The sequence below is a fragment of the Winogradskya consettensis genome, assembly GCF_018332715.1.
Classification (GTDB): Bacteria; Actinomycetota; Actinomycetes; order Mycobacteriales; family Micromonosporaceae; genus Actinoplanes; species Actinoplanes consettensis.
In genome coordinates this window covers 1-55,261 of record NZ_BOQP01000045.1, presented here as the reverse complement: position 1 = coordinate 55,261, position 55,261 = coordinate 1, and the positions used below count along the sequence as shown (strand labels likewise).

The window sequence follows — 55,261 nt, the reverse complement described above, 5'->3', positions numbered from 1 at the left end:
GATGGACATCCCGGCGGCGCGCACCGCCCAGGGCCTGGACGTGCAGACCGCGACGAACTACTTCGGGCCGTTCCTGCTGACCGCCCTGCTGCTGCCCCGCCTGACCGACCGGGTCGTCACGGTGTCCAGCCAGCTGCACCGCTTCGGCAAACTCGACCTCGACGACCTCGACTGGCGCACCCGCAAGTACAACGGGCTGGCGGTCTACGAGGCGTCCAAGCTCGCCGTCGTCCTGTTCTCGCTGGAACTCCAGCGCCGCCTGACCGCTTCGGGCAGCCCGGTCCGCTCGATCGTCGCGCACCCGGGTGTCGCGCGGACCGGGCTGGTCAACCACTCCCCGCTGGGCCTCATCAACCGGTTGCCGTTCCTGGTCCAGGACGTCGAGCACGGGGCGCTGCCCCTGATGTACGCGGCGACGCAGGACGTCCCCGGCAATGCGTACGTCGGCCCGGACGGCCTGTTCAGCTTCACCGGATATCCGCTGATCCGTAAGCCCAGCCGGGCCGGCCAGGACGCGGCCACCGCGGAACGGTTGTGGCATGCGACCGCGGCTCTCATCGGAGCGGACGCCGTCGTCTGACTCAGGGTTGGCGTTCCGGCTTGTCGAAGGTGAGGGTCAGGGTGCTGCTGCAGGCGTCGGAGCTGCCCGCCCCGGCCTGCGGGTCGGGCGGCTTGTTTTCGCCGGTCCAGATCTTGACGGCTCGGAAGGGGTAGCCGTCCTGGTTTGCCGCCTCGGCTCGGAACACCACCGTCCGGCCGGTCCCGAGCTCGCGGTGGCCCGTCGCCGCGACGGCGGAGAAGTGCGCCCAGCACCCGCCCGGAACGTCCGGGCCGTCGAGCACGCCCCACCCTTCGTCGGCGTTCCAGCTGCGGACCGTCCCCACGCTCACCATCCCCCGATCATGCGCGATGCGGGCGGTCAGGTGGGTGGGCGGACGGATTGGGTGAGGTCCCATTCGTAACGGCGGCCGGCGGGGGCCGGGTCGTGCCAGGTGATCTGCCAGCCCTTGGCGTCGTCGAGGCGCTGCGGGGGTAGTGCGCTGCCGAATCCGCGGCGTTCCACGACGCTGGGGGATCTGGGGCCGTCGGGGAAATAGAATTTCACGGTGAGTTCGCTGAGGATCGATCTGTCGCCGTTTCCGGCGGGGAGCCGGTCATTCCAGATCAGGTAATCGAAGCCGTGGGCGCGCAGCGGGTCCCAGAGCCCGGCCGGACGATATCTGATCATCCATTCGAATTGTTCCGTGAGGCCCGGGTCGAAGACGAGCCAGGCGCGGGGACGATGATTGCGCGGCAGCGGGAGAACGCTTATGTTGCCGGCCGCGTCGCCGTCGAGACCGCAGGAGAATTCGAGATCCTCCAGGCTGGTGATGCGTTCCGTCTCGCTGGGCACGACGGGCCTGATGGCGCGCTGGGTGACCCTCGGTCTGGGGGTGGTGCGGCGGCGTTCGACGATGGTGTCGCCGGTCGCGTCGGCCCCGATGGTGACGGCCAGTTCGAGGGCCTCGGTGTAGATCGGGCCCTCCTGGTCGATGATCCGGTCGATCGCGTCGACGTAGTGCTGATGGCCGACCTGCAGGGTCGCCATGCGCTGGTTGGCCTCCTCCAGCTCGCGCTTGAGCTGGCCGCCGCGCCGCACGTAGTAGAACAGCGTGAACCGGACCACGAGGAACAGCAGGCAGGCAATGCCGACCATGGTGAGGATGAGGCGTCCGAGGCCGTTCGAGAAACCGGCGAGCTGGGCCACTCCGGCGGCCAGGCCGACCGCGAGGGCGGTGAAGTTGACGAATCCCTGGACGTTTTTCATGCCATTCAGCCCCCGAGCGCGTCCCTGACGATCAGCTCATACTGGAAACGCCTGCGCTCATTATGCCAAAAGCGTCATCGCGGACATGTCACTCCGCCGGGTGATTGCTCGATGATCGCGTTTCCCGCACCGTCGCAGTATCGACGCCTGCAGAGGGCATTGATCAGGAATTCATCGACCGGAAACGGGGCACCGATTCACGGAGCACGATCAGCGGTACACCGAATACGTACGGGCAGCCGGTTGTGATCTCACGGAACAGCACCGCATCCTTTGCCGGTAAATATTCGCCACTTTCATTGCAGAGGTCGATCGCCATGGATGCCGACGGGAACAACCATCTTGCCGGGGGCGGCCCCGGCGGGGAGGGCGGCAGCTTCGTGCGCCGGTTCCTCACATCGCCGACCGCCCTGCCGGAATCACTCGCACCGGCCACCCTGCTGACCATCTCGCTGGTGCTCTCGGTCGCCCTGGTCGGCCTCGCCACGATCGCCCTGGCCCCCTGACCGACCCTGCCAGCCGAGCGGGCCTGCCAGCCGAGCGGGCCTGCCAGCCGAGCGGGCCTGCCAGCCGAGCGGGCCTGCCAGCCGAGCGGGCCTGCCGGACTGAGCGCGAGGGTGCACGCCCCGGGCGGGTCGGAGCCGCTGAGGATCGCCACGGACGGACCGCTGCGAACCTCAACGGCTCCGGCGGGCCGAGCTACCGGTGGAGGTTTCCACCCTCGCCGCCCGGAATCGGTCGTGTCGCGACACCGCACACAGTGATCACTCCTTTCTCGGTTTTCCCACGGCCCCCAACGAGTCAGCGACCCGCCACGGTCGTGGACCAATCAGCTCGAATGTAGTCACCGAACGGTGTGATCACCGCGAACCGCGCGTGTTCCGTCACCTCGGCTTCCGTCACCTCGGCTTCCGTCACCTCCGCAGGGGACGGGCCGAGATGCCGTCCATGGCGAGGCTCACCAGGCGTTCCGCCTCGGCGGGGCCGGTCTTCTCGGCGGCCAGGGCGATCGCGTTGACCAGGGTGAGCAGGTCGGCGATGGAGACGTCCGGGCGTACGGTGCCCGCCTCGACCGCTCTGAGCCGCAGCTTCTCGCCTGCGGTGACCAGCATCGCGCCGCAGGACTCGCTCTGCTGCAGGGGCTCGGCCAGGAGGACCGCTGCCAGGCCACGAGCGGTCGCGGAGTACGCAGCGAGCTCGCGCAACCACGTCACCAGCGCCTCGTGCGGATCGGGCACCGACTCCAGCTCCCCGGCCCGCTCGCAGAGCTCCTCGGTGCGGCCGTGGAAGACCGCCCCCATCAACGCCCAGCGGTTCGGGAAGTGCCGGTGCAGGGTGGCGGAACCGACACCGGCGCGGCGGGCGATCTCCTCGAGGGAGGCCTCGGCGCCGTCACGGGCGACCGCCTCGGAGGCTGCCTCGACGATCCGGTCGTAGTTGCGCTGTGCGTCAGCTCTCATGGCACGCCCTGTTGGCAAAGTGGGGTGGTCCCCCATATCGTAGCCGGGCAGAAGCGGGGTGCCACCCCACTTATTGTCCAGGAGGAAACCATGTCCGTACTCGTCATCGGCGCGACCGGCAAACAGGGCGGCTCGACCGCTCGTGCCCTGCTCGCCCAGGGCACCTCCGTCCGGGCCCTGGTCCGCGATCCCAGGGCCGCAGCCGCCCAGGAACTCGCGAAACTCGGCGCTGAACTGGCGGTCGGTGACCTGGACGACCGGGCCACGCTGCTCGCCGCGGCGCGCGGCGTGGACGGCGTCTTCTCGATCCCGTACCCGGACGTGAACGACCTGGCCGGTGACGCCGAGGCGATCCGCGGGCGCAACCTCGTCGAGGCCGCCCGGGAGGCGGGGGTCACCCAGTTCGTGCACAGCAGCGTCTCCGGGGCGGGCGAGTTCCACCGCACCTCCCCCGGCTGGGCCGAGGGCCGCTGGGACCGCCACTACTGGGAGAGCAAGGCCGGGATCGACGAGCTCGTCCGCACCAGCGGCTTCGCGCGCTGGACCGTGCTCAAGCCCGCCACGTTCATGGAGAACTTCATCGGCTTCTCCTACCTGTTCGGCGACTGGGCCGCCACGGGCACGATCATCACGGGCTTCTCCGCCGGCACCCGCATCCCCCTGATCGCCGTCGACGACATCGGCGCCGCGGCCGCGACGGCGTTCGGAGGTGCCGGGACCCTCGACGGCGTCGACCTGGAGATGGCCGGCGACGTGCACACCATGACGGAGATCGCGGCCATCCTCACCGAGGAGACCGGCCGCAAGGTCGAAGCACCGGTGCTGACCAGCGACGAAGCCGTCGCACGGGGCATGCTGCCGTTCATGGTCAACGCCGTCGAACGCATGGACGTCGTCGGCAGCCCCGCCCACCCCGGCCTCCTGACCGAGCGGGGCCTGCAGGCGACGGACTTCCGCACGTGGTCCCGGAAATTCGCGAGCAACCTTTCCGGGCCCGCCGGCAACTAAGGGGTTGTCCGGCCGGCGACCACCGAGGGGCGCCGGCCGGGCCCGTACTCACCGGTCCGGGTTCAGGATGGCCATCTGCACGGCGTCCGCCCAGCCGTCCGGGGTGCGCAGAACCTCCCGCTGGATGCCCTCCACCTGGAACCCCGCCTTTTCGTAGACCCTTCGCGCGCGCGGGTTGAAGTCGAACACGTGCAGTTCGATGCGGTGGAGGGCGAGGGTGGTGAAGGCGTACGGGAGCAGGAGGCGCAGTGCCTCGGAGCCGAGCCCGCGGTCTCGGCCGGAAGGGCCGATCAGGGTGCGGAACGTGCAGTTCGCGTTGCGGATGTCGACCTCGTAGAGAACGACCTCACCGACCCATTGACCGGTCGCCCGGTCCTCGATGGCCAGGTCGAGCCGGTCGGGCTGGGTGTTGCGGGCGGCGTACCAGTCGCGGAGCTTCTGCTCGGCCGCCTCGTCCCAGGTGAGCGGTTCGCTGCCGGTGAGGCGGATGACTTCGAGATCCTGCAGGGCCGTGGCGATCGCCGGGTTGTCGTCCTCGCGGAACGGGCGCAGCACGACCCGGTCGCCGGTCAATGTCGGTTTGCGGGAGAAGTCGCCGGTCATTGCGCCAGGGTAGGGGGTGGCGCGGATGGGCAGGAGAGTGGCGCGTTCTGCCACTGTCGCGGGGGCCGCGGGACCGTAGCGTCGGAGGCGACAGAGGTGGACGCTTGCGAGGGGATACGACGATGGCCTGGTCAGTAGCGGATGTTCCCGGGCAGCACGGGCGCGTGGCGGTGGTGACCGGCGCGAACGGCGGGCTCGGGCTGGCCACCGCGCGGGTGCTTGCCGCGAAGGGGGCGCATGTGGTCATGGCGGCCCGGGACAGGGACAAGGCGGCGGCTGCGCGGGACGGCATCCGGGCGGCGTACCCGGGGGCTTCATTGGAGATCGTCGCTCTTGACCTGGGGTCGCTGGCGTCGGTCGAGCGGGCCGCCGGGGAGATCCTGGCCGGTCACGCGCGGATAGACCTGCTGATCACCAACGCCGGGGTGATGGCGGTGCCGCAGGGCACGACCGCCGACGGGTTCGAGACGCAGCTGGGCGTCAACCACCTGGGGCACTGGGCGCTGACCGCGCATCTGTTGCCGGCGCTGGTGCGCACCCGCGACGCCCGGGTGGTGACGCTGACCAGCAGCGCGCAGCACATGGGGCATCCGCTCGACGGCTACCCGCGGCGCGGTTACTCACCAGGGGGCGCCTATGACGACTCCAAGCTCGCGAACCGGCACTTCGCGCAGGGGCTCGACCGCCGGTTCCGGGCCGCCGGGGTGTCCGCCCGCGCGCTGACCGCCCACCCGGGGTTCACCAACTCGGACCTGTTCGACACGTCCAGCGCGGCCGGTGCCGCCGGGCTGCGCGGCACGATCCTGCGGCAGATCACCCGCGCGGTCGGCATGCCCGTCGAGCAAGGGGTGCTGAGCCAGCTGCGTGCCGCGACCGACCCCCGGGCCGAGGGCGGCACGATGTACGGCCCGCGCTGGACGGCCACCGGTGCGCCGGTCCGGCGGCCGCTGATCCGGCCGGGCGCCGACCGGGCGATCCGCGTGCTGTGGCAGCTGTCGCGCGACCTCACCGGCCTCGACGTCGACGTGGCCCGGGCGCTCGCGCAGGCAGGGACCACGAGCCGCCCGTGACCCCGGCCCGGTTCACGCTCAGCGCGGCGACCGCCGCGATGTTCGCCGACGTCGGCATCCCCGCCGCGCCGGTGCTGCGGGCGGCGGGGCTGCCCGAGGACCTGTTCCTGCACGGCCCGGCCGCGCTCACCCCGCAGCAGTTCTACCGGTGCTGGACCGCGATGGAGGAGCTCGCCGGCGACCCGGCGATCGGGCCCCGGCTGGCCGCCCGGATGAGCACGGAGACGTTCCAGCCCCCGATCTTCGCCGCCCTGTGCAGCGCCGACCTGTGCGGCGCCGCGGAACGGATCGCCCTGTACAAGCGGCTCCTCGGCCCGCAGCAGCTGACGCTCACCGACGACCTGACCCTCACGATGCACTGGCCGGCGGAGCCACCACCCCCGCCCGGTCTCGTCGCGTACGAGCTGGCTTTCTGGGTGGCCCTCGCCCGCCTCGGCACCCGTACCCGGATCACTCCGGCCCGGATCCTCATGCCGGACCCGCCCCGCGGCCCGGCCGCCGACGCCTGGCGGGACTACCTCGGCGTCCCGTTCGCCCCGGGCGCGGCCCCGGCCGTCGTGTTCACCGCCGCCGACGCCCGGCGCCCGTTCCTGACCTCGAACGCCGAGATGTGGCAGCTCCTCGAGCCCGATCTGCGCCGCCGCCTCGCCGACCTCGACCGGGCCGAGTCCACGACCGAACGGGTCCGCGCGGCCCTCATCGAGCTTCTCCCCGCGGGCCGGGGCACGGCCGGTGGCGTCGCCCGCCGCCTCGCGCTGAGCGACCGGACCCTGCAGCGACGCCTCGCCGGCGAGCACACCACCTTCCAGGCCGTCCTCGAACACACCCGGAGCACCCTGGCCCGCGGCTACCTCAGCCGCCCGGACGTCTCGGTCCCGGAGGTCGCGCTGCTGCTCGGTTATGACGAGCCCAGCTCCTTCTACCGGGCCTTCCGCCGCTGGTCGGGCACCACTCCCCAGCGGTCCCGGGCGGCGAGCTGACCCTGAGCGGCGGGGGTGCTCACGAGCGGGGGCGCAGCAGGGTGATGCGGCTCGCGCCGAGCTCCGTCACGTAGAGGTTGCCGGTGGCGGTGTCCTGGGCGATGTCGAGGGGCTGGCTGAAACCCGTGAAACCGGTGATGCCGGTGGTTCGGTTGCTCAGCGCGCCCGAGGGTGCGACGTCGAAGGTCTCGATGTCCTGGCCGGAGGAGTAGCGGACCACGAGGAGTTTGCCGTCGAGGGCGCCGCCGCGGTATTCGAGGGCACCGTTCGCGGAGGCGTGCAGGCCGGCGTCGTACGTGCCGGCCAGGTCGAAGTTCGGGTCCGGCCGGGTGCCGGCGGGGTAGGCAGGGACCTCGAAGGGGTCCACGGTGGAGGACGGGTTGCCGCCGGCGAGGACCCATTCGCAGCGCGCCGGGTTCGGGTGACCGTAATAGCGGCCCGGTCTCACGTCGAAGACGTAGTCCGTCTCCGCCGTCGGGACGGCGGTCAGCGCGGGAACCACCGGGGCGGTGTAGCCGCGGCGTGCACAGGCCGCCGGGAGCGGGGACGGCGTCGCGGGAGTGTTGCCGCCGGCGGCCGAGCCGTTCGTCGGGGCGTAGAGGTGGCCGTTGCGGTGCCACACCAGGTCGTACGCGTTGCGCACCCCGGTGGCGTGGAGGGTGAGCGGCGCACCCGCGGCGTACGGGTCATACGTGGACGAGACGTCCAGGGGTGACGTGCCGAGCAGGCTGGTGTCGAGGCGGAGGACCGCCGCGCTGAGCAGGCGTTCCGGGCGGTTGCCCCAGGTCGCGTCCGCGCCGCCCATCGCGTTGTTCGCACCCTGCGAGACATACAGCGCGCCGTCCGGCCCGAACGCGAGCGAGTTCGTCTCATGGTCCTTCACCGAGCGGGGCAGGCCGACCACCATGGGCGTGTAGACGCCGTCGTGGATCCGGCCGATGCGCCCCGAGAAGTCCGGAACGTTCAGCGGGCCGACGTACTCGTAGTTATCGGTCACCCACAGATCGCCGGCCGGGTCGAACGCCATGCCGATGACCGTGCGCGCGGGTGCACCCGCCAGGCCCAGCGCTGTCGCGTTGTCGCGGACCGCGGTGCTCACTGTCGCGATGCCGAGCGTGCCGTCCGCGGCGATCGGATAGCGGAAGACACGGCCGTCGAGGCTTCCCGCGTACAAATAGTTGTCAGGTCCTTTGACCACCGTCGTGAAGGACGCCCCCGTCGCGACGCCGACCACCTTGTCGAAGGCCGCAGGGCCGCCGGGGCCGTCACCGCTGCCGGTGGTGAAGACGATCGAATGCGGTTGGAACGCTCTGCCGCGCACGTCCCGCACGCCCGAGGTAACACTGAATCGGTACGCCGTGAGCGGCGCGAGCGCAGCCGTGGGCGACAGGTTCACCACGTCCCCACCGCCGCTGGTGATGACGTTCGCGGCCACCGGGGCACCGTCGCTCACCCGCGTCAGCGTGACGGTCGACGAGCTGAGCGTCGCCGCGTCGACACCCCCGTCGGGCAGGACCAGGTCTTCCACCACGCTTCCATTCACGGGTACGCCCACCGCGCCGTTCGCCGGCGTACTGGTCCGCACTCCCGGGGCACTGGCCGCGGCGGCGATGTCCACATAGTTGAGTTTGGTGTTGACGCCGCCCGCAGCGCTGAGCGTCAGCCGCCCGTCGGTGACGGTGACCGTCCGGGTGGCCGTCGCGTGCCTGGTGCCGGCGGTGGGCACGAAGGCGGCGACCGCGTTCTGGTCCTCGACGCTCAGCCAGTGGTTGCTGTCCACGGCCGTCCCGGCGTCACCCACAGCTGCGGTCACCGTGTACGCACCGTTCGGCACCGCCGCCTCCCAGCTACCGGGCGTGTTCGCCGGAAGCTGCAGGTGCATGAGCGTCGCCAGGCGGATGTCGGCCTGCCCCGCCGCCGGGTTCCGGTTCCGGCCGTTGGCGGTCAGGCTCAACGGCGCCGACGTCCCGGCGGCGACCCAGCCGTAGCCGCGCGGGTCCGTGTAGGGGTCCCCGGCGTCCCGCACGTAACCGGCCGGCGGTGCGGTCGCCGGGTCCGAGAAGTTGACCTTCAGCGCGTACGCCGGGGAGATCTCCAGGTAGTTGAGCTTCGTATTCGTCCCACCGACCGCGTCGACGGTCAGCCGGCCGTCGCTCACCGGCACTGTCACGGTCGCCGTCCGGAACTCCGTCGTCGCGCTGCCCACGAAGCCCATCACCGCCGGGTAACCCTCGACGCGGACGGCGTGCGAACTGTCGTACGCGGGCTGGTCACCCACGGACACCGTCACCCTGTAGAGGCCGTTGGGCAGGACGTACTCCCAGGCACCGGCGGTGAGTACGCCGCTGGTGCCGCCGACATCGCCGTACTGAAGATGGATCAGCGTGTTGAGCCGGGCGTCGATCCCCGCACGTGCCCGGTCCCGCGTGTTCCGGCTCAGATCGAGCGGCGTCTGCGAACCCTGCACCACCCAGCCCGACCCGCGCGCCGCGGTGAACGCCGCGCCGGAATCAGCGGTGTATCCCGCGGGTACGGCCGAGGTCGCCGGCTGGAAGTTCACCCGCGCGAGCGGTGCGGGCTCGGCGGCAGCGGCCTGACTTGCGGGTGTCAGGACGGCGAACGGCACGAGGAGGACGGCAACGGCCAGTGCGGGGCGAAGTCTCACCCGGTCAAGCAATCACGCGCCCCGGCACGGCGGCCCTGTCAGGAATCCGCCGCAGACGGTATCCGCAGCTCACGGCGTTGATGCGATTCGTCGTAACCAGGACGATCAGCGGGAACGGCTAACGCCACCGCAATCGGGAATGCCGGACGAGTACCCGGTTACGCGGAGATCAGCGGTGGCGGCGGGCGATGGCGTAGAGGTCTCGGGCCGGGCCGATCAGCTGGTCGCCCGAGGGCCAGATCGCGCGCAGCCGCCGCTGCAGCGGCACCGCAGACGGGACCGTGACCAGCGTTCCCGCGGCGAGCTCGGCCGTCACCGCCAGGGAGCTGAGCACCGCGGCGCCCGAGCCCGCCGCCACCGCGTGCTTGATCGCCGTGGTCGACGACAGCTCCAGGAGCGGTGCCGTGGTCCGGCCGCCCAGTGCCTGTTCGAAGGCGCGGCGGGTGCCCGAGCCGGCCTCGCGGGACACCAGGGGCGTTGCGGCCAGCTCCTCGGCGGTGACGCCACGGCGGCGGCGGGACCACGGGTGGCCGGGGGCGACCACGACGGCCAGGCGGTCGGTGGCGACGACCTCGGCGTGCAGGCCGGTGGGGAGGTCCGGGCCTTCGACGAAGCCGAGGTTCACGTCGGCGGCCAGGACGGCGGCGGCCACGTCGGCGGAGTTCGCCGCGCGCAGGGTCACGGTCAGGCCGGGGTGGGCGGTGCGGAGGGCGACCAGCCAGGCCGGGAGGAGGTATTCCGCGACGGTCTGGCTGGCCGCCACGGCGAGGCGGCTCTCGTGGGTCGCGCGCAGGGCCGTGACGCCCGTGGCGAGGGCGTCGGCGGCGTCGACGGCGGTGCGGGCCCAGTCGGCGACCAGTGCTCCCGTCGCGGTCAGCGTGGAGCCGCGCGGGGTGCGGTGGAGCAGGGTCAGGCCGAGGCGGCGTTCGAGCTCGCGCAGGCGGGCGCTGGCGGCGGGCTGGGAGATGGTGTGCGCGGCGGCTGCCCGGCCCACGCTGCCCAGCCGGGCGACGCTCAGCAGCAGTTCAAAGGCGGTGAGGTCGGCGAAGACCGGCGGCAGGGGCATAACCGTAGCCTATGACCTCAGGCGCGCTGTCCGCCTACCGGCCCCGCCGCGATGGCCGCAGGCTGAGAGCATGTTCGGACCCAACTGGTACGCCACCGTCATGGGCACCGGGATCGTCGCCACGGCGGCTGCGACCCTGCCCGTACGCATAGCAGGCCTGCACTCCCTCGCCACGGTCGTGTGGGCGTTGTCCGCCGCTCTGCTCGTCGCGGTCCTGGCCGTGACCCTGCGCAACGGCACCAGCCACTCCGGCGATCCCGTGCTCGTGCAGTTCTGGGGCGCGCCTCCGATGGCGTTGCTGACCGTCGGTGCGGGCACCCTGCTGCTCGGCCGGGACTGGATCGGGCTGCCCGCGGCCGTCACCGTCGACCTGGCGCTCTGGGGCACCGGCACGGTCCTCGGGCTGATCGTCGCGGTCGCCGTCCCGTACCGGATGATGACCGGGCAGCCGGCCGGCCCCGGCGCCGCGTTCGGTGGCTGGCTGATGCCGGTCGTCCCGCCGATGGTCTCGGCGTCGACCGGGGCGCTGCTCGTGCCGCACGTGGACTTCCCCCGCGAACTCCTGCTGGGCTGCTACGCGCTGGCCGGCATCAGCCTGTTCGCCGCGATCATGGTCATCACCCAGATCTGGGCCCGATTGGTACGCCACCCCGATGGCGCAGCACGTATGGTCCCGACGTTGTGGATCGTCCTCGGCCCGCTCGGGCAGTCGGTGACGGCGTTCCATCTGCTCGCGCGGGCGGCTCCCGGGGTGCTCCCCGAGCCTTATGCGACGGGCGCGGGCGTGATCGCGCTGCTGTACGGCGTACCCACCCTGGGCTTCGCTCTGTTCTGGACGGCTCTGGCGGGCGCGATCACCGTGCGCACCGCCCGCGCCGGCCTGCCTTTCTCCCTGACCTGGTGGAGCTTCACCTTCCCGCTCGGCACGGTCGTCACCGCCACCAGCGCCCTGGCGGTCCGCTCCGGCTCCCCGGCCCTCACTGCCCTGGCAATCGTCATGTACGCCGTCCTTGTCATCGCCTGGCTCACCGTCACCGCCCGGACGGCCCGCGGGGTCCGCACCGGCGATCTGTGGAGATCATCTCCATCGCCGTTGCCAGTGCGCGCAGGGCGGCCTTGAGCTCGTCGGCCTCGACTTCGCTCCTCCCACAACTCCAGGAACTGCCTCACCACCCAGGCCCGGCTCCCGAACGAATCACTCAACGTCTCGATCCCGCGGCACAGATTGCCATCAGCCGCAGGCTCTGCTGAACACGCCCAGACCGTGCCGTCCCACTCGAACTTCCACGCCCTCATACCGCAGACCCCACATCCTGTGTCCGAGGATCATCGGCCGATCTCGCGGACAGGCTTTCTGCCATCGAGCTTCGTGACGACGCCACGTTCACGGCCTATGGGCTCACCGACGACGAGATCACTGAGCTCCGCCGATGGTTCCTGGCCTGGGCGGACGACATCCTGGCGCGTTTGGCCGCTGATGTACCTGTTCCCGGAGAACGAAACCGGGCGCCGATCTCCCTGCGGTGATCGGCGCCCTGTGTGCTTCGGGCCGGCAAACTCGGGTTTGCGTCAGCCGTGCGCTTTTGTCAGCCGCCGAGCTTGCCCAGGTCGACGACGTCCTTGGTGGCCGGGGCCTTGATGTCCGTGAACGTCTCGCCGAACTCGGTGAAGTCGACCGTGGACTTGTCCGCGCCGAGCATCTGGATCGGGAAGGGCTCGCCGGTCGTGGCGACGTAGAGGACCGAGCCGGGCTCGCCGGCGTCGTTGAGGCCGATGACCGGGACGCCGTTAATCTGCGTCTCGTCACCCTTGCTGAGGGCGCCGGTGGGCTTGAGCATCTCGTTGACGTTGCCGATGCTGAACATGTCGGCGAAGGACTGGTCGCTGTCGGCGCCGGCGACCCAGCGGCCGTTGACGAGCTGGGCGACGGTCTTGCCCTGGGCGCCGGCGGCCGTCGTCCAGAACTCGTCGTTGGGGCGCATGTACTTCTTGCCGCCGACCGCGAGGAGCTCGACCTTGGCCGTGCCCATGGTCATCGCGCCGATGAAGTCGTCGCCGTTGAGCTTGAGGTCGATGCCGGTCTTCTGGCCGTCCTCGGCGACGTCACCCTTGACGTGGAACGACTTGGCCGTGGCGAGCGCGGCCTTCGCCTTCGTCACGATCTCGTCGGGGCTGAGGGCCGTGACGCCGTTTCCGGCGGGCGCGGAGGACGCGGCCGGAGCGGACGTCTGCGCGGAGTCCGTGTCGTTGCTGCCACAGCCGGCGAGCGGCAGGACCGCCACGGCCAGTGCCACGAACGCAGCCTTCGTCGCCATGCTTCGCAAAATATATTTCCGTCCGTGATGGTGTTTCAGACATCGAGCGACGCGACTCTACATGCCTGTGAAACTCCTGTGTGCCCTGCTACGGGTCGGTGTGACCAGGCTCTACCCGGAGATGACGCGCCGGTGTACGGCACAGGAACGAGGGTTTTCCCCATTACCTGGATTCGCGCTGATAAATAACGTGATGTCCGAGCCTGCCCCTCCCCCGGGGCGGGGAAGGAGTGCGAAATGTTTCGATCCTCCCTCGTCGTCGCGCTCGGGGCCGCCGCCGCGGTCACCGCTGCGATGACCACCGCGCCGGCGAACGCCGGGCCGGTCACCCCGCCGGCGCCGTCCGCCGCGGATTCCGCGAAGGCGGCCGTCACCCTGGCCTCCGGAAAAGCAGCGGCGCTGGTCGCCGGTCGTCCGGCCTACCTGCACGCCGGCGGCAGCGAGACGTTCCAGCAGCGCCAGGTCGTCTCCTCGGCCGGGCACCAGTACGTGTCGTACGAACGCAGCTACAAGGGCGTACCCGTGTCGGGTGGTGACTTTGTGATCGTCACCGACGCCGCCGGGCAGGTCGAGTACACCTCGGTCGCGCAGAGCAGCCCCCTCGGTGACCTGTCGACCACGCCGAAGGTGTCGCAGGCCGCGGCGCTGGCCACCGCGAAGAAGCAGCTCGCCTCGGTCACCGGGGTCGAGGGCACGAAGCTGGTGATCGTCAAGGACGAGGGCAGGGCGGCGACGCTGGCCTGGGAGTCCACGATGACCGGCACGAGCGCGGAGGGCCCGAGCCGGCTCAGCGTCGCGGTCGACGCGGTGACCGGCAAGGTCGTGAAGACCACCGAGCACGTCATGGACGTCAGCGGCACGGGCACGGGCTGGATCAACGGCTCGGTCACGCTCAACACGACGCTGTCCGGGTCGACGTACTCCCTGAAGGACCCGGTCCAGACGACGCTGAGCTGCCAGAACGCCACCGGCAACGCGGTCTTCACCGGGCCCGACAACGTGTGGGGCAACGGCGTCGGCACCAACCGCGAGACCGGCTGCGTCGACGCGTTCTACGTCGCGCAGAAGCAGACCGCGATGCTCTCGTCGTGGCTCGGGCGTAACGGCCAGAACGGCAGCGGCGGTGCGTGGCCGATCCGGGTGGGCCTGAACGACCAGAACGCCTACTACGACGGTACGCAGGTGCAGATCGGCAAGAACACCGCCGGCAAATGGATCGCGTCGGCCGACGTCGTGGGTCACGAACTGGGTCACGGCATCGACGACTACACGCCGGGCGGCATCTCCCGCAGCGGCACGCAGGAGTTCGTCGCCGACACGTTCGGCGCGGCGACCGAGTTCTACGCCAACAACCCGAACGACCCGCCGGACTACCAGGTCGGCGAGGAGGTCAACCTCGTCGGCAGCGGCCCGATCCGCTACATGTACAACCCGTCGCTCGCCGGGCACAGCAACTGCTACTCCAGCAGCACCCCGAGCGCCGAGGTGCACGCCGCGGCCGGGCCGGGCAACCACTGGTTCTACCTGCTCGCCCAGGGCAGCGCCGGCAACGGCCAGCCCGCGAGCCCGACGTGCAACAGCAGCACCGTCACCGGTGTCGGCATCCAGACCGCGATCAAGGTCATGTACAACGCCATGCTGCTGAAGACGTCCAGCTCGTCGTACCTGAAGTACCGGGTGTGGACCCTGCAGGCCGCGAAGAGCCTGACCCCGGGTGTCTGCACCACGTTCAACGCGGTCAAGGCCGCCTGGACGGCCGTCAGCGTCCCCGCCCAGTCCGGGGAACCCACCTGCTGACGTCATCCACAATGCGAGCCTGTCCACAGGCTTGAGAACGGGGACGGCCCTGATCGGGCCGTCCCCGTTACATTCGATCCATGAGCCAGTCCACCCATGACGTTGTGAACCAGCCGCCCCCGCTGGTGGGCCACGACATCGCCGCCGACCCTGCCCTGCTGGGCGCGGTCGAGCGCGAGGGTGCCGGGTGGGCCACCGGCGACCTGCACCGGCTGGGCAAGCTCGGCGGCCAGGAGGAGCCACAGCGCTGCGCCGAGGAGGCCAACCGGCACGAGCCGCGGCTGCTCACCCACGACCGCTACGGTCACCGGGTCGACGAGGTCGACTTCCACCCGTCGTGGCACCGGCTGATGGAGGTCGCCGTCGGCGAGGGCCTGGCCGGCTCGCCGTGGGGTGACGACCGGCCCGGGGCACACGTCGCCCGGGCGGCCGGGCTGTTCGTCTGGAGCCAGGTCGAGGCGGGGCATGCCTGCCCGATCTCCATGACGTATGCCGTGGTGCCCGCGCTGCGCCACAACGCCGAGCTCTCCGCCGTGTACGAGCCCCTGCTCACCAGCCGCGTCTACGATCCCGGGCTGCGCACCCCGGCGGTCAAGCGCGGGCTGCTGGCCGGCATGGGGATGACCGAGAAACAGGGCGGCTCCGACGTCCGCGCCAACTCCACCACCGCGACCCGCGTCGCCGACGGCACCTACCGCCTGCGCGGGCACAAATGGTTCACGAGCGCCCCCATGAGCGACTTGTTCCTGGTGCTCGCCCAGGCACCCGCCGGGTTGTCGTGCTTCCTGCTCCCGCGGGTGCTGCCCGACGGCAGCCGCAACACGTTCCGGATCCAGCGGCTCAAGGACAAGCTCGGCAACCGCAGCAACGCGAGCAGCGAGCCCGAGTTCGACGACACCGTGGCGTGGCTGGTGGGCGACGAGGGTCAGGGCGTGCGCACGATCATCGAGATGGTGGCGATGACCCGGCTCGACTGCGTGACCGGTTCGGCGTCCGGCATGCGGGCCGCGCTGGTCCAGGCGGTGCATCACGCGCGGCACCGCTCGGCGTTCGGCGGCCCGCTGATCGCCAAGCCGCTGATGAGCTCGGTGCTGGCGGACCTTGCGGTGGAGAGCGAGGCGGCGACGGTGCTGGCTCTGCGACTGGCCGGGGCCGTCGATCGAGGTGTGGGCGGTGACGACGCCGAGCGTGCCTTCAGCCGGCTCGCCGTGGCGCTCGGTAAGTACTGGGTGTGCAAACGCCAGCCCGCGGTGGTCGGCGAGGCCCTGGAATGTCTCGGCGGCAACGGCTACGTCGAGGAGTCCGGTCTCCCCCGGCTCTACCGCGACGCCCCGCTCAACTCGATCTGGGAGGGCTCCGGCAACGTCCAGGCCCTCGACGCGCTCCGGGCGCTGCGCCGCGACCCGCGCAGCCTGGAGGCCTACCGCACGGAGATCGGCCTCGCCACGGGCGCCGACCGCCGCCTGGACGAGGCAGCCGCCGGCCTGACCACCCTGCTCGGCACCGCCGACGAGTCCCAGGCCCGGCGGATCGTCGAGCGCCTCGCCCTCGTCCTGCAGGGCGCGCTGCTGGTCCGCCACGCCCCGAACACCATCGCCGACGCCTTCTGCGGCTCCCGGCTGAGCGGCGACGGCGGCCTGACATTCGGCATCCTCCCCACCGGCACGGACACCGCCGCCATCGTCGACCGAGCGCTTCCGGCGTAGGGCAGTTCCACCAGGTGGCAGGCGGGCGCCAGGTCGTAGCAGCCGGCGGCGATGTCCTCGGCCGAGGTGATGTCGTGAGGCGGGTGGGACGGGTGGGATGGGTGGGGTGCCGGTGCACGCTCTGCTTGGTGAGGGCTCCGGAGGCGGGGTTGTCGAGGTAGCCGACGTGGTCGCCCGCGGCGCGGTGCACGGCCGGGTAGCGGTTGCCGTCGTCGCCAACGTAGGCCGGACGCCCTTGGCCCGGGTCGCGGCGATCAGGGTCGCGGGCGCCTTCGCCGTGCACGGTCGGGGCGAGCGGACCACCGACGAATGCGCGCCGTGAGCGCCGAACCCGAGCACCGCGAGCTCGTTCGGGATCCGCACGCGCAACATCCGGGGGGCTCCAGGCCGCCGGCCGCCGCGATCGAGCCGCGATCGAGTCGGGATCGAGCCGGGATCGGCCGCGTCCAGCCCCGAGCCTGCCCGGCGGCAACGCGTGCGTCCCGGACGCGGCCACGAGCGCCTTCCCGGTGCCACCCGGCGGTCACTCTCGACGACTTCGGCGCGGAGTCGCTCGTGCGCTGGAACGATCCGGTCCGCGACGCGTTCTCGCGGATCGACCCCCGGCCCGACGGAACCCGTGCCACCACCGCCTGGGACAAACTCGCGCGGCGTTACCGAACATCGTCACCGACGACGAGCTGTCGGGGTGACCAGGCACTCACCCTCACTCCCAGGCCCGGCCTCGTCGCCGTTCCGGTCCCAGGACATCCCGCAGTGTCGGGTCGTTCCCACGCCCTGCCCCGTCCTCATCGCCCTGGTCGAGGGCATCCCGCAGTGCCGCGTCGTCCTCGCTGTCCGGGCTGCGGACCGGCGGCCGGTCTCCTCGCGCCTGCCTGCCCCAGCCGTAGAGCTGCTGGGACATCACGTCGTGCCGGGAGGCCAGGGGTGGGGTGAAGGTCGAGAGAAGCTCAGTTGGGGGCCGGGGCTGCCGATGGCATGTCGTGCGGAAGGGAACTGCTGACCGGGTGGTCGGGGCGTGGGTGATCGTGGGGCTGCTGGTCAGCGTCGCGTATCCGTTCCTGCGTGACGGGACTCCGGTGGCGGCCTTCTTCTACAACTCGTTCACCGTGGCGACCCTGGCGGCGATCGTGGCCGGGGTGCGGCGGAACCGGCCCGTTCAGCGGGTGGGGTGGTTCGTGTTCGCCGGTGCTGTGGGGCTGCGGCTGTTCGGCGATGTGACGTACGAGGTGTATCGACAGATTTTGCACCTTTCGCCGTTTCCGTCCCTTGCTGATGCGTTCTATTTGGCGGCGTTCCCGCTGCTGGTGGCCGGGACGTTGCTGGTGGCGCGGGGGCGGCTCGCGCGGGACTGGGCGGGGATTCTCGACGCGACCATCATCTCCGGTGGGTTGAGCCTGGTGTGGTGGGTGTTCGTGATCGCGCCGATGGCGGCGGATGCGTCGAGCCCGTTGCTGCAGCGGGTGATCGGGGCGGCGTACCCGGCGCTGGATCTGCTTCTGATCGCTCTGGTCGCGCAGCTGGTGGTCCGGTCGGGGCGGCTGACGGTGAGCCTCGGGCTGCTGACCGTGGGCATGGTGACGTTGCTCGTGTCCGACGTGCTGTTCCAGTTCGTGCCGACGTTCGCACCCGAGTTCGAGGGTGTGGTGGCGGTCGGGTGGCTGCTCTCCAACACGATGTGGGGCGCCGCGGCGCTGGACCGCTCGTCGCGGGCGCCGGCGCCGCGGGCGGTGGTGCAGGCCCGGAGTACCGCGCCCACGCTCGGGCGTACCCGGCTGGCGCTGCTCACCGCCTGCACGCTGCTGGTGCCGGCGGTGCTGTTCGTGCAGGGGCTGGCGAGCGGGCCGGGGAAGCTGAACTGGCTCGCGATCGGCGTCGGGGCCGTCGTGCTGTTCCTGCTGGTCCTCGCCCGGATGTCGGGGTTCGTGGTGCAGGTGCAGCGGCAGGCGGGGCAGCTGGAGGAGCTCGCGTTGTGTGACGCGCTCACCGGGCTGCCCAACCGGCGGGTGTTCGAGGAGCGGCTCGCCGGGTCGGTGGCCGCGGGCAACGCGCAGGTGGCGATCCTCGACCTCGACGGGTTCAAGGACGTGAACGACAGGCTGGGGCACGCGGTCGGTGACCGGCTGCTGGCCGTGGTCGCGAAGCGGCTCGCCGGGGCGTTGCGGGAGGGCGATCTGGTCGCGCGGATGGGCGGCGACGAGTTCGCCGTGCTGCTCGGGAGCGGGAGCCCGGGCGCGATGACCGGGAGCCCGGGCGCGATGACCGGGATCGTCGAGCGGCTGGCCTCCGCGTTGCGCAAGCCGGTCGAGGCCGGTGGGCACGAACTGCTGATCGGTGCCAGCATCGGCAGCGCCGACGGCACCGGGACCCGGGACGCGGGCGAGGTGCTGCGGCGGGCCGACATCGCCATGTACGCGGCGAAGGCGGCCGGTGGCGGGCGGCACCGCGGGTACAGCGACGACCTGGACGCGCGGGCCGGTGAGCAGGCGAAGCTCGGGGCGGAGATCCGCGCCGCGCTGGACCTGGGGCAGTTTCGGGTGGTGTACCAGCCGATCGTGTCGCTGCCGGACGGGCGGATCGTGTCCGTGGAGGCGCTCGTGCGCTGGGAGCACCCGGAGCGCGGGCTCATCAGCCCCGCCGAGTTCATCCCGGTCGCCGAGCAGAACGGGCTCATCGTGGAGCTGGGTGCGTGGATCCTGCGTACGGCATGCTCGCAGGCGGTGGTCTGGCGCAACGAGTTCGGTGAGGCCGGGCCGCAGCGGATGTCGGTCAACGTCTCCGCCCGGCAGCTGGCCGAGCCGGGCTTCACCGCGCTGGTCGCCGAGGTGCTGGCCTGGACCGGGCTCGCCGCGCACCAGCTGATCGTGGAGGTCACCGAGACCGCCGTCTTCGGCGGCGGGCTCGCGGTGCAGGCCGTCAAGGACCTGCACGAGCTCGGGGTGAAGATCGCGCTGGACGACTTCGGCACGGGGCACTCGTCGCTCGGGCTGCTGCAGACCGTGCCGGTGGACATCCTCAAGGTCGACAAGTCGTTCGTCGACACCATCACCATGGCCGGGCGGCACGCCGTCATCGCCACCGCGCTGATCCAGGTCAGCAGCGGGCTCGGGCTGATGGCCGTCGCCGAGGGCGTGGAGACCGCCGAGCAGGCCGCCGAGCTGTACCGGCTCGGCTACCGGCTGGCACAGGGGTACCACTTCGGCCGGCCGGTCGCCGAACCCGACTTCCTCGGCACCCGCGTCGCGGTGGGCTGACCGTGCTCCGTGAACGCCTCTGGCGCTGGTGGCTGATCGCCGGCGCCCTCGCCACCGCCGGCTACTACCTGCTGCCCCGCGACAGCCTGCAGTCCCAGCTCGCGTATGACGCCATCGGCCTGACGTCGTCGGTGCTGATCATCGTGGGGCTGCGCCTGCACCGGGCGAAGCGGCCGGCGCTCTGGTACTGGTTCGCCGCGGGTCAGGTGACGTGGGTCGTCGGGGACCTCACCTTCGAGTACTACCAGTACATCCTGCACGTGGACCCGTACCCGTCGCCTGCTGATTTCTTCTATCTGAGCGCGTACCCGATGCTGGTCGCCGGGATGCTGCTGCTGATGCGCGGCAGGGGGCGGGACGGCCGGGACGTCGCGGCCCTGGCCGACGCGGCGATCGTGGCGGTCGGGCTGGGGATGACGTTCTGGGTCTTCGTGATGCACCCGATCGCGACGAACGCGACCGCGTCGACCGTCGAACGCATCGTCGGGGTGGCCTACCCGGCGGCCGACGCCCTGTTGCTCGCGATGCTGTCCCGCTTCTACACCGCCCCCGGGCGGCGATCGACGAGCGTACGGCTGCTCGGGCTCGCCGTCGTGCTGCTGATGGTCTCCGACGTCACGTACTCGCTGGCCGAGCTCTACGTCGAGACGGCGCCGAGCGTCTTCGACGGGGGGTGGCTGCTCGCGTACGTCTGCTGGGGTGCCGCCGCCCTGCACCCCTCGATGAAGCAGGCCGGAACCCTGCCCCAGGAACGCGCCCAGGCCCGCGTCGGCCGTTCCCGGCTCGCGGTGCTGGCGGTCTGTTCCCTGCTGCCGCTGGGGCTGCTGTTCGTGCCGTCGATCGGCGGCGACATCGTCGACCGGCTCGCCATCGCCGGCGGCGGGGTCATCCTCTTCCTGCTCGTGCTCGGGCGCATGTCGGGCTTCGTCACCCAGGTGCAGCGCCAGGCCGATCAGCTCAAGGATCTCGCGATGGCGGACGACCTCACCGGCCTCGCCAACCGCCGCCGCTTCGAACAGGCGCTGAGCACCGCGATCGGCACCGGGCCGGTCGAGGTGGCGCTGCTCGACCTCGACAACTTCAAGGGCGTCAACGACCGGCTCGGCCACGCCGTCGGGGACCGGCTGCTGAGCGTGGTCGCCACCCGGCTGAGCCGCGCGCTGCCCGGTGACGTGCTCGTGGCCCGCATGGGTGGCGACGAGTTCGCGCTGCTCATGGCGGGTGCGTCGGCGGCGGCCGCGGACCAGACGATGGCCCGGCTCGCCGAGACGCTGCGCGCTCCGATCCTGGCCGACGACCACGAGCTTCTGGTACGCGCGAGCATCGGCGTCGCGGACAGCACCGGCACGATTGATCCGTACGAGGTCCTGCGCCGGGCGGACGTCGCCATGTACGCGGCCAAGGGCACCCTCGACGGGCACCGCCGCTACGACCCCGAGCTCGACGAGTCCGGCGACGAGCAGGCGCGGCTGGGCGCGGAACTGCGTACGGCCATCGACAACGGCCAGTTCCGCGTGCTGTACCAGCCGATCGTCGATCTGCAAACCGGACGCGTCGTCGCCACCGAGGCCCTGGTGCGCTGGCACCACCCGGCGCGCGGCCTCGTCCCGCCGGACCAGTTCATCCCCGCAGCGGAGCGCAACGGCCTCATCGTCGAGCTCGGCGAATGGATCCTGCGCACCGCCTGCACGCAGATGGTCACCTGGATGCGCGACCTCGGCGACCGGGCACCGGCCCGCATGTCGGTCAACGTCTCCGCCCGCCAGCTCGCCGAACCGGGCTTCACCGAGGTCGTCGCCGCGGTTCTCGCATCGACCGGCCTGCCCCCGGAGAACCTCACCGCGGAGGTCACCGAGACCGCCGTCTTCGGCCGCGGCCACGCCGTCCAGGCGGTCAAGAACCTGCACGCACTGGGCGTGGCGATCGCGCTGGACGACTTCGGCACCGGCCACTCGTCGCTGGGCCTGCTGCAGACCATCCCCGTCGACGTCCTGAAGGTCGACAAGTCCTTCGTGGACACCATCACCATGGCGGGCCGGCACGCGGTCATCGCCACCGCCCTCATCCAGGTCAGCGACGGCCTCGGCCTGCACGCGGTCGCGGAGGGCGTGGAAACCGCCGAACAGGCCGCCGAACTGCGCAGGCTCGGCTACCGCTTCGCCCAGGGCTATTACTTCGGCAGGCCCGCCCCGGACCTTCCCCCGGAGAGTACGGTAACCGTGCGGCTCCAGACCCCGGCTGCGCCCTGGTAAGCGAGCATTCCGGAGAGGAAGAGCCATGCGCTCTCGCCGATGGTCCATAGTGGCCGCCGCAACCGTCCTGCTGATCGCCGCCGTCCTGCCCGGCGCATCAGCGAGCGCCGCCCCCCACCGCGTCAAACCGACCGTCGTCCTCGTGCACGGCGCCTGGGCGGACGGCTCGTCGTGGAGCGGCGTCACCCAGCGCCTGCTCGACGAGGGCTATCCGGTCCGCGTCCCGCCGAACCCGCTGCGCAGCCTGCCCGGCGACTCGGCCACGATCGCCGCCTTCCTGGCGACCATCGCCGGCCCGATCGTCCTGGTCGGACACTCCTACGGCGGCGCGGTCATCACGAACGCCGCGACCGGGAACCCGAACGTCAAGGCCCTCGTCTACGTCGACGCGTTCCTGCCCGCCGAGGGAGAGACGATCTTCCCGCTCGCCGGTGCGGACTCCGCCCTCGCGGCGCCCCCGGAGACCCTCTTCGACTTCGTTCCCTACCCCGGCGCCCCCACGGGTGACGTCGACCTCTACCTGAAGCAGGACCTCTTCCTGACAACCTTCGCAAGCCAGGTCAAACGCCCAACCGCGCAGCTTTTGTACGCGGCTCAGCGCCCGCTCGCGTTCAGCGCCGGCAACCAGGCGTCGGGCGTACCGGCCTGGCTCACCATCCCCTCGTGGGACGTCATCGGCGAGCACGACCTGATCATCACCCCGGCGGCCCAGCACTCCATGGCGGACCGCGCCGGCGCGAAGGTCACCAGCGTCAACGGCGGCCACCTGGCCCTGGTCTCCGACCCCGGCGCGGTCACCCGGGTCATCCTGAAAGCAGCCCGCTGACGCACGAGTGTCACCATGGGTGATGGCTTCGATGGAGATCGTCATCGGTGACATCACCGAGCAACGGGTCGACGTGATCGTGACCGCCGCCAACGAGTCCCTCCTCGGTGGCGGCGGAGTGGACGGTGCGATCCACCGCGCGGCCGGTCCGCGGCTGGCGCAGGCCGGAGCGGCCCTGGCGCCGCTGGACCCGGGCCTCGCGGTGGCCACCCCCGCCTTCGACCTGGAGCCGCAGGTCCGGCACGTCATCCACACCGTCGGGCCGGTGTGGGAGGGCGGCGACTACGGCGAAGCCGACATCCTCGCGTCCTGCTACCGGCAAAGCCTTGCTCTCGCGGATGAGCTGGGTGCAACCAGTATCGCTTTTCCCGCCATCGCCACCGGCGTGTACGGGTATCCGGCCGCGCAGGCTGCCCGGATCGCCGTGGAGACGCTGCGGTCGGCGACGACCTCGGTGGGTCGGATCGTGCTCGTGGCGTATGACGAGGATGCTGCCGGGGAGCTCGGGGAGTGGTTGTCCACAGGGGCGGGAAACGGGGCCGCGGAGGCGTAGGGCGTACCGATATGGTGCTCTCGCTCGGTCGGGGTCGCGGGAGGAAATACCGGTGGGTTATTCGTTCAATGTGGATCTTCGGGGCATTGTCGATCTGTTGAGTCACCATCTGTATGCGAGCCCGCGCGTGTATGTGCGGGAGCTGCTGCAGAACGCCGTCGATGCCATCACCGCACGCCGGGTCCTGGATCCTGGGGCGCCCGGGGTCGTGCGCATCGAGACCGGGGGCGGCACCCTGCGCGTGCACGACAGCGGCATCGGGCTGACCGAGCAGCAGGTGCACGAGTTGCTGGCCACCATCGGGCGCAGTTCCAAACGCGACGATCTGGGGTTCGCGCGGCACGAGTTCCTCGGGCAGTTCGGGATCGGGCTGCTCTCGTGCTTCCTGGTCGCCGACGAGATCCGGGTGTCGACACGCTGCGGGGACGCGCCGGCCGTCGAGTGGGTCGGGCATTCCGACGGGCACTACGAGGTGGGCGAGGGCGAGGCACGCGCCGAGCAGGGCACGACGGTGACGCTGGTGCCGCGCCGGGGTGCCGAGCACTGGCTGCGGCGCGAGACGGTCGTCGAGCTGGCCCGGCTGTTCGGGTCGATGCTGCCGATCGCGGTGTCGGTGGACGGCGAGTCCATGACCACGACGCTCGCCCCCTGGCAGCGGGACGGGGACGAGCCGGCGGGCGGGCGGCGGGCGCGGCTCGACGCGTACGCGGAGCAGGTCTTCGGTTTCCGGCCCTTCGACGTGATCGACCTGGACGTGCCGGCGGCCGGGCTGCGCGGGGTGGCCTTCGTGCTGCCGATGCCCGCGAACCCGGCCTCCCGGGTGGCGCACCGGGTCTACCTCAAACAGATGCTGCTGTCGGAGAGCATCGAGGGGCTGCTCCCGGAGTGGGCGTTCTTCGTGCGGTGCGTGGTCGACACGACCGAGCTGCGGCCGACCGCGAGCCGGGAGGCGCTCTATGAGGACGGACTGCTCGACCAGGTGCGCGAGTCGCTCGGCGGGTCGCTGCGGGGCTGGCTGACCGCGCTCGGGCGCACCGATCCGCGCCGGTTGCGGCTCTTCCTCGACGTGCACCATCTCGGGGTGAAGGCGCTCGCCGTGCACGACGACGACATGCTGCGCCTGATCGACCAGTGGTGGCCGTTCGAGACCAACATGGGCCCCCTCACCCTGGCAGAATTTCGCGAACGGTACGGCGTGGTCCGCTACATCCCGTCCGCCGACGAGTTCCGGCAGCTCGCGTCGGTCGCCGCCGCGCAGTCGATCCCGGTCGTCAACGGCGGCTACGTCTACGACGCCGACCTGCTGCGCCGGCTGCCCGGTCTCGGCGACGGCATCACCACCGAGTTGCTGACCGCGAACGAGCTGGCCATGCGGCTCGACCCGCTGGAGCCCGAAGCCGAGCTGGCCGTGCGCCCGTTCCTCACCCAGGCACAGCGCACGCTCGACCCGCTCGGCGTCGAGGTGCTGGTGCGCGTGTTCGAGCCGGCCGGGCTGCCCGCGCTCTACCTGCTCGACAGCGACACCGCCCTGCAGATGGACCTGCGGCACGGCCGGGACGATGCCGACGACCTGTGGTCCTCGATCCTCGGCTCGTTCACGACGAGCGCCGACAGCCGGCCCCAGCTCGTCTTCAACCACCGCAACCCGCTCGTGCGCCGCGCCGCCACCCTCGGCGACGAGCACCTGGTGGCGCTCGCCGTCGAAGGCCTCTACGTGCAGGCGCTCCTGCTCGGCCACCAGCCGCTGCGGCCCGCCGACACCGCGGCGCTCAACCAGTCCTTCCTGGGCCTGCTCGAACGCGCGATGGGAGAGTCCCGATGACGATGTCCGAGCAGCAACTCACCGACCTGCTGCACGAGGTCCACCGCCGCCCGGACGGCCCGGCCCGGTTCACCGCGTGGGACGCGCTGTTCCGGCACGCCGACGCCGCCGGGGCCACGAAGTTCGCGTTCGGCGCCCGGATGTCGGCGATCAGCGAGTTCCACCACGGCGGCGACCCGGCCCGCGCCTTCCTCGCGTTCTCCTGGTGCCTCGCGACAGCCGACCGGCAGCCCGAGCTCGCCACCAGCCATCAGCAGCACTCCCTGCTGTGGCGGTTCAAGTGGATCGTCTGGGCGTTGCCGCAGTTCCCCGACATCCCGCTCGGCCGCACCGTGGCGGTGCTCGACGACATGGAACGCCGCTACCGCCTCGCCGGCCACAGCCTGCACGCGGTCTACCAGCACCGATGGCTCGTCGCCCACCACGTCGGCGACACCGCGGCCGCGCAGGAGTGGTACGACAAGATGCTCACCGCGCCCCAGGACAGCCTCGCCGACTGCCACGCCTGCGTGCCGTCGGCGCAGGTCCGGCAGCTGACGTCGACCGGCGACCACGAAGAGGCCATCCGCATCGGCTCCCCCTGGAAACAGGGCGGCTGCAGCGAGCAGCCCCAGTGGATGCTCGCCGAGCTCCTGCTCCCCTATCTCAGTACCGGCAGGTTCGACGAGGCCGTCGACGCCCACCGCGTCGGCTACCGGTACATCCGCGAGGACCGGCACCACCTCGACAACGTCGCCCTGCACCTGACGTTCCTGGGCCGCAGCGGCAACGAGCCCGCCGGCCTTGACGTCATCGAGCATCACCTGAGCTGGCTCGACCGCCCGTCGTCACCGTTCGCCGAGATGGAGTTCGCGGCCGCTGCCGCCCTGGTGCTCGGCCGGCTCCGCGACGCCGGCCAGGGCGACCTGGCCCTGCGCCGCCGCTCGGACGACGGCACCCGCCGCTGGTCATCCACCGTCGCGGAGACCCACGACGAGCTCGCCGCGCGGGCTTCCGCTCTGGCGGCCCGCTTCGACGCCCGGAACGGCAACACGCACCAGAGTTCCCGGATCGCTGCGCGGATGACGGCTCCGCCGCTCGCTTCGCGGCTACCACTCACCGTTCTGGCGGGGCGCGCCGGTAACCCACGCGCCGGTGACCCCGCCCTGGCTGCGCAGGTCGAGCATGTCGCGGCCCTCACCGCCGCGGGCGACCTCGCCGGGGCGGCGCGCGAACGGCTGCAGGTCGCGTACGCGTTGCGCAACGCTGACCAGTGGCGGGATGCCACCGAGGCAGCGGAGGAAGCCGTCCGCAGCCTCGACCGGGCCGGCCTCGCCGACGACGCGGTCCGGGGGCGCTATCTGTTGTGGGAGCTCTACCAGCGCTCGCGCGGCAGGCGGCAGGCGGAGGCGGTGCTCGACGCGATCGGCGAGGCCGCCCACGTGCCGGACGACCTGCCCGCCTACGCCACCCTCCTGGAACAGGCCGGCGACACCCAGCACCGCGAACCCGCAGCCCAGCGCTTCCTCGCCGCCGCCGACCGCCACCGCACCACCCGCCTCGCCGCAGCCCAGGCCACCGCCCCTGCGGACCAGGCCAGCACCGCTGCGGACCGGCTCGTTGCAGGCGGGGGCGTCACCGTTGCGGACCGGCTCGTCTCCGAGCGGGAGCTCAGTGCCGCGGCGGACGAGTTGCGGACCCTGTGGAAGGCCGCTCGCTGTCTGTCTCCCAGCGAGGAGGCGCGAGAGGTGATCGCGCGGGCGGCGCAGCTGATCGCGGCTTGTCCGGGGGTGCCGGTTGCCGAGATCGGGCGGCTGCACGCGGTCGCGGCCTTCAACGCGGAAAGGCCGGAGATCGCCCTCGTCCGCATCGCCCTGGCCGTCGCGGCGTTCGGGACGGCCGGTGCCGCCGGCGACCTGAGTGCCGCACTCGTCAACCGGGCCGAGTTGCTCCTGGCGGCGGGGCGCCCGGCGGAGGCCGAGGGGCAGGCTCGCGAACTGCTCGCCGGCCCCGATGACGATATCCGCTGGGATGCCGCGGTCGTGCTGGTCAGGACACTGCGCAGGCAGGGACGCGGCGACGAGGCGCGGGCGGTCATGGACGAGTACGACCTCGAAGAGGACTACCTCGAGGACTGAACCACACCAGCCGCCGGCGCGATCCAGCCGCGCCGGGTCCAGCACGATCCGGTCGAAGCCCGATCTGGCCGGGGCGGGTCCAGCCACAGGCCTCCCGTAGCAGCCTCGGACGAGAATCGTTGGGCGAGGTATGGACACAAGCCACGAACGGAGCAGCCGATGAGCCGCGAATTCCAGGTCACGTTTGACGCCCATGACCCGCAGGCGTTGTCGACCTTCTGGCGCGACGCGCTGGGTTACGTCCACCCCGGACCGCCCGGCGTCGAGCTGGCGGACGGCGCCGACCCCCTGGCAGCGTGGGACGAGTTCCTGGAGAAGGTCGGTGTGCCGCAGGAGCAGCGCAACCAGGCGTCGGGCATCGAGGATCCGGACGGGCGCGGGCCGCGGGTCTTCTTCCAGCGGGTTCCCGAGGACAAGGCCGGGAAGAACCGGGTTCACCTGGACGTCCGGGCCGCCCCCGGGTTGCAGGGCGAGGCCCGGATGGCGGCCCTCGAGGCGGAGTGCGAGCGGCTGACCGCGCTGGGGGCGCAGCGCCTCCAGCGTCATGAGCCCGCTCCTCCGATGAGCGCCGGCTTCATCGTGATGGCCGACCCCGAGGGCAACGAGTTCTGCCTGGACTGAGAGGCGGGGAAGATCCCGGGCCGGCTGCTCTCCGCGGATCAGAGCAGCTCGGCGAGCCGGGCGGGGTGGCTGAGCGCGAGCAGGTGGCCGCCCGGCAACAGTTCGGGGGTGATGCCGAGCCGTTCCTCGGCGATCCGGGTCTGGAAGGCCACCGGGAAGATCCGGTCGTCGCGGCCGGTCAGGACGCGGGTCGGGACGTCCGGCCAGGCGGGCAGAGGCCACGGCTCCCCGAACGGCTTGCCGGCCTGCGCCTCCTCGATCTCCAAGGCAGCAGTGGTGATCGGGGCCGGGACGTCGTGGAAGAAGTACGTCACCGGGTCGAAGTCGGCGTCCGGGTCACGGCCTGCGGCGAGGTCGGAGGCGCGGCGGGCCTGTTCCTGGCCCGTGTTGGTCCACCAGGCGCCGGCGGTCTCGCCCGGGGCCGGGATCATGGCGTTGACCAGGACCAGTGCGGTCACCGGCAGGCGGTCGCAGACCAGTGGCGCGCTGAATCCGCCCATCGACATGGCGACGACCACGAGATCCTCGCGCCGGCCCGCGGCGTTCCCGTCGAAAGCTGACCGTCCGACGGTGGTGACGATCGTTTCGGCGTACACGTCGAGGCCTGCGTCCTCGTCGGCGGCGGGAAGGCCGACGGTGACCACGTCGTGGCCTTTTGCCCGTAGGTGGGGGGTGAGCAGGTGCCAGAACCAGGCGCTGCCGCCGGCTCCGGGGACAAGGACGTAGGTGGTCATGGAAAGCCTCCGTAAGCCGTAGTCTTCCGGCTGTGGGAATCCATCAGCTTTCGAGGCAGGAAGCAAGACGGATCGCCGTACGCGCGCAGCTGCTCGACCAGCCTCGCCCCGCGACCCTGCTCGACGTGGTCCGCCATCTGACGTTGCTTCAGCTCGAACCGACCGCGGCGGTGGCGCCGAGCGCGGATGTCGTGGTGTGGAGCCGGCTCGGATCCGCCTACCAGCAGTCGGAGCTGGCGACGGCCCTGGAGCGCGGGACGTTGATCGAGCTGCGCGGGCGGGCGCGGCCGCGGGAGGACCTGGCGCTCTACCGGGCCGAGATGGCCTCCTGGCAGCACCGCACCGATCTGCGGCCCTGGGAGGAGGACGTGCGGGAGTGGGTCGACGCGAACGACGACTGCCGGCGCGAGATTCTGCACCGGATCGAGCGGGAGGGGCCGTTGACGCTGTCCGAGCTGCCGGACACCTGCAACGTGCCGTGGCGCTCGTCGGGCTGGAACAACAACCGTAACGTGGACCGGCTGCTCGACCTGATGGTGCTGCGCGGTGAGGTGGCGATCACCGGCCGGGAGGGGCAGAAGCGGCTGTTCGACCTGGCCGAGCGGGTGTATCCGGAGGAGTCGGTGCCCGAGGAGCAGGCCCGGCTGCTGCGCGCGGAGCGGTTGCTGACCGCGCTGGGGATCGCCCGGCCCGGGGAGGACGACGTCGGTGAGGCCGCCACCATCGAGGGCGTACGCGGGAAGTGGCGGGTCGATCCGGAGCAGCTGGACCGGCCGTTCCAGGGCCGCGTGGCGCTACTCTCGCCGCTCGACCAGCTGATCTTCGACCGCAAGCGGATGGCCGAGCTGTTCGACTTCGACTACACGCTGGAGATGTACAAGCCTGCGGCTAAGCGCCGGTGGGGTTACTGGGCCATGCCGATCCTGCACGGCGACCGCCTGATCGGCAAGGTCGACGCCACCGCCGACCGGGCGGCGGGCCTGCTGCGGGTGGACGCGATCCACGAGGACGAGCCCTTCGCCAGGTCCACGATGGCGGCGGTGCGCCGCGAGCTCGGGGACCTGGCGAAGTGGATCTTCAGAACCCCAGGCCGGATATGCTGGCCGTCAGGTCCTGCTGGCTGATCGGGTCGACCATGCCGCCGGTGTGGGCGTCCTGCATGGCCTTGGCGAGCTGGACGCGGCGCAGGGCTTCCTTGATGTCGGCGCCGGTCATGCCGTGGCTGAGCCGGCCGAGCTCGGCGAGGTCGACGCCATCGGCGAACATCGTGAAGCCGGGGCGTTCGTGGACCGCGGCGAGCTGGGCGATCATCTTGCGGAAGATCTCGGTGCGGCCGTTCTCGTCGGGTTTGGGGACGGAGACCTTGACGTCGAAACGGCCCGAGCGGATCAGGGAGTCGTCGACACGGTGCGGGAAGTTGGTCGTCGCCACGACGATGACGTTGGGGTTCGCCTCGATGAGGTCGTTCATCTCCTGCTTGAAGATGCCCGCCACGGCGTTGATCGCCTGGCTGGCCGCGTCGCCGCCGGAGCCCGCGTAACTGATGATCGAGTCGAACTCGTCGAACAGGATCAGCGTCGGGACCCGGTAGCGGCGGGCGTCGCGGAAGATCTGCTTGATGTTGCGTTCCGAGCCGCCGAGCCACTTGTCGAGGATCTCGGGGGTGCGGATCTCGCGGAAGTCGGCGCCGATCTCGTTGGCGAGGGCGCGGGACAGCATCGTCTTGCCGGTGCCGGGCGGGCCGTACATCAGGATGCCCTGCGGCCGGCGCGCGCCCCAGCGGGCCATCGCCTCCGGGTGCCGGAACGAGACGGCGATCTGGCGCAGCTCGGCCACGATGTCGGTGAGCCCGCCGACCTGGTCGAGCGTGACCTCCTGGGTGGTGGTCGCGACCTTGGGGATGCTCTCGCGGGCCACGACATAGCGCCGCCCGGCGAGCGGCTCGTCGCCCGGCACCAGCGTCCCCACGGCCTGGAGCAGCAGTTTCACCATCGCGGCGAGATGCTCCGGGGTGACGTCGTCGCGCGGGACCTCGGCGCGCAGCCGGATCAGGGTGCCGTCGGCGTCGTAACTCACGGTCGCCTGCAGACCCGCGGCCGCGTCGGCCAGGACGTCCGTCCGCGCCTCACGCGGGACCGCGGGCTCACCCGGACGATCAAGACCCAGCTTTTTGTACGCCGCCACGGCCGCTGTTCCGACGCCGTCCACGATCCGCGTGGTGATCTGGTCACCGGCGGCGATCCGCTTGGCGAGCAGCGTGCCCACCGGGTCGTTGCCGAGCACCACCGCCCGGATCCTGTCCCGGTCGGGCAGATCGTCGGTGGCGGTGCTGATCTCGGCAGCGAAAACGTGCACTGGGCCTCTACCCAAGCCTGGACTATCGGTCGGCGGAGCCCCGGCGGGTGTGTCGGCGCTGGAGACGGTCAGCCCGGCGCGGCGCACGGGGGCTGGAAACGTCGCTCGGCGCAGCAACTCGACCGGGTTGACCCGCGCGGCGGCGAGGATGGTTCCGGGTTCGACGATCTCGACGGTGGCGCCGGCGTACTGGAAGGACTCGGTCATCACGGCCCCCTCTCCAGCCCCAAGAGTGACACGTCCGCGCCGTGACCTTAGGGAAAATTCTTTGGCGAAGATCACTGCAGGGTGACTGAGCAGCGCCGATAGGGCGGACATGTTCCGTCTGAGCACCCTCGGTGTGGCCCGCAGGCTCGTCCTCATCGTGATCGCGGGCGCACTGGCACTCGCCGTGATGGCCGCCATCAGCCTGGCCGGTCAGCGCGACCTCATCCGGCAGTCGGACACCGTCCGCGGGCTCGAGGAGGGCCTGGCCGCCCTGCATCATCTGGACACCCGGCAGAGCGAGCTCAAGGTGGACGCGTACCGGGCCGCCCTGGGTCAGGACGTCACGCAGGACACCGTCGACGACGTGGCCTCCTCGACCGAGGCCGCCGACGCGGTGATGGCCTCGGGCCTGCCGGAGGCGTTCAAGGCGCAGTTCACCGCGAACCGGCCGGACTTCACCTCGTTCAGCGCGTTCATCACCGGCTTTGTGAAGTCCGCGGCGAGCGACAAGGCCGGGGCCCTGGCGAACCTCGACGAGATCGCCACCCGCAACCACGTCACCGACGACGAGCTGGGCACACTGACCGACGCCGTGCAGGCCGCCGCGGAGCAGGAGCGCGCCGACATGGCCGCGACCGAGCGCAACGTACGCCTGTTCGCCCTGCTCACCGGCGCTGCCGGGCTCGCCCTGCTGATCGGCCTGGCGATCCCGCTGGTCCGCTCGATCCTGCGCCCCGTGCGCCGCATCGGCGAGGTCGTCGACGCGCTCGCCCACGGCGACCTGACCCGCCGCAGCGGCATCACCACCCGCGACGAGCTGGGCCGTATGGCAGCCGGCCTGGACGCCGCGCTCGACTCGATCCACGCCTCGATGACCACCATCGGCGGCAACGCGGACGCCCTGTCCCGCTCCGCGACGGGCCTGTCCGGGATCGCCGAGCAGCTCGCGTCGACCACCGGCAACACGAACACGCAGACCAACTCCGCCGCCGCGGAGGCCGACGAGATCTCCCGCAACGTGCAGACCGTGGCCGCGGGCTCCGAGGAGATGGGCCTGAGCATCCGCGAGATCTCCCGCAACACCAGCGAGGCCGTCCAGATCGCCGGGGTCGCCGTGTCGGAGGCCGCACACGCCACCGAGACGATCCGGCAGCTCGGCGAGTCGTCGGCGGAGATCGGCAACGTCATCAACCTGATCACCTCGATCGCCGCCCAGACCAACCTGCTCGCCCTCAACGCCACGATCGAGGCAGCCCGCGCGGGCGACGCCGGCAAGGGCTTCGCCGTGGTCGCCTCCGAGGTCAAGGACCTGGCTCAGGAGACCGCCCGCGCCACCGAGGACATCCACGCCCGGGTCACGGCGATCCAGGCGGGCACCAGCGGCGCGGTCGAGGTGATCAGCCGGATCAGCGAGGTCATCGCGAAGATCAACGACTTCCAGACCACCATCGCCAGCGCGGTCGAGGAACAGACCGCCACCACCGGTGAGATGTCCCGCAGCATCACCGAGGTCGCCTCGGGCAGCAGCCGCATCGCCACCAACATCGCCGACGTCTCCGCCGCAACCGGCCAGGCCTCCTCCGGCGTCCAGCAGACCCGCGACGCCAGCGCCGAGGTCGCCCGCACCGCCGACGAGCTGCGCACCCTGGTCCAGGCCTTCAAGCTCTAAATCTCACCCGACGGGTACGCCGACCTGGCCGGCTTCGAGCGAACGGCGCAGCTTCGACAGGGTGCGTGTGGTCGCGGCGAGTTCCTCCGGGGTGATGTCGAGGAGCTCGGCGAGGCGCTGCTCGCACGTGTGCCTGGCGTCGGCGACGAGTTGCTCGCCCGTCTCGGTCAGGAGCAGCAGGGATGAGCGGCGGTCGGCGGGGTTCGGGAGGCGCCGGACCCAGCCTTTTGCTTCGAGTCGGTCGACGCCCTTGCTGATCGCGCCGACGCCGGCTGCCACCGCCCCGGCGAGGTCGGCGACGCGGCAGCGTGGGGACGTGCGGATGAGGTGCAGGGCCTCGAACTGGGACATGACGATGCCGTGGCGTTCGCGCAGGCGGTCGTTGAGCGCGTTGTAGAGCCGCGTCTCGCACCGGACCAGGTCGTCCAGAAAACCCAGGTGGGCTTGCCCAGTAGATGCCATGGCATGTACTTTACCCGACGTAGTAGATGCTCAGGCATATAGTTCCAGGGCATGTTCCGTAAGGGGGAGATTCATGACCAGGCAGCAACGAGTAGCGCTCGACACGGCACTGCGGGAGCACCCGCCGGCGACGCCGGAGTCGATCGAGGAGATCCGGAGCGGGTTCGCGGCGTTCATGACGACCATGGCCGTGCCCGGCGGCGTGCACAGGGAGGCCACCACTCTGGGTGGCAGGCCGGCATTGTCAGTACGCCCCGAGCGCGACGAGCGTCCCGGCACGATCCTCTATCTCCACGGTGGTTCGTTCGTGTTCGGGTCGCCGGAGACCGCGATCAGTCTCACCGCGAACCTTGTCGTCCGCACCGGGGTGCCGGCGGTGTCGCTGGACTACCGTCTCGCGCCCGGGAACCCGTTCCCTGCGGCTATCGAGGACTGCTTGGCCGCGTACCGTGAGCTGCTGGAACGTGGCACGGACCCGGCAGCGACCGTCCTCGCCGGGGATTCCGCGGGTGGCGGGCTGGCCGTGACGACGTGTCTCGCCGCGCGGGCGGCGGGGTTGCCGATGCCGGCCGGGATCGTGGCGTTCTCGCCAGGACTCGACGCGACGCGGACGGGGGCGAGCATGCGGTCCAAGGAGGGCATCGACCCGTTCTTCACCAAGGACGGGCTCGACGGCACGGGGGCGCTCTACCTCGCCGGGCAGGATCCGCGGCAGGAGCTGCTGAGCCCCGCGATCGTGGGTGACCTCGCCGGGCTGCCGCCGATGCTGCTGCAGGCCGGGACGAACGAGCTGCTGCTGGACGACGCCACCCGCTTCGCCGACCGGGCGCGCGCGGCGGAGGTCGACGTCATCCTCGACGTGGTGGCCGGGGTGCCGCACGTCTTCCAGGCGTACGCGGGCACGCTCGGCGAGGCGGACGACGCTCTCGACCGCGCGGCACTGTTCGTCGGGCAGCGGCTGCGCAACCGGTAGTTTCACGGTGTGGACACTTCAATACCTTCGACGACCCTCGCCGATCTGCTGGGCGTGGAGCAGGTCATGGATCTCGGTGTGCGGGCACTGTGGGGGCCGGTCGCGCTGACCGGGCCGGCGTACACAGTGCAGTGCCCGCCGGGTGACAACCTGATGCTGCACGCGGCCATCTACCGGGCGGCGCCGGGCTCGGTGATCGTCGCCGGGTCCGGGGACACGACGTACGCCCTCGCCGGCGGGAACGTCTGCGCCGTGGCTCAGCGCAACGGGGTCGCCGGGCTCGTGCTCGACGGCGTGATCCGGGACGTCGGGGAGGTGCGCGACGCCGCGTTCCCGGTGTTCGCGCGCGGAGTCGTGCCCATCCCCGGCACGAAGAAGCAGGTCGGCGCGCTGCAGGTGCCGGTGCGGTGCGGCGGGGTGCTCGTGAACCCCGGTGACCTCGTGGTGGCCGACGAGGACGGCATCGTGGTCATGCCCGGCAACCGCCGCGAACAGGTCCTCTCCGATGCGCGCGCGAAGCTGGCGAAGGAGGCCGCGCAGAGCCTGGACGAGTGGGAGACCGATCACCGGTCCCGCATCGAGAAGGCGTTGCGGGATCAGGGCTTCAGCGAGGCGTAGAACTCGAGGTGGCGGCGGGCGGCGGCTTCCCAGGTGTGGGCGGCGGCCAGCTCGCGGCCGGCGGTGGCGGGCAACGGTTCCTTGATCGCCGCACGGAGGGCAGCCGCCAGGGACGCCGGGTCGTGGCCGTAACTGACCGTGTCGCCGAAGACCTCGCGCAGGACGGGCAGGTCACGGACCACGACGGGTACGCCGGCGGCGAGGGCCTCCATCGCGGCGAGCCCGAACCCCTCCTTGGTGGACGGGAACGCGAACGCCGCCGCGCCGGCCACGATCCCGGGCAGCTCGTCGTGGTCGACCGGCCCGAGCACCAGCGGTTCGACTTTCAACGCCGACGCCCGGCGTTCCCATTCTGCGCGGTAGTCGCGATAGTCGAACAGGGTTTCCCCGCCGGCGACGACGAGTTTCAGGCCGGGGAAATCGTCGCGGAGCAGGGCGTACGCGTCCAGCAGATCGAGAGATCCCTTCCGCGGCTCGATACCGCCGACGGACAGCACATACGCGCCGTGCCGGGTGCCGGGGACGGCGTCGGCGAAGCGGGCCGCGTCCACGCCGTTGGGGATCACGGTGGGTGACAGGCCCCAGCCCGCGTGCACCTCGGCTGCCACGGCGGACGAGACACACAGATGGGCGTACGGCCGGACGATGGCCCGCTCGTGACAGGCGGCCAGTTCCGGTGTCGTGAACTGGTCGAGATGGTGGACGGTCCGCACGCAGCGGTCCACGGCGTTGGCGCTGATGCAGTCCTGGGCGTGGACGATGTCGTAGTCACCGGGCGTGAACGCCGTACGCAGCAGGGCGATCGAGCGCAGGATCCGCTCCCCCACGGATTCGCCCGGCTCGTCGGGGAAGGGGACGAGCTCCACGCGTACAGAAGGATGGACGGGCCGGAAGAAACCGCCACCGCGACCGAGGGTCCAGACCGTGACGTCCTGCCCTTGCTCCGCCAGGGCCTCGGCCAGGGCGAGGGTGTGCACGACGCCCCCGCGCGGCCGGGTCGAGTAGGTCAGCAGCGCGATCCTCATGTCGTGGCCGCCGTCCGGTAGCTGTCCGGTTTGAGCTCGTCGAGGTGGCGCAGCACGCGGCGGGCGGTGGCGATCTCGGCGGCGACGTCGAGCTCGGCGACCGCGAGCCCGGCCTTGGCCCAGGTGCGGGCGAGGATGTTGCCCGCCGGGCCGACCACCTTGGCCTGGCCGAGGAAGCGCATGCCGCCGACCGCGCCGGTCTGGTTGGAGGAGACGACGACGATCTGGTTCTCGGCCGCGCGGGCGCAGTCGTAGAGGTCGAACAGCCGCGACTGGCGGTCCTGGGACAGCTTCGGCGCCTGGTTGGTGATGCTGGCCGGCCACGCGGACAGGCACGCGACGATCTGCGCGCCGTCGAGCGCGAGCGTCCGCGCGGACTCGGGGAACGTCTTGTCGTAGTCGATCAGCATGCCCACCCTCCCGACCGGGGTGTCGAAGGCCGCGAACGTGTCACCGGCCGCGTAGACGGTGACCTCCGCGGCCGGCAGGTGGACCTTGCGGTGCCGGCCGAGCACACCGTCGCCGGTGAGGCAGATCGCGGCGTTGTACCGTTCGTCGCCGTCCGCCTCGCAGTAGCCGACGCACACGACCATGTCCCGCGCCATGATCGCGATCCGGTCCAGGATCGGGTCGTCCGGCCCGAACGCGGGCGGCAGCGCACCCGGATCGGGGTGACGCAGGTCCGCGAGGTAGCCGCCGACCGCCGCGTCGGGCAGCACGAGCATCCCGGCCCCGGCGTCGCGGGCGTCGGTGATGAGCTTGCCGATGCGCCCGAGGTCGTACTCGAGGTCGCGCCCGAAATGGGCTGCTGCGGCGGCGATCCGGGTAGTTGCCATGAGTTAGATGGTGGACGATGCGAGCATCGGGTACGCGTCGGGCCTGCGGTCGCGCAGGTGGCCCATCGATCGGCGGGCGGTCGTGAGGGCTTCGGTGACCGCGATGTCCGCAATGGCCATACCGGGGGCGGTGCCGGTGGTCGCGAGGACGTCGCCGCCGGGGTCGACAACCTTGGCGCTGCACACGAAGCGCAGGGAGCCGAACGTGCCGGACTGGTTCGCCGACAGCCAGACGACCTGGTTCTCCAGGGCGCGGGCGCGGTCGAACAGGTCGAAGCGGCGGGTCCAACGGTCGTCGGCGAGGTCGGCGGGGGCGCCGGTGCGGCTGCCGGGCCAGGCCGACACACACACGATGATCTCAGCCCCGTCGAGGGCCAGGGAGCGCGCCGACTCGGGGAAAGCCTTGTCGTAGCAGATCATCAGCCCGATCCGGCCGACCGGCGTGTCGAACGCCGTGAACCCGTCGCCCGAGTCGTAGCTGGCGTTCTCGCGCAGCGGCTGGTGGACCTTGCGGTGGCTGCCGAGCACCCTGCCGCCGCCTACGCAGACCACGCTGTTGTAGCGGCGGTCACCGTCGGCCTCACAGAAACCCGCGCAGACCACCATGTCCCCGGCGAGCGTGATCAGCCGGGCGATCTCCGGCCCGTCGAGGCGCAGCGCGGGTGGCTTCTCGGCGTCGCCCTCCAGATCGGCCAGATACCCGCCGAGGGCCGCCTCGGGCAACGCCAGCAGCTGCACCCCGTCCACGCGGGCCTGAGCGATCAGCTTCTCGACCCGGCCGAAGTCCCCCTCCAGATCCCGATCGAACGCCTCCGCCACCGCCGCCATCCTGATCCTGGTCACGCTCTGCCTTCCTTTGGCATGCCTTCGTGGCCCTCACCGTCACGGCCGTTCCTCGGCGCCGGCAATTGCCGTTCGGTGCAGTCAGTCATGCTCTGCCTTCCTTTGACATGCCTTCGTGGCCCTCACCGTCACGGCCGTCCCTCGGCGCCGGCAATTGCCGTTCGGTGCAGTCAGTCATGCTCTGCCTTCCTTTGACATGCCTTCGTGGCCCTCACCGTCACGGCCGTCCCTCGGCGCCGGCAATTGCCGTTCGGTGCAGTCAGTCATGTCGCTCGCCCCAATCCCGTGACACCGGCGTCGATCGCCGCGGTGGTCTCGCCGTCCGGCCAGCGCAGGCGGACGCCTTGCCCTTCTGTGAGCTCGCCGCATTCGGCGGTGACCGCGACGGTCTCGACAGCGGTCCCGCCGGTGGTGATCATCGCGAAGCCCGGGAAGCAGGTGAGCCAGTCGCCCATGGAGGCCTGCGCAGGCCGGGGAACGCTTGCTACCTCCAGGATGGCGCCGCAGCCGCTGGCCTCGGCGAGCATGCCGAGCGTTCCGGCGATTCCCGCCATCGAGACGTCCTTGGCCGCGGACGGCCGCATCGCCGCGACCAGGCCGGTCATCCGGCGCAGTTCGGCGCCGTCGCGGTGACTGGTCGAGTCCCACTGCCGCCCGTGGTAGCCGGGCCGCCAGCTCCCGCCCAGGTCGGCGGTGATGCGGACGCTCTGGCCGGGGAGACCTCCGCCGCCCGGCACCGGCTGCGCGGTCCTTCCCAGGGCCGTCGCGGAGAGCGCTGCGGGCACGCCGAGCTGGGTGTGACCACCAAGAATCGGGATACCGTACGCCTCAGAGCCCCGTTTCAGTCCCCGGAAAATCCGCCCCGCGAAAGCCGCGTCCCGGGCCGCGACGGCGTTGAGCAGTCCGACCGGTTCGGCGCCCATCGCGGCGAGGTCGTTGACGTTGACGAGGACGGCGCACCAGCCGGCCCATTCCGGATCGCGTTCCACCATGGACGGCAGGATCGCGTCGCAGGCGGCGATCAGGTCGCTGCCCGGCACGGGAGCGCCGTCGTCGCCCGCGAAACCGGCCGGCGCCAGGTCGCGGACCAGGTCGCCGAGGACACTCTTCGTCGCGGTGGCGAGGGCCTGGAGGCGGCCGATCGGCCAGCGCATCAGGGTGTGCGGGTGGCCGGCGACGGTGGTCCCGCGGACGTGCTGCCAGCCGATCCGGCGGAACATGGTCTCCCAGCGGCGCTGCACGGTGGCGTCGAATCGCAGGGCTCCGGCGTTCTCCGCGTAGGCGCAGGCGGCGCGTACCAGGGCGGGGCCGATGCCGCGCGCCCCGCGGACCCGGGGGTCGACGACCAGCCGGCCGCCCGCCCACCAGCCGAGGTCCGGGCCGTCCGTCGCGGGACCGATCCGCACCCCGCCCAGCACGGCGCCGTCGGGGGCGCGGGCCACCAGCACCACCGTGCGGGGGTCGTCGTCGCGGTCGTCCCGGTCGCTGACCGCGAACAGGCCCTGCTCCTCCACGAACACCCGGTGCCGCAGCCGGTGATACTCCCGCAGGTCATCCGCCTGCTCGATGAACCACGTAGGCGGCCCGAGCAGCACAGGCACAAGATCGGTCATCCGCCGGCCGCCTGCAATACTCCGCACGCTCCGCACGCCGCGCAGCCTGCTTTCTGGTCCGCTCCCAGCATTCCGGCCTCTCGCAGCAGGGCGGCTACGCGTTCGCTGACGTCGCGGACGAGGGACGGGGCCGGGGCGGGGATGCCGTCGCGGCGGGCGAGCGTGCCGGCCATCGGGCGGAACGGCACGACGAAGGGGTAGACGCCGCGGTCGATCAGCTTCGCGGCGCCGGCGACCAGATCGTCGGGGTTCTCGCCGAGGCCGATGAGCAGATACGTGGACACCTGGTTGCGGCCGAAGACCTCGACCGCGCGGTCCCAGGCGGCCTCGTACTCCGCCATCGGCACCGAGCCCTTGCCCGGCATCCAGCGCAGGCGGACCTCGTCGTCGAGGGCCTCGACGTGGATGCCGATCGAGCTCGCGCCGGCGGCATACAGGTCGTTGATGACCTGCAGGTCGCCGGGCGGTTCGATCTGCACCTGGATCGGCAGGCCGGGCACGGCTTCCAGGACCGCCCGCACCGAGCGGACCAGGTTGCGGGCGCCGCGGTCCGGGCCCGTCGTGGTCCCGGTTGTCATGACCATCTGGCGTACGCCGTCCAGCCGCACCGCCGCCTCGGCAACCTCGGCGAGCTGGGCCGGTGTCTTGGCCGCCACCGTCGCGCCGGCGTTCAGGGACTCCTCGATGGTGCAGAACCGGCAGCGCTGCTCCTCGGCGTAGCGGATGCAGGTCTGCACGACGGTTGTCGCGAGGACGTCCTTGCCGTGCAGCCGGGCGATCTTCTCGTAGGGGACGCCGTCCGCGGTGGCGAGGTCGTAGAACTGGGGACGACGGACGACCTGCAGGGACAGGCCGGTGTCGGTCTCGCCCAGCCAGATCTTGTCGTCGCGGATCTCGTAGGGGCTCTGCGGGTTGATCGGCAGCGCCGCGTTCGCCCCGTCGATGACGAGGTGACCGTCGTCGCTGGGCCCGGCGCCGGCCGGGCGGCGTACGGGTGTCGCCACCCGTACGCCCTTCACCGCGATGTCGGAGCGGTACCCGAGCGTCATCAGAACATGTAGGTCGAGTTGATGATGGCGCCCTTGCGGGCGTAGTGGATCAGCGCGTCCTGCACGTCCAGGGGGTGTGTCGGGATGACGCCCTCGATGAGGTCCTCCTCGCGAGCGCCGTGCAGCGACAGGCCGAAGCGGCAGCAGTAGACCTTGCCGCCCTCCGCGATGAACGTCTTGAGCGAGTTGTTGATGTTGTGCTCGCCGGGGAACGCCGAGCTGCCCGTCGTCGGGAAGCCACGGGTCGCGAGCGCGTTCAGCGAACCGGGGCCGTAGAAGTAGATGGCCGACTCGAAGCCCTTGCGCAGCGCGCGGGTCGCCTGCAGCACTGCCACGAAGCTGACCGAGGACTCGTGGGCGATGCCGTGGACGAGGGTGAAGTAGCTCTCGCCGTTCTCGGCCTTGTAGTCGGGGAAGACCTTGGTGCCGCCGTAGATGCTGGAGCCCTCGGGCAGTGACGGGTGCGGGATCTCGTTGAGGCTCTGGGTCTCGAGTTCGTTGAGGTCGGTCATGACGCTCTCCTTCTACTATCGATAGAGCTTGTCGAACGTTTCTTCCAGGACGAGCTTGCTGAGCTCACGGCCACCGACGGCGGCCTTCATGCGGGCCAGCTCGCCGGCGTGGTCGCCCCACGGCTCGTCGCTGGCGAACAGCACCCGGTCGTGGCCGAGGCCGCGCCGGTCGATCTCGGTGACGAGCCAGCGCGGGGCGAACCCGATGGCCCAGGAGAGGTCGGTGTAGACCTGTTTGCCGGCGGCGATCCAGTCGAAGAACCGGGAGCCGATGAGCTTGATGTGGCCGCTCATCCCGCCGCCGAAGTGGACGAGGTGGATCTTGACGTGGTCGCCGTACCGGTCGACGAGGGTGCCGACCCGGTCGATGTCGGAGCCGGCGCCGGGCGAGGTGTGCACGTGGACCACTAGGTCGTGCTCGCGGGCCGCGGCGAAGATCTGCTCCACGCCGGGATCCTCGGGCGCGCCGCCGAGCAGGAAACTCATCTTCAGGGCGCGGACGCCCGGCTCTCCGGCGAGTCGCAGCGCTCCGGCCGTACGGTGCGCATCTGTCTCTTGGGCCGAGACCCACAGGCCGCAGCGGATCCGGTCGTCGCGTTGCGCGGCCTCGACCACGAGGTTGTTGAAGCCGAACGCCACGTCCGGGTCGGGGACGCCGTAGTTGGGCAGGATCAGCGCCCGCTCGGTGCCCTCGGCGTCCAGGTCCTTCAGCAGCTCGTCGATGGTCGCGCGGGCGGTCACGTCCGGATTGACCGGCGGACCTCCATAGAAGGGGTACGCGGGGAGTACGCCGAGATGGCGGTGCGCGTCGTTCATGCGGCGTACCACTCGAGGGCCGGGTACGTCTCCGTGGGCGTGCCCGCGAGCCAGCTCACTTCCTCGGTGACGCGCAGGCGCCGGGCCTGGGTGATCTTCGTCGTGAGGTAGTGGGCGTCGCGCGAGATCCCGGCGAAGCGGCCCGATCCCCACGTGTACTGCCAGGGCAGCCCCAGGAAGTAGAGCCCCGGGCAGCTGGTGACGCCGCGTTCGTGGGTCGGATAGCCCCGGCCGTCGAAGATCGGGACCCCTAGCCAGTGATGGTCTCGGTGGTAGCCGGTGGCCCAGATCACGGCGGCCAGGTTGTCGCTTTTCAATTCGGACATTTCTGTTTCATCGGGTTGCCAGGGCGGGTCGTAGCGGGCCTCTGCCGGCGCTTCGATCCCTGTGGCGTCGATGTAGCGGTCGATCGCGTCCTTGATGCCCTCGGCGACGGCGTCCGCGTGGTCCAGGTTGGAGCTCAGTTCATCGCCGAAGCTGATGGTGCTGTCGTCGATCGCGCGCAACCGGCCGTACAGTCGCATGCCTTGTTTTGCGAAGAGCCGCAGGTCGATGTCGCGGCCGCCGTCACGCCCGGTCATGTAGTGGTTGGCACGCAGGCGCACCTCGTCGGCGTCACCGAACTCGTCGATGCCCTTGGCGTAGTGGCCCATCTCGTCCAGCCAGGCCAGGGTGTCGCGCCCTCGGTACCGTCGCGCGGCCCGGGGTGCGCTGCCGGTCGCGAGATGGACGCGGCGGCCGGCGAGGTGCAGGTCCTCGGCGATCTGGCAGCCGGACTGGCCGGTGCCGACGACGAGCACCTCCCCCTCCGGCAGCCGGTCGGCGTTGCGGTACTGCGACGAGTGCAGCTGCGTGATGCCCGCGGGCAGCCGCTCGGCGATCCGCGGGACCGCGGGATTGTGGTACGGCCCGGTCGCGACGACGACCTGGTCCGCGGTGCACCGCCCGGCGCTGGTGGTCAACTCGAAGACACCGGCCGGTGTACGCCGCAACCGGGTCACCGCCACCCCCTCGGCCAGCGGCGGGTCGAACGACGCGGCGTACTTCTCCAGGAACCCGACCACCTCCGAGCCGAGCATGAAGCCGTCCGGGTCGTCGCCGGCATAGGCGAACCCGGGCAGGTCGCACTGCCAGTTCGGCGTGACCAGGCAGAACGAGTCCCACCGCCGCTCCCGCCACTCGTGCCCGACGCTGTTGCGCTCGAGAACCACGTGGTCGACGCCCCGCTCGCGCAGGTACCAGCTCATCGACAGCCCGGCCTGCCCGCCGCCGATCACGGCCACGGTGTGATGCGTGTCCGCGACCTTCACGACTCGATCCCCTCGACCGTGACGTCACCGTCGGCGTACCGGGCGGCGTGCGCCTCGATCGCGGCGAGGGAACGGGCGGCGTTGGAGCACGGGTAGCCGTACAGGGCCTGGACGCGGTCGCTCGCGATCGTCAGCGCCTCGCGGCTCTTCGCGACGAAATCGGCGACCGGCAGGCGCTGCCCGGCCGTGAAATAGTCCTCGACAACCGTCGAGGGAGAATAGATCCGCTGCTCGGGCCCGAGGGGCCAGCGCACCAGCACGTACCGTTCCGGCATGGCTCTCACCTGGCCGTTCTTGTTGGTGGTGAGGCACAGTCAAGGCAGCGCGCGTTTCCGCAAGGTTTCCCCCGGAACAAGCAGCCGTTAGATAGTCCTCACTTCACCCCCGCCACTGCCCCGAGCATCAGGACACTCCCGGCAACCATGGGCACGGTGAGCGGTTCGCCCAGGAGCAGCACGGCAAGGACGGCCGCTGTCAGTGGTTCCAGCAGGGTGAGAACGGTCGCGGCGCTGCCCCGGGTGCTGCGCAGACCGGCATAGAACAGGGTGTACGCGACCGCGGTCGTCGCCACTCCCAGGTAGAGCAGCATCGCGCCCTCTTCTTCATGGAGCGGAAAGCCCAGACCGCCGAGGAGTACGGCCGGGAGCGCGAGGGCCAGCCCACCGACCACCGTGGACGATGCCGTGAGGGTCATCGGGTCGACCCGGTCGCAAAGGTGCCGGCTGAGAACGGTTGTCGCCGCGTAGCCGAACCCTGACGCCAGCGCGGCCAGCAGCCCCGCGGCGTTCGGGGTCGCGTCCCCTCCGGCGATCAGGATCAGTCCCGTCACCGCGGCGGCCATGCTGATCCACAGGCTTCTGCTCCGCGACTTCTCCCACACGGCGATCAGGACGGGCGCCGAGCCGAGGCTGACGACCGTCGCCACCGCGACCCCGCCGAGCTGGACAGCGACAAAATAGAGCGCCTGGTACGCGCCGAGCCCCACCCCGACGGCGAGCAGTCGGAATGGCGCCTGCCGGAGGACCTGCCGGCGTTGGATCAACAGGGGGCCGAGGACGACGGCGGCGATGGCGAGCCGGTAGAAACTGATGGCGACCGCGTCGAGGCCGGTCGCGCGGTGCAGGAAGGGGACGACGATTCCGGTCGTACCCCAGAGGAGGCCGGCGGCGGCGATCTGGGCTGAGGGCAGGAAGGGGTGCGGCATGTGCGCTCCGGGATGTGAGCCGTGGACGGGATCCGGCTACGGAGCGCACGCACGCCGGCCGTCGGGCAACGCTTCCATCGGGTGCGCGGGCACGAAAGGGTGCCGATCAGCTCATGCGCTGTCGGCCGTCGCGCGGCGCTTCCGTCAGGAGTGCGAGCACGATCAGGCTGCCGATCAGCTCAGATGCCGTCGGCCAACGCCGACGCTCCGTCAGGAGCGCGGCGCTCTTCCAGAAGCGCGGCGCTCCGTCAGGAGCGCGGCGGGGGCAGGATGCCCGGGAACGGTGTCACCCTCGGAAGTTAGCAGCTGAGCTTGCCGCGCGGAGCGCCGTGAAGGCCAGGTTGGCGTCGGCGAGGGCCTCGGGGTGGACGTCCTGCGCGCTGCGGCCGTCGGAGATCTTCTGCCAGTTGGCCCGGGCGAGGACCCGCTGGAGGGCGATCACCTGCGCGGCCTGTAACCGGGCGCCGATGCCATCGCCGAGGGCGGCCGCCAGTGCGGTCTCGTCGTCGAGCGTGTACTGCATGAGCCGGCCCGCCAGGCTCGGCGTGCCGAACACCAGCCGGTGGAACGCCACCACGTCGGGGTGGTCGTTGAGGCCGGTGACCGGGTCGAAGCGGTCAAGCCCGGCCTGGAAGTGCTGGTGCAACGCGGCCGTCGGCGCAACGTCGGGCTCGCGGTCGCGTACCACGCGGGCGGCCTCGCCGTTGTGGTCCGCGAACCGGTGCAGGACCAGGTCCTCCTTGGTCGCGAAGTAGCGGAACAGCGTCGGCTTCGAGACCTCGGCCGCCGCCGCGATGTCGGACACCGGCACGCCGTCGAACCCGTACTGCAGGAACAGCGCGATCGCCGCGTCGGCGATCGTGTCGCGGGTTCGTAGTTTCTTGCGGGCGCGCAGCCCGGCCGGCTCGATCACCCACCCAGGGTAACATTTATTACTGGGTTGCCTTTTTAACTGTGTTGCATTTTTTAACTGGGTTGCGTTTTGATCGGCGCCATGGAACCGACAGACACCTGCCTCATCACCGGGGCCACCGGACGCGTCGGGCGCGCGGTGATCGACCTGCTGACCGATGCCGGCGTGCCCGTCCGCGCCCTGGTGCACCGCGCCCAGTCGGCGGCGACGCTTCCGGCGGGCGTCGAGACCGTGAGCGGAGATCTGACCGTCCCCGCATCCCTCGACGGCGCGCTGCGGGGAGTCAGGACGGTCTTTCTCGTCTGGACCGCTCCCCCGGACACCGCGGCGGCCGTTGTCGACCGGCTGGCCGCCCACGCCCGGCGGGTGGTCCTGCTGTCCGCGCCGCACCGGACGCCGCACCCGTTCTTCCAGCAGCCGAACCCGGTGGCCGCCCTGTTCGCCGAGCTCGAGGGGCTCCTGGCGGCGGCCGGGCTCGACGCGACGATCATCCGGCCGGGCATGCTCGCGTCCAATGCCCTGCTCTGGTGGGCCGGCGCGATCCGTGACGCCGACCCGAACCGGGGTGGCTACGCGAACCGTGAGGGCGACGGCGCGAACCGGGGCGACGGGGCGATTCGGGGGGACGGTGTGATTCGGGGGGACGGTGTGATTCGGTGGCCGTACGGTGCGGCTGAGACCGCGCCCGTCGACGACCGGGACGTGGCCGCGGTTGTCGCGCGGGCACTGGTCGACGACGGGCATGTGGGCGGCGACTATGTCCTGACCGGCCCTGAGGCCCTGAGCCAGGCCGAGCAGGTCGAGATCCTCGGGACAGCACTGGGCCGCCGGCTCACGTTCGAGGAACTGTCCCCTGATGAGTTCCGGCGCGGGGCCCCGATCGGCGCCCGGCCGGCCGTGGACATGCTCCTGGCGGCATGGGCGGCCACGCTGGGCCACCCGGCTCACATGACCTCCACAGTGGAGGACATTCTGGGCGCTCCCCCGCGTACGTTCCGGCAGTGGGTCACCGACCATGCCGCCGCTTTCAGGCCATCTGAAACAACGGCCTGAAAGCGACGGCATGAAAGCGGCGACCTCAAAGCGGCGGCCTGAGCAGCCTGGTCAGACGGCGATGCGGCCGCCGTCGGCCGGGAGGACGGCGCCGTGGATGAAGGACGCGGCGTCCGTGGCGAGGAAGGCGATTGCCGCGGCGATCTCGTCGGCGGTGCCCGGCCTTCCGGCGGGGGCGGCTGCCGCGAGCTGGTCGAGGGCGTCACCCATGGGTGCGGTTCCCTCGGTACGCGTGGGGCCCGGGCTGACGGCGTTGACGCGGACGCCGCTGGGTCCGAACTCCGCCGCCCACGACTTCGTCAGCAGCACCAGCGCGGCCTTCGTGGAGCCGTAGAGCCCCATCCCGGCCGCGCCGAGCTCGGCGACCATCGTCGTCACGTTGACCACGACGCCCCGGCCGTGGGCCGCCATGGCCGGGGCCAGCTCGGCGACGAGGAAGTACGGCGCCTTGACGTTCAGTGCGTACACCTCGTCGAACTGGTCCTCGGTGGTCTTGTCCGTCGGGCCGAACGGGAAGATGCCCGCGTTGTTGACCAGGATGCCGACCGGGCCGGCCAACTGCACCGCGCGGGCCGCCAGGGCCCGGGCCGACGCCTCGTCCCGAAGGTCGGCGGCGGCGAAGAACGCGGTGCCACCGGCTGCCCGGATGTCGCGCACGACCTGCTCACCGCGCTCGGCGTCGCGGCCGGACAGCACGACCGTGGCGCCCAGCGCCGCGAGCCGGACCGCGGTGGCCCGGCCGATGCCGCTCGTAGCGCCGGTCACCAGCGCGGCGGTTCCGGAGAGTTCTGTTGTCATGACCGTTCACCCTTTTCGTAGCGGGACCCGGGTGGGTTCCGGCAGGTGCAAGCGGGCGGTGCGGCCCGGAAATCCCGGCCGCGATAAGGCCCGCTTATGGGTCGCTGTCAGGGACGGCGTGGTGCGATGGGCGGATGGAACTGCGTGAGCTCCGGGTCTTTCTGGCCGTCGTCGCCGAGGGCAGCCTGTCGGCGGCCGCCCGGCGGTTGCGGCTGAGCCAGCCCGCCGTCTCGCAGACGCTCACCGCGATCGAGCGGGAGACCGGCCTGGATCTTCTCGTACGCAGCAGCACCGGCGTCCGCCCCACCGAAGCGGGCACCGTCCTCGCCGCCGAGGCCCGGGCGGTGCTCGCCCGCTACGACCAGGCTCTGACGGCCGTCGGCAGGTTCGCCACGGCCGAGGACACCGCCCTGCGCATCGGGATGCCGCTCGAGCTGCCGCCGGACCTGCTCCCCGGCGCGTTGCAGGCGCTCGCCGAGACCCATCCTGGTACGCGTACGGAGGTCCGCCATCTCTCCTCGGCCGCCCAGCTCGACGCCCTGCGCGACGGCGACCTCGACGTCGGCCTGGTCCGCAGCCGCCCCGCCGACCGGGAGCTCGACGCCGCCGTCGTCGTCGAGGAACGGCTCGGCGTGCTGCTGACCGAAGCGAGCCTTCTTGCGGCCCTCAACGCAGGCTCCACTGCAGCCCTCGCTGCAGGCTTCGCGACGGGCCCCGTGTCGGGCGGCGAGGTGCGGCTGGACCGGCTTGCGGGGCTCGAGTGGGCTGGGTTCCCGCGTGCCGACAGCCCGGTCTGGTTCGACGAGATCGCCGCGGTGCTGCGCAGCCATGGCCTGAACCCGGGACCGGCGGCCGGCCCGGGGCAGTCGCTGATCGCGGAGGTGAAGTTCGCGACGGTCAGCTCGGGGCAGGCGTTCGCCTTCGCGCCCGAGAACTGGTCCCAGCCGCTGCCCGGCGGGGTCGTGTGGGCGGCGCTGGCCGGGGCGCCACTTGTGCGGCGTACCTGGGCGGTGTGGGCGGCCGACTCCCGCAGGCGTGACCTGGCCCGGCTGATCTCCCGGCTCGGTGCCTGAGCCCCGCCCACGCGAACAGCTTGTGGCCGCACCCGCCCGGGCAGTTAGGTTGTGCACAATTAAGTTGCACACAACTTAATTGTGCACAACCTAAAACGGTGGAAGAGCCGGGTGGAACGGCTGGGGTAGCGTCGGCGCCGTGACCGTGATGACCGGCAACACCCGCAGGTCGGGCTGGGCGCAGAGCCTCGCCGTCTGGCTGACCGTCTTGGCCGTCTTCTTCGTCGGTGTGCGGCAGGTGACCGGGCCGGCGAGCGTCTGGTTCTTCTGGAGCTGTCTGATCGCCGGGGCCGCGGCGTCGATCGGGCTGGCCCTGGGTCACCGGTTCTCCGGCGGTTACCAGGCATTCGTCGGCGCGATGCGGGGCACGTTCCTGTGGCCGGCGGCCATTGTCGCGGTCGTGATGATCTGCAGCTTCACCGCGATCGCCATCTCCGAGTAGCGAGCGAGTAGCGAGCGAGTAGCGAGCGAGTAGCGAGCGAGTAGCGAGACTGTCATACCCGGATGGCACCCTGACGGTATGGCGCTCGTCCTGGATACCTCGTTGGTGGCACCGGCCGATCGGGCCGAGGCCGTGCGGGCAGCGATGCGTCTTGCCCGGGTGCCGGCGCTGCTCACCCACGAGTCCGAGGAGCGGATCCACGCCCGGCTGAGCTTCTGGCAGCTGGGCGAGGGGGCGGCGCTGATGCATCGCGCCGGTTCCGGGCTGGTGCTGCGGCGCACGCCGGGGATGGTGCGGCGGATCGCGGAGGACAGGCTCGGGTTCGTGCTGCTCGGCCCGGGGCGGTGGAGTTTCGCGCAGGGCGCGGCGGAGCGCCGGGAGCAGTGCGCCGACTGGGGCATCATGATGGTCGACCAGGCGCTGCCCTACGAGTTCGGGCGTTACGGCGACGGCGCGACGGTGTCGTTCAATGTGGACCGTGCGGCGCTCGGTCTCCCCGGGGACCTGATCAGGGCGGCGGCGCCACGGCTGCGGGCCAGCCCGGTCCGGCGGCTGGTCATGGAGCATCTGCTGGGGCTGACCGAGGCCCTCGACCAGCCGGCGCCGGTGCGGTCCCTGCTCGGTTCGGCGACCGTCGATCTGGTGCGCGCCCTGGTGGCGACGACCGCAGACCCCCGGGTGGAACAGCCAGGAGAGGCACTGCTGACCCAGACCAAGCTTTATGTACGCCGTCACTACGGCGATCCCGCGCTGGACGCCGCCCGGATCGCGCGGGTCCATGCCGTCTCGGTGCGCCGACTCTACGCGGTGTGGGCGGGAGACGCGGAGACCCTCGCGGGGCACATCATCCGCGTACGCCTGGAGGAGGCCCGGTCGTTGCTGGCCGTGCGGACGCAGCCGGTCGCCGCGGTGGGGCGGGCGTGTGGTTTCGTGGACATGGCGCACTTCGCCCGGCGGTTCAGGCAGGCGTTCGGGATGTCCCCACGCGAGTGGCGGGCTGTCGGCGGGCTGGGTACGCTTCCCGGCACGACCGACAGAACGGGCATCGACCAGCCATGAGCAAGCCGCTTCGTCCTGGTGATCCCACCCGGCTCGGCAGGTATGACCTCGTCGGCCGGCTCGGGCAGGGCGGCATGGGGACGGTGTTCCTCGGCCGCGCGGCGGACGGGTCGGCGGTCGCGATCAAGATGGTCCGGCCCGAGTTCGCCGACGACCCGGAGTTCCGGGGGCGGTTCCGCAGCGAGGTCAACCGGGCCAAGCAGGTGCCCCCGTTCTCCACCGCCGAGGTGCTCGACGCCGACCCCGACCACGACCCGCCCTATCTCGTGGTGGAGTTCGTCGACGGGCCCAGCCTGCAGGCCGTGATCTCGCAGAAGGGGCCGCTGACCGGCTCCGCGCTGCACGGGGTGGCGGTCGGCATCGCGACGGCGCTGACCGCGATCCACGGCGCCGGCGTGATCCATCGTGATCTCAAACCGGGCAACGTGCTGATCGCGATGGGTGGCATCAAGGTCATCGACTTCGGGATCGCGCGCGCATTCGAGGCGACCAGCGCTCACACGCGTACCGATCAGATGGTCGGCACTGTCGCCTACATGGCGCCGGAACGCCTCGATCCGGAGTTCGGCAAGGATCTGACGTCGGCGGCGGATGTCTTCGCGTGGGGTGTGGTGGTGACCTACGCGGCCTCCGGGCACACGCCGTTCACGGCCGACTCGGCAGCGGGCACCGCGGTCCGCATCCTGACCCGGCCGCCGGACACCGCGGACGTGCCGGAGCCGTTGCGCGACCTCGTGGAACGCGCGCTCGCGAAACGCCCCGAGGAGCGGCCGACCGCGCGGGAACTGCTCGACGCGCTCCTCGGCAGCCAGACTCTGTCGATCCGGCAGGTGGCCGCCGTCGTCCCCCCGCCGGACGACACCTCGGGTGTCAATTCCACGCCACCACCGCGCCCCCGCCGGTGGCGCCGAGCGGTGCTCGCTTCGGCAGCCGCCGTGGCGCTGGTCATCGGCGGCGTCCTCGGGCTGCACCGGGCGAACTCGGGCGGCGGAGAACCGGAGGCCGGCTCCACGACTCCCGCCTCCACCATCCTCGCCGGTGAGCGCGCCTTCTCCATCCAGCTCGCCACCGGCAACCGCTACTTCATGCTGGACACCGGCGGCGCCGAGCTCGAGGTCTCCGACGGCACAGGATCGGCGTCCCAGTTCGTCCTCGAGCCGGTGGGTGTCGACTACCTGATCAGGTCCCTGTCCAACGAGGGCCGGGCCGGCGCGGACATCTGCCTCGGCGTCAAGATCACCCCGGGTGAGAACGCCCGGCCCGTGGTGGGGACGGGCTGCACGCCGACGAAGGGGACGCTGTTCTCCGTCTCGCCGACCGGGGACAAGGACGCGAGGGGCCGGCCCGCCTACCGGATCGGCAACGAGTACGGCTTTCTTCAGTGGGACGCCGACGCCAAGCGCTCCGAGGTCGAGGAGGTCGGCGAGGCCACGTACGCCGACAGCTACAGCCTCATCGACCGCGGCGAGCTCCCGGACGCTCCGCCCTCCACGGCGCCCACGTCCGCCGCCCCGACATCGGCGGCACCTGCCACCAGCGGGCCGAAGCTCGTGGACGCGGACCTCTCCGCCCTGGAGGGCCTCGCGATCGACTTCGGCGTACCCGTCGTCATCGTGACCTCCGGTGATGCCGGCGCCGAGTACCACCTCGACGGGCACCCGGACGGCACCGTGGACTTCTCGGGGACCGCCGTCACCGAGACCACCCGGATGACGATCAAGCCGGCCAAGGTGCGCAAACGTACCGAGGACAACAGCAACCACGTCGTCATCGCCTCCGCCACCGGCACCAAGCTCTGCGTCACCGACACAAGCAAACTGGTCCTGCGCATGGAACAGTGCCGCCCGGGCGACGCCACCCAGTCCTGGAAGATGAGCCCGGCCGGCGACTCCGGCCTCTTCGAGCTGAGCGGCGAGCACACCCCCATCACGGTCGACCAGGGAAAGATCACCGACGACGGGTACGCCGCCCTGTCCACGATCGCCGTCAAGCCCTGATCCTGCACAACCAGCATGGTCGCGTGCACGCAGCGGCAAACCCGGGCGCCTACCGTCGACAAGCGTGCCTGACAAATGTGAGGCCCTGGCTCGCTCTCACGACAGGAGCATCCGTTGTCAGAACTACCCCCTCTGTCCACTTCGGTCGACGACCAGGTGGCCGCGGCCAACACGTCCGGGCTGCGGCCGGTCGTGTTCATCCACGGGCTGTGGCTGCTGCCGTCCAGCTGGGACCGCTGGGCGCAGGTCTTCGCCGACGCCGGGTACGCCCCGGTCTCCCCCGGCTGGCCCGACGACCCGGAAACCGTCGAGGAGGCCAACGCGCACCCCGAGGTCTTCGCCGGTAAGAGCGTCGGCGACGTGGCCGACCACTACTCCGATGTGATCAAGCAGCTGGACCGCAAGCCCGCTGTCATCGGGCACTCGTTCGGCGGGCTGCTCACGATGATCGTCGCCGGGCGGGGGCTGGCCGCCGCGTCGGTCGCCATCGACTCGGCGCCGTTCCGCGGCGTGCTGCCGCTGCCGTTGTCGGCGCTCAAGGCGTCCGCGCCCGTGCTCGGCAACCCGCTCAACCGGCACCGTGCCATCCCGCTGACCTACGACCAGTTCCGGTTCGCGTTCGCCAGCTCGGTCAGCGAGGAGGAGGCGCAGGAGCTCTACCGGACGTACGCCGTCCCCGCCTCCGGCACCCCGCTGTTCCAGGCCGCCGCGGCCAACCTGAACCCGTGGACCGAGGCGAAGGCCGACTACAGAAATCCCGGGCGTGGCCCCCTGCTGATCATCGAGGGCCTGGCCGACAACACGTCACCGCCCGCGATCAACCGGGCCGCGTACAAGCTGCAGTCCGGGAACGAGGGCGTCACCGAGATCGCCTCGATCCCGGAGCGTGGCCACAGCATCACCATCGACAGCGGCTGGCGCGAGGTCTGCGACACCGCACTCTCCTTCATCCGGCGGTACGCGTGAAAAACGCGCCATGGCCACCCGAGCCGGGTCCCACCCGGTTGAGCTCACCACCTCGCACGCCGCGATGGTCAGCCATCCCCGGGGCGTGACGAGCCTGGTCTGAGCGCGGTCAGGGCCACCGGCTGATCCTGGTCAGGCGATCCGGTCGATGAGCAGCTTGACGAGCTCATCGCCGGTCGTCTGCCATTTCTCGGGGGTCAGGTGGCCGCCGTTCTCCATGGCGACGATGCCGTGCACGCTGGACATCAGCAGGCCACCGATCGGGCGGGCACGCTGCGGATCGCCGATGACGTCCGCGATGATCGTGAGGAACTGGTCATGGGTACGCGACACCGCCGCGACCGCCTCGGGGTGCTCGGCGGTCGGGGCGGCGAACATCAACGCATACGCGTGGGGATGCCGGCGGCCCACCTCCATGAGCCCGGTCAGGGCCTGCTCCAGACGCTCGGACGGCGCCCTGCCCCGATCCGTGATCAGCGCGTCGAGCCGCTCGCGGACCGCCTCCCAGCTCTTGGTCGCCACCGCGGCGAGCAGGTGCTCCTTGTCCGGGAAGTGCCCGTAGGGAGCGCCCCGGGACACACCGGCCCGGCCGCCGACCGCACGCAGGGTCACGGCATCCGGGCCGCCCTCGTCGAGCAGCTCAGCCGCGGCCTCGACCAGTGCACGCCGGGTCGCCGCCGCGCTTTCCACTCTGCTGACCATGCTCTCAATCTACCTGACACCGTCATCCGACTCACTTGACAACGTCACATGAACCGCTATCGTCATTCACATGACAACGTCACACGAAGAGCTGATCCTGATCACCGGCGCCTCCACCGGCATGGGCGCCGCCACCGCCCGCGAGCTGGCATCTCGCGGCTACCACGTGCTGGCCGGCGTCCGCCGCGAGTCCGACGCTCCCCGCGGCCCCCACCTCGAGCCGGTGCTCCTCGACATCACCAACCCGGCCCAGATCACCGCCGTCGCCCAGCGCATCGCCACCGACCCGGCCCGCCGCCCCCTGCGCGCCGTGATCAACAACGCCGGCATCGCGGTCAACGCCCCCGTCGAGCTGCTGTCGATGGACGACTGGCGAGAGCAGTTCGAGGTCAACTTCTTCGGCCACGTCGCCGTCACCAAGGCTGTACTACCGGCGTTGCACGCCAGCCACGGCCGGGTGGTCAACATCAGCTCCATCGGGGGCAAGGTCGCCATGCCGACCTACGGGGCGTACGCGGGAGCGAAGTTCGCCATGGAAGCGATGAGCGACTCCCTCCGCCGCGAGCTCGCCCCGCACGGCGTCCAGGTCGTGGTCGTCGAACCCGGCGGCGTCAAGACCGAGATGACCGGCCGCGGCATCAAGCGCATGAACGACACCATCGCCACGATGACCCCCGCCGAACGCAACCGCTACGGCAGCCTCCTCCAAGCAGTCGTCAACCACGCCACCGCATTCACCACCACAGGCCAACCCGCCGACGCCGCCGCCCGAATCATCGCCAACGCCGCCACAACCCGCCGCCCCCACGCCCGCTACACCATCGGCCGCGACGCCGCCATACTCACCCGCCTCTCCCGCCTCCTCCCGGACCAAGTCCTCGACCGCATGCTCGCCGCCAACCTCCGCCCCCACTTCCCGAAACACCAGCCCGCCCCCGTGTCCTGACGTCGGTCGCCTTTGAGAGACCACCGGATCGGCTGATCGTGTCGGCTTCGGGCGGTCACCGGCTTCGGGTGGTCGGGCCGTTGGCAGTCCAGCCTCGGGCGGTCCAGCCTCGGGCGGCCGGCTGGGTAGTTACCGGCCCTGAGCGGTCGCCGCCCCCGGCCAGCCGACCGGGTAGTCACCAGCCCCGAGCGGTCGCCGCCCCCGGCCAGCCGACCGGGTAGTCACCAGCCCCGAGCGGTCGCCGCCCCCGGCCAGCCGACCGGGTAATCACCAGCCCCGAGCGGTCGCCGCCCCCGGCCAGCCGACCGGGTAATCACCAGCCTTGGGTCGTCAGCAGCTTTGGATGGATGGTCCAGCCTTGGCTGGCCGCAGGGTGGTCACCGGCCTTGAGCGGCCGCAAGGCCGTAACGCCGCACATTTCCGCGACCGGCCCATCACCGTTTCTCGATCCTTCCGGCAGAGCTACGACAGTCGCCGGCCTGGGATCAAGTGGTCGAGACGCGCCGACATGCCGAGTTCACCGCCGCCACCAGCATGCCGGTCGATTTATAGGACCCGGCCAGCCCGCGGCAACGCGGCTCCACCGAAAACACTAACGGCCTGCTCAGCCAGCACTTCCCCAAGAGCAGCAACCTCAGCGTGCACACCGCCGAGGACCTGGCCACGGCGGCCGCCGAGCTCAAAAACCGTCCGCGCAAGATCCTCGGTTGTGACACCCCTGCCCAGCGGTTCACCCAATTACTCGCCGGCGCCCCATAATCGCATTCACTGATCTGCCGAAACAACAAGACGGCCAACGAACTCGTGGCGCGGTGAGCACGAGGATCGCCTCCCGGGATCCGTCCGCCACCACTCTACGGCTATCCGAATACTCGCTATCTGCCATTCAAATCTGTGTGATCCCCCTCAACCCGACAATGGCACACCCGCCCTTCCGATCATGAAACTCCCTGAGAACAATAAAGGCATGAAATACGCTCAGTTGGAGATTTTCACGACCGTTGAACTGGCGTGGATGCGTGACCCTACACGGCGCCGGAACTACTCCGCGGCAACCGAAGAGTTCCGGCGCGAGCACAAGGTCCGGCGGGCCTTCGGAAAAGCTCTCGGCCACACCACCCGGCTACGACGCGACTCCCCCGAAGCCCGGACACCGGACGGCAA

General features: G+C 71.1%; 53 protein-coding genes (1 of these 53 cut by a window edge). 28 read left to right on the top strand and 25 right to left on the bottom strand.

The window, feature by feature from the left end:
* Positions 1 to 580 carry the 3' portion of an SDR family NAD(P)-dependent oxidoreductase gene (locus Aco04nite_RS36830; protein WP_244876568.1) on the top strand. 284 nt of this gene lie to the left of the window's left edge, so 580 of the gene's 864 nt are visible here — the last part of the coding sequence; the start codon falls outside the window, past its left edge; it ends in the stop codon at positions 578 to 580.
* 1 nt (position 581) lies between these two features.
* Here Aco04nite_RS36830 and Aco04nite_RS36825 read toward each other — a convergent pair whose 3' ends face one another.
* The 3 genes from Aco04nite_RS36825 to Aco04nite_RS36815 all read right to left on the bottom strand — a co-directional run bounded on the left by Aco04nite_RS36825 (position 582) and on the right by Aco04nite_RS36815 (position 2,126).
* Positions 582 to 893 carry a cold-shock protein gene (locus Aco04nite_RS36825; protein WP_213001861.1) on the bottom strand — a complete coding sequence of 104 codons (312 nt, stop codon included), beginning with the start codon at positions 891 to 893 and terminating at the stop codon, positions 582 to 584.
* Between the two features lie 26 nt (positions 894 to 919).
* Entirely contained in the window at positions 920 to 1,807 is an 888-nt protein-coding gene (locus tag Aco04nite_RS36820) for a hypothetical protein (RefSeq protein WP_213001860.1), read from the bottom strand.
* 163 nt (positions 1,808 to 1,970) lie between these two features.
* Entirely contained in the window at positions 1,971 to 2,126 is a 156-nt protein-coding gene (locus Aco04nite_RS36815) for a hypothetical protein (protein ID WP_213001859.1), read from the bottom strand.
* Between Aco04nite_RS36815 and Aco04nite_RS36810 the strand changes: the two genes are divergently transcribed.
* Entirely contained in the window at positions 2,125 to 2,313 is a 189-nt protein-coding gene (locus tag Aco04nite_RS36810) for a hypothetical protein (protein ID WP_213001858.1), read from the top strand. The two genes, Aco04nite_RS36815 and Aco04nite_RS36810, sit on opposite strands and share 2 nt — an antisense overlap.
* 408 nt (positions 2,314 to 2,721) lie before the next feature.
* On the opposite strand, the gene Aco04nite_RS36805 is transcribed toward Aco04nite_RS36810, so the two are convergent.
* Positions 2,722 to 3,267, bottom strand: coding sequence for a TetR/AcrR family transcriptional regulator (locus Aco04nite_RS36805; RefSeq protein ID WP_213001857.1), 546 nt, complete (start codon positions 3,265 to 3,267; stop codon positions 2,722 to 2,724).
* A gap of 90 nt (positions 3,268 to 3,357) precedes the next feature.
* Here Aco04nite_RS36805 and Aco04nite_RS36800 point away from each other — a divergent pair, with 90 nt between their 5' ends.
* Complete coding sequence (locus Aco04nite_RS36800) at positions 3,358 to 4,275, top strand: NmrA/HSCARG family protein (RefSeq protein ID WP_213001856.1); 918 nt, start codon at positions 3,358 to 3,360, stop codon at positions 4,273 to 4,275.
* Between the two features lie 48 nt (positions 4,276 to 4,323).
* Here Aco04nite_RS36800 and Aco04nite_RS36795 read toward each other — a convergent pair whose 3' ends face one another.
* A complete protein-coding gene (locus Aco04nite_RS36795; RefSeq protein ID WP_213001855.1) occupies positions 4,324 to 4,878 on the bottom strand; it encodes a GNAT family N-acetyltransferase in 555 nt (184 codons plus the stop codon).
* Between the two features lie 122 nt (positions 4,879 to 5,000).
* On the opposite strand from Aco04nite_RS36795, the gene Aco04nite_RS36790 reads away from it, so the two are divergent.
* Both Aco04nite_RS36790 and Aco04nite_RS36785 read left to right on the top strand, forming a co-directional pair.
* Positions 5,001 to 5,948: an oxidoreductase gene (locus Aco04nite_RS36790; protein ID WP_213001854.1), complete on the top strand. Its 948-nt coding sequence runs from the start codon at positions 5,001 to 5,003 to the stop codon at positions 5,946 to 5,948.
* A complete protein-coding gene (locus Aco04nite_RS36785; protein WP_244876567.1) occupies positions 5,945 to 6,928 on the top strand; it encodes a helix-turn-helix transcriptional regulator in 984 nt (327 codons plus the stop codon). Before Aco04nite_RS36790 ends, Aco04nite_RS36785 begins: the two co-directional genes overlap by 4 nt.
* Positions 6,929 to 6,947: 19 nt before the next feature.
* On the opposite strand, the gene Aco04nite_RS36780 is transcribed toward Aco04nite_RS36785, so the two are convergent.
* Positions 6,948 to 9,593, bottom strand: coding sequence for a PQQ-dependent sugar dehydrogenase (locus tag Aco04nite_RS36780; protein ID WP_244876566.1), 2,646 nt, complete (start codon positions 9,591 to 9,593; stop codon positions 6,948 to 6,950).
* Positions 9,594 to 9,762: 169 nt separating this feature from the next.
* Positions 9,763 to 10,659, bottom strand: coding sequence for a LysR family transcriptional regulator (locus Aco04nite_RS36775; RefSeq protein WP_213001853.1), 897 nt, complete (start codon positions 10,657 to 10,659; stop codon positions 9,763 to 9,765).
* Positions 10,660 to 10,729: 70 nt separating this feature from the next.
* Here Aco04nite_RS36775 and Aco04nite_RS36770 point away from each other — a divergent pair, with 70 nt between their 5' ends.
* On the top strand, positions 10,730 to 11,779 hold the full coding sequence (locus Aco04nite_RS36770) for a TDT family transporter (protein WP_213001852.1): 1,050 nt from the start codon (positions 10,730 to 10,732) through the stop codon (positions 11,777 to 11,779).
* A 466-nt stretch (positions 11,780 to 12,245) separates the two neighbouring features.
* Here the strand turns inward: Aco04nite_RS36770 and Aco04nite_RS36765 are convergent, their stop codons facing one another.
* Complete coding sequence (locus Aco04nite_RS36765) at positions 12,246 to 12,974, bottom strand: hypothetical protein (protein ID WP_213001851.1); 729 nt, start codon at positions 12,972 to 12,974, stop codon at positions 12,246 to 12,248.
* 237 nt (positions 12,975 to 13,211) lie between these two features.
* Here Aco04nite_RS36765 and Aco04nite_RS36760 point away from each other — a divergent pair, with 237 nt between their 5' ends.
* The 3 genes from Aco04nite_RS36760 (at position 13,212) to Aco04nite_RS36750 (ending at position 16,799) form a co-directional block, all read left to right on the top strand.
* Positions 13,212 to 14,771 carry a M4 family metallopeptidase gene (locus Aco04nite_RS36760; RefSeq protein ID WP_203841264.1) on the top strand — a complete coding sequence of 520 codons (1,560 nt, stop codon included), beginning with the start codon at positions 13,212 to 13,214 and terminating at the stop codon, positions 14,769 to 14,771.
* Positions 14,772 to 14,851: 80 nt separating this feature from the next.
* On the top strand, positions 14,852 to 16,477 hold the full coding sequence (locus Aco04nite_RS36755; RefSeq protein WP_213001850.1) for an acyl-CoA dehydrogenase family protein: 1,626 nt from the start codon (positions 14,852 to 14,854) through the stop codon (positions 16,475 to 16,477).
* A 112-nt stretch (positions 16,478 to 16,589) separates the two neighbouring features.
* Positions 16,590 to 16,799: a hypothetical protein gene (locus Aco04nite_RS36750; RefSeq protein ID WP_213001849.1), complete on the top strand. Its 210-nt coding sequence runs from the start codon at positions 16,590 to 16,592 to the stop codon at positions 16,797 to 16,799.
* Between the two features lie 384 nt (positions 16,800 to 17,183).
* Here the strand turns inward: Aco04nite_RS36750 and Aco04nite_RS36745 are convergent, their stop codons facing one another.
* A complete protein-coding gene (locus Aco04nite_RS36745) occupies positions 17,184 to 17,381 on the bottom strand; it encodes a hypothetical protein (protein ID WP_213001848.1) in 198 nt (65 codons plus the stop codon).
* Between the two features lie 79 nt (positions 17,382 to 17,460).
* On the opposite strand from Aco04nite_RS36745, the gene Aco04nite_RS49815 reads away from it, so the two are divergent.
* The 7 genes from Aco04nite_RS49815 (at position 17,461) to Aco04nite_RS36710 (ending at position 27,922) form a co-directional block, all read left to right on the top strand.
* Positions 17,461 to 19,731, top strand: a complete 2,271-nt coding sequence (locus Aco04nite_RS49815) for a putative bifunctional diguanylate cyclase/phosphodiesterase (protein ID WP_280519469.1) — start codon at positions 17,461 to 17,463, stop codon at positions 19,729 to 19,731.
* Between the two features lie 2 nt (positions 19,732 to 19,733).
* The gene (locus Aco04nite_RS36735; protein ID WP_213001847.1) at positions 19,734 to 21,983 is read left to right on the top strand and encodes a putative bifunctional diguanylate cyclase/phosphodiesterase; all 2,250 of its coding nucleotides are present in this window, start codon (positions 19,734 to 19,736) and stop codon (positions 21,981 to 21,983) included.
* 25 nt (positions 21,984 to 22,008) lie between these two features.
* Complete coding sequence (locus tag Aco04nite_RS36730) at positions 22,009 to 22,809, top strand: alpha/beta fold hydrolase (protein ID WP_213001846.1); 801 nt, start codon at positions 22,009 to 22,011, stop codon at positions 22,807 to 22,809.
* A gap of 22 nt (positions 22,810 to 22,831) precedes the next feature.
* The gene (locus tag Aco04nite_RS36725; protein ID WP_213001845.1) at positions 22,832 to 23,362 is read left to right on the top strand and encodes a macro domain-containing protein; all 531 of its coding nucleotides are present in this window, start codon (positions 22,832 to 22,834) and stop codon (positions 23,360 to 23,362) included.
* A gap of 52 nt (positions 23,363 to 23,414) precedes the next feature.
* Entirely contained in the window at positions 23,415 to 25,184 is a 1,770-nt protein-coding gene (locus Aco04nite_RS36720; protein ID WP_213001844.1) for an HSP90 family protein, read from the top strand.
* The gene (locus tag Aco04nite_RS36715; protein WP_213001843.1) at positions 25,181 to 27,301 is read left to right on the top strand and encodes a hypothetical protein; all 2,121 of its coding nucleotides are present in this window, start codon (positions 25,181 to 25,183) and stop codon (positions 27,299 to 27,301) included. The genes Aco04nite_RS36720 and Aco04nite_RS36715 overlap by 4 nt, the downstream gene beginning before the upstream one ends.
* A gap of 159 nt (positions 27,302 to 27,460) precedes the next feature.
* Positions 27,461 to 27,922 carry a VOC family protein gene (locus tag Aco04nite_RS36710; RefSeq protein WP_213001842.1) on the top strand — a complete coding sequence of 154 codons (462 nt, stop codon included), beginning with the start codon at positions 27,461 to 27,463 and terminating at the stop codon, positions 27,920 to 27,922.
* A gap of 38 nt (positions 27,923 to 27,960) precedes the next feature.
* Here the strand turns inward: Aco04nite_RS36710 and Aco04nite_RS36705 are convergent, their stop codons facing one another.
* Entirely contained in the window at positions 27,961 to 28,656 is a 696-nt protein-coding gene (locus Aco04nite_RS36705) for an alpha/beta fold hydrolase (RefSeq protein ID WP_213001841.1), read from the bottom strand.
* A gap of 32 nt (positions 28,657 to 28,688) precedes the next feature.
* Here Aco04nite_RS36705 and Aco04nite_RS36700 point away from each other — a divergent pair, with 32 nt between their 5' ends.
* On the top strand, positions 28,689 to 29,780 hold the full coding sequence (locus Aco04nite_RS36700; RefSeq protein ID WP_213001840.1) for a DNA glycosylase AlkZ-like family protein: 1,092 nt from the start codon (positions 28,689 to 28,691) through the stop codon (positions 29,778 to 29,780).
* Here the strand turns inward: Aco04nite_RS36700 and Aco04nite_RS36695 are convergent.
* A complete protein-coding gene (locus tag Aco04nite_RS36695) occupies positions 29,734 to 31,218 on the bottom strand; it encodes an ATP-binding protein (RefSeq protein ID WP_213001839.1) in 1,485 nt (494 codons plus the stop codon). The two genes, Aco04nite_RS36700 and Aco04nite_RS36695, sit on opposite strands and share 47 nt — an antisense overlap.
* A 109-nt stretch (positions 31,219 to 31,327) precedes the next feature.
* Between Aco04nite_RS36695 and Aco04nite_RS36690 the strand changes: the two genes are divergently transcribed.
* Positions 31,328 to 32,887, top strand: coding sequence for a methyl-accepting chemotaxis protein (locus Aco04nite_RS36690; protein WP_213001838.1), 1,560 nt, complete (start codon positions 31,328 to 31,330; stop codon positions 32,885 to 32,887).
* 3 nt (positions 32,888 to 32,890) lie between these two features.
* Here Aco04nite_RS36690 and Aco04nite_RS36685 read toward each other — a convergent pair whose 3' ends face one another.
* Entirely contained in the window at positions 32,891 to 33,349 is a 459-nt protein-coding gene (locus Aco04nite_RS36685) for a MarR family winged helix-turn-helix transcriptional regulator (RefSeq protein ID WP_213001837.1), read from the bottom strand.
* A gap of 73 nt (positions 33,350 to 33,422) precedes the next feature.
* On the opposite strand from Aco04nite_RS36685, the gene Aco04nite_RS36680 reads away from it, so the two are divergent.
* Together Aco04nite_RS36680 and Aco04nite_RS36675 are read left to right on the top strand one after the other, a co-directional pair.
* On the top strand, positions 33,423 to 34,322 hold the full coding sequence (locus Aco04nite_RS36680; RefSeq protein WP_213001836.1) for an alpha/beta hydrolase: 900 nt from the start codon (positions 33,423 to 33,425) through the stop codon (positions 34,320 to 34,322).
* A gap of 9 nt (positions 34,323 to 34,331) precedes the next feature.
* Positions 34,332 to 34,940, top strand: a complete 609-nt coding sequence (locus Aco04nite_RS36675; protein ID WP_244876565.1) for an RraA family protein — start codon at positions 34,332 to 34,334, stop codon at positions 34,938 to 34,940.
* Here Aco04nite_RS36675 and Aco04nite_RS36670 read toward each other — a convergent pair.
* The 11 genes from Aco04nite_RS36670 to Aco04nite_RS36620 all read right to left on the bottom strand — a co-directional run bounded on the left by Aco04nite_RS36670 (position 34,919) and on the right by Aco04nite_RS36620 (position 45,061).
* The gene (locus tag Aco04nite_RS36670) at positions 34,919 to 35,965 is read right to left on the bottom strand and encodes an MSMEG_0565 family glycosyltransferase (protein WP_213001835.1); all 1,047 of its coding nucleotides are present in this window, start codon (positions 35,963 to 35,965) and stop codon (positions 34,919 to 34,921) included. The genes Aco04nite_RS36675 and Aco04nite_RS36670 overlap by 22 nt on opposite strands.
* On the bottom strand, positions 35,962 to 36,801 hold the full coding sequence (locus tag Aco04nite_RS36665; protein ID WP_213001834.1) for a carbon-nitrogen hydrolase family protein: 840 nt from the start codon (positions 36,799 to 36,801) through the stop codon (positions 35,962 to 35,964). Before Aco04nite_RS36665 ends, Aco04nite_RS36670 begins: the two co-directional genes overlap by 4 nt.
* Before the next feature lie 3 nt (positions 36,802 to 36,804).
* Positions 36,805 to 37,644, bottom strand: a complete 840-nt coding sequence (locus tag Aco04nite_RS36660; protein WP_244876564.1) for a carbon-nitrogen hydrolase family protein — start codon at positions 37,642 to 37,644, stop codon at positions 36,805 to 36,807.
* Positions 37,645 to 37,907: 263 nt separating this feature from the next.
* Positions 37,908 to 39,257 (bottom strand): MSMEG_0567/sll0787 family protein, encoded by a 1,350-nt coding sequence (locus Aco04nite_RS36655; protein WP_213001833.1) that lies wholly within the window; start codon positions 39,255 to 39,257, stop codon positions 37,908 to 37,910.
* A complete protein-coding gene (locus Aco04nite_RS36650; RefSeq protein WP_213001832.1) occupies positions 39,254 to 40,306 on the bottom strand; it encodes an MSMEG_0568 family radical SAM protein in 1,053 nt (350 codons plus the stop codon). Before Aco04nite_RS36650 ends, Aco04nite_RS36655 begins: the two co-directional genes overlap by 4 nt.
* Positions 40,306 to 40,818 (bottom strand): MSMEG_0572/Sll0783 family nitrogen starvation response protein, encoded by a 513-nt coding sequence (locus tag Aco04nite_RS36645; RefSeq protein WP_213001831.1) that lies wholly within the window; start codon positions 40,816 to 40,818, stop codon positions 40,306 to 40,308. Before Aco04nite_RS36645 ends, Aco04nite_RS36650 begins: the two co-directional genes overlap by 1 nt.
* Positions 40,819 to 40,833: 15 nt before the next feature.
* A complete protein-coding gene (locus tag Aco04nite_RS36640; protein ID WP_213001830.1) occupies positions 40,834 to 41,634 on the bottom strand; it encodes an amidohydrolase family protein in 801 nt (266 codons plus the stop codon).
* A complete protein-coding gene (locus tag Aco04nite_RS36635; RefSeq protein ID WP_244876563.1) occupies positions 41,631 to 42,944 on the bottom strand; it encodes an MSMEG_0569 family flavin-dependent oxidoreductase in 1,314 nt (437 codons plus the stop codon). The genes Aco04nite_RS36640 and Aco04nite_RS36635 overlap by 4 nt, the downstream gene beginning before the upstream one ends.
* Complete coding sequence (locus Aco04nite_RS36630; protein ID WP_213001829.1) at positions 42,941 to 43,219, bottom strand: MSMEG_0570 family nitrogen starvation response protein; 279 nt, start codon at positions 43,217 to 43,219, stop codon at positions 42,941 to 42,943. The genes Aco04nite_RS36635 and Aco04nite_RS36630 overlap by 4 nt, the downstream gene beginning before the upstream one ends.
* 98 nt (positions 43,220 to 43,317) lie before the next feature.
* The gene (locus Aco04nite_RS36625) at positions 43,318 to 44,148 is read right to left on the bottom strand and encodes a DMT family transporter (RefSeq protein ID WP_213001828.1); all 831 of its coding nucleotides are present in this window, start codon (positions 44,146 to 44,148) and stop codon (positions 43,318 to 43,320) included.
* Between the two features lie 286 nt (positions 44,149 to 44,434).
* A complete protein-coding gene (locus tag Aco04nite_RS36620; RefSeq protein ID WP_213001827.1) occupies positions 44,435 to 45,061 on the bottom strand; it encodes a TetR/AcrR family transcriptional regulator in 627 nt (208 codons plus the stop codon).
* Positions 45,062 to 45,142: 81 nt separating this feature from the next.
* Here Aco04nite_RS36620 and Aco04nite_RS36615 point away from each other — a divergent pair, with 81 nt between their 5' ends.
* Positions 45,143 to 46,114, top strand: a complete 972-nt coding sequence (locus Aco04nite_RS36615; protein WP_213001826.1) for an NAD(P)H-binding protein — start codon at positions 45,143 to 45,145, stop codon at positions 46,112 to 46,114.
* Positions 46,115 to 46,165: 51 nt separating this feature from the next.
* Here Aco04nite_RS36615 and Aco04nite_RS36610 read toward each other — a convergent pair whose 3' ends face one another.
* Positions 46,166 to 46,912 carry an SDR family NAD(P)-dependent oxidoreductase gene (locus Aco04nite_RS36610; protein ID WP_213001825.1) on the bottom strand — a complete coding sequence of 249 codons (747 nt, stop codon included), beginning with the start codon at positions 46,910 to 46,912 and terminating at the stop codon, positions 46,166 to 46,168.
* Positions 46,913 to 47,046: 134 nt separating this feature from the next.
* On the opposite strand from Aco04nite_RS36610, the gene Aco04nite_RS36605 reads away from it, so the two are divergent.
* The 5 genes from Aco04nite_RS36605 (at position 47,047) to Aco04nite_RS36585 (ending at position 52,449) form a co-directional block, all read left to right on the top strand.
* Positions 47,047 to 47,985 (top strand): LysR family transcriptional regulator, encoded by a 939-nt coding sequence (locus tag Aco04nite_RS36605; protein ID WP_213001824.1) that lies wholly within the window; start codon positions 47,047 to 47,049, stop codon positions 47,983 to 47,985.
* A 139-nt stretch (positions 47,986 to 48,124) separates the two neighbouring features.
* The gene (locus Aco04nite_RS36600) at positions 48,125 to 48,427 is read left to right on the top strand and encodes a hypothetical protein (RefSeq protein ID WP_213001823.1); all 303 of its coding nucleotides are present in this window, start codon (positions 48,125 to 48,127) and stop codon (positions 48,425 to 48,427) included.
* 78 nt (positions 48,428 to 48,505) lie between these two features.
* On the top strand, positions 48,506 to 49,486 hold the full coding sequence (locus Aco04nite_RS36595; RefSeq protein WP_213001822.1) for an AraC family transcriptional regulator: 981 nt from the start codon (positions 48,506 to 48,508) through the stop codon (positions 49,484 to 49,486).
* Entirely contained in the window at positions 49,483 to 51,483 is a 2,001-nt protein-coding gene (locus Aco04nite_RS36590; RefSeq protein WP_213001821.1) for a serine/threonine protein kinase, read from the top strand. The genes Aco04nite_RS36595 and Aco04nite_RS36590 overlap by 4 nt, the downstream gene beginning before the upstream one ends.
* A 114-nt stretch (positions 51,484 to 51,597) precedes the next feature.
* Positions 51,598 to 52,449, top strand: coding sequence for an alpha/beta hydrolase (locus Aco04nite_RS36585; protein WP_244876562.1), 852 nt, complete (start codon positions 51,598 to 51,600; stop codon positions 52,447 to 52,449).
* A gap of 132 nt (positions 52,450 to 52,581) precedes the next feature.
* On the opposite strand, the gene Aco04nite_RS36580 is transcribed toward Aco04nite_RS36585, so the two are convergent.
* The gene (locus Aco04nite_RS36580) at positions 52,582 to 53,151 is read right to left on the bottom strand and encodes a TetR/AcrR family transcriptional regulator (protein WP_244876561.1); all 570 of its coding nucleotides are present in this window, start codon (positions 53,149 to 53,151) and stop codon (positions 52,582 to 52,584) included.
* Between the two features lie 70 nt (positions 53,152 to 53,221).
* Here Aco04nite_RS36580 and Aco04nite_RS36575 point away from each other — a divergent pair, with 70 nt between their 5' ends.
* Together Aco04nite_RS36575 and Aco04nite_RS36570 are read left to right on the top strand one after the other, a co-directional pair.
* Positions 53,222 to 54,097 (top strand): SDR family oxidoreductase, encoded by an 876-nt coding sequence (locus Aco04nite_RS36575; RefSeq protein ID WP_213001820.1) that lies wholly within the window; start codon positions 53,222 to 53,224, stop codon positions 54,095 to 54,097.
* Between the two features lie 967 nt (positions 54,098 to 55,064).
* A partial coding sequence (locus tag Aco04nite_RS36570) for a hypothetical protein (protein WP_213001819.1) occupies positions 55,065 to 55,261 on the top strand: 197 nt, incomplete at its 3' end.

What these genes read in the sequence shown, in the direction of transcription:
- Aco04nite_RS36715 (WP_213001843.1), top strand. Translation starts at nt 25,181, where the DNA reads ATGACGATGTCCGAGCAGCAACTCACCGACCTGCTGCACGAGGTCCAC.
- Aco04nite_RS36705 (WP_213001841.1), bottom strand. Translation starts at nt 28,656, where the DNA reads ATGACCACCTACGTCCTTGTCCCCGGAGCCGGCGGCAGCGCCTGGTTC.
- Aco04nite_RS36825 (WP_213001861.1), bottom strand. Translation starts at nt 893, where the DNA reads ATGGTGAGCGTGGGGACGGTCCGCAGCTGGAACGCCGACGAAGGGTGG.
- Aco04nite_RS36725 (WP_213001845.1), top strand. Translation starts at nt 22,832, where the DNA reads ATGGCTTCGATGGAGATCGTCATCGGTGACATCACCGAGCAACGGGTC.
- Aco04nite_RS36800 (WP_213001856.1), top strand. Translation starts at nt 3,358, where the DNA reads ATGTCCGTACTCGTCATCGGCGCGACCGGCAAACAGGGCGGCTCGACC.
- Aco04nite_RS36820 (WP_213001860.1), bottom strand. Translation starts at nt 1,807, where the DNA reads ATGAAAAACGTCCAGGGATTCGTCAACTTCACCGCCCTCGCGGTCGGC.
- Aco04nite_RS36625 (WP_213001828.1), bottom strand. Translation starts at nt 44,148, where the DNA reads ATGCCGCACCCCTTCCTGCCCTCAGCCCAGATCGCCGCCGCCGGCCTC.
- Aco04nite_RS36790 (WP_213001854.1), top strand. Translation starts at nt 5,001, where the DNA reads ATGGCCTGGTCAGTAGCGGATGTTCCCGGGCAGCACGGGCGCGTGGCG.
- Aco04nite_RS36640 (WP_213001830.1), bottom strand. Translation starts at nt 41,634, where the DNA reads ATGAACGACGCGCACCGCCATCTCGGCGTACTCCCCGCGTACCCCTTC.
- Aco04nite_RS36670 (WP_213001835.1), bottom strand. Translation starts at nt 35,965, where the DNA reads ATGAGGATCGCGCTGCTGACCTACTCGACCCGGCCGCGCGGGGGCGTC.
- Aco04nite_RS36590 (WP_213001821.1), top strand. Translation starts at nt 49,483, where the DNA reads ATGAGCAAGCCGCTTCGTCCTGGTGATCCCACCCGGCTCGGCAGGTAT.
- Aco04nite_RS36770 (WP_213001852.1), top strand. Translation starts at nt 10,730, where the DNA reads ATGTTCGGACCCAACTGGTACGCCACCGTCATGGGCACCGGGATCGTC.
- Aco04nite_RS36680 (WP_213001836.1), top strand. Translation starts at nt 33,423, where the DNA reads ATGACCAGGCAGCAACGAGTAGCGCTCGACACGGCACTGCGGGAGCAC.
- Aco04nite_RS36605 (WP_213001824.1), top strand. Translation starts at nt 47,047, where the DNA reads ATGGAACTGCGTGAGCTCCGGGTCTTTCTGGCCGTCGTCGCCGAGGGC.
- Aco04nite_RS36685 (WP_213001837.1), bottom strand. Translation starts at nt 33,349, where the DNA reads ATGGCATCTACTGGGCAAGCCCACCTGGGTTTTCTGGACGACCTGGTC.
- Aco04nite_RS36805 (WP_213001857.1), bottom strand. Translation starts at nt 3,267, where the DNA reads ATGAGAGCTGACGCACAGCGCAACTACGACCGGATCGTCGAGGCAGCC.
- Aco04nite_RS36710 (WP_213001842.1), top strand. Translation starts at nt 27,461, where the DNA reads ATGAGCCGCGAATTCCAGGTCACGTTTGACGCCCATGACCCGCAGGCG.
- Aco04nite_RS36665 (WP_213001834.1), bottom strand. Translation starts at nt 36,801, where the DNA reads ATGGCAACTACCCGGATCGCCGCCGCAGCAGCCCATTTCGGGCGCGAC.
- Aco04nite_RS36775 (WP_213001853.1), bottom strand. Translation starts at nt 10,659, where the DNA reads ATGCCCCTGCCGCCGGTCTTCGCCGACCTCACCGCCTTTGAACTGCTG.
- Aco04nite_RS36595 (WP_213001822.1), top strand. Translation starts at nt 48,506, where the DNA reads ATGGCGCTCGTCCTGGATACCTCGTTGGTGGCACCGGCCGATCGGGCC.
- Aco04nite_RS36610 (WP_213001825.1), bottom strand. Translation starts at nt 46,912, where the DNA reads ATGACAACAGAACTCTCCGGAACCGCCGCGCTGGTGACCGGCGCTACG.
- Aco04nite_RS36765 (WP_213001851.1), bottom strand. Translation starts at nt 12,974, where the DNA reads ATGGCGACGAAGGCTGCGTTCGTGGCACTGGCCGTGGCGGTCCTGCCG.
- Aco04nite_RS36645 (WP_213001831.1), bottom strand. Translation starts at nt 40,818, where the DNA reads ATGACCGACCTCAACGAACTCGAGACCCAGAGCCTCAACGAGATCCCG.
- Aco04nite_RS36690 (WP_213001838.1), top strand. Translation starts at nt 31,328, where the DNA reads ATGTTCCGTCTGAGCACCCTCGGTGTGGCCCGCAGGCTCGTCCTCATC.
- Aco04nite_RS36575 (WP_213001820.1), top strand. Translation starts at nt 53,222, where the DNA reads ATGACAACGTCACACGAAGAGCTGATCCTGATCACCGGCGCCTCCACC.
- Aco04nite_RS36795 (WP_213001855.1), bottom strand. Translation starts at nt 4,878, where the DNA reads ATGACCGGCGACTTCTCCCGCAAACCGACATTGACCGGCGACCGGGTC.
- Aco04nite_RS36695 (WP_213001839.1), bottom strand. Translation starts at nt 31,218, where the DNA reads ATGACCGAGTCCTTCCAGTACGCCGGCGCCACCGTCGAGATCGTCGAA.
- Aco04nite_RS36655 (WP_213001833.1), bottom strand. Translation starts at nt 39,257, where the DNA reads ATGACCGATCTTGTGCCTGTGCTGCTCGGGCCGCCTACGTGGTTCATC.
- Aco04nite_RS36650 (WP_213001832.1), bottom strand. Translation starts at nt 40,306, where the DNA reads ATGACGCTCGGGTACCGCTCCGACATCGCGGTGAAGGGCGTACGGGTG.
- Aco04nite_RS36630 (WP_213001829.1), bottom strand. Translation starts at nt 43,219, where the DNA reads ATGCCGGAACGGTACGTGCTGGTGCGCTGGCCCCTCGGGCCCGAGCAG.
- Aco04nite_RS36760 (WP_203841264.1), top strand. Translation starts at nt 13,212, where the DNA reads ATGTTTCGATCCTCCCTCGTCGTCGCGCTCGGGGCCGCCGCCGCGGTC.
- Aco04nite_RS36755 (WP_213001850.1), top strand. Translation starts at nt 14,852, where the DNA reads ATGAGCCAGTCCACCCATGACGTTGTGAACCAGCCGCCCCCGCTGGTG.
- Aco04nite_RS36580 (WP_244876561.1), bottom strand. Translation starts at nt 53,151, where the DNA reads ATGGTCAGCAGAGTGGAAAGCGCGGCGGCGACCCGGCGTGCACTGGTC.
- Aco04nite_RS36745 (WP_213001848.1), bottom strand. Translation starts at nt 17,381, where the DNA reads ATGTCCCAGCAGCTCTACGGCTGGGGCAGGCAGGCGCGAGGAGACCGG.
- Aco04nite_RS36730 (WP_213001846.1), top strand. Translation starts at nt 22,009, where the DNA reads ATGCGCTCTCGCCGATGGTCCATAGTGGCCGCCGCAACCGTCCTGCTG.
- Aco04nite_RS36615 (WP_213001826.1), top strand. Translation starts at nt 45,143, where the DNA reads ATGGAACCGACAGACACCTGCCTCATCACCGGGGCCACCGGACGCGTC.
- Aco04nite_RS36810 (WP_213001858.1), top strand. Translation starts at nt 2,125, where the DNA reads ATGGATGCCGACGGGAACAACCATCTTGCCGGGGGCGGCCCCGGCGGG.
- Aco04nite_RS36815 (WP_213001859.1), bottom strand. Translation starts at nt 2,126, where the DNA reads ATGGCGATCGACCTCTGCAATGAAAGTGGCGAATATTTACCGGCAAAG.